General features: G+C 72.2%; 39 protein-coding genes, 3 tRNA genes and 2 rRNA genes (1 of these 44 running past the window's edge). 27 read left to right on the top strand and 17 right to left on the bottom strand.

Translation table 11 applies throughout. The annotated features are described in order from the left end of the window. From H488_RS20740 to H488_RS20730, 4 genes are all read left to right on the top strand, one after another. A protein-coding gene (locus tag H488_RS20740) for a glycosyltransferase (protein WP_017831993.1) crosses the window boundary here: on the top strand, nt 1-772 show its 3' portion. It extends 335 nt beyond the left edge of the window; only the last 772 of its 1,107 coding nucleotides appear in the window; its start codon lies off the left edge, out of view; the stop codon is at nt 770-772. Between the two features lie 62 nt (nt 773-834). Next, nucleotides 835-923: transfer RNA gene (locus H488_RS20735), tRNA-Ser, on the top strand. Between the two features lie 171 nt (nt 924-1,094). Continuing rightward, on the top strand, nt 1,095-1,517 hold the full coding sequence (locus tag H488_RS0117765; protein WP_017831992.1) for a spore germination protein GerW family protein: 423 nt from the start codon (nt 1,095-1,097) through the stop codon (nt 1,515-1,517). Nucleotides 1,518-1,529: 12 nt separating this feature from the next. Beyond that, entirely contained in the window at nt 1,530-1,940 is a 411-nt protein-coding gene (locus H488_RS20730) for a phage holin family protein (RefSeq protein WP_017831991.1), read from the top strand. Nucleotides 1,941-1,953: 13 nt separating this feature from the next. Here the strand turns inward: H488_RS20730 and H488_RS20725 are convergent, their stop codons facing one another. Continuing rightward, the gene (locus H488_RS20725; protein WP_017831990.1) at nt 1,954-4,071 is read right to left on the bottom strand and encodes a prolyl oligopeptidase family serine peptidase; all 2,118 of its coding nucleotides are present in this window, start codon (nt 4,069-4,071) and stop codon (nt 1,954-1,956) included. A 64-nt stretch (nt 4,072-4,135) separates the two neighbouring features. Here H488_RS20725 and H488_RS20720 point away from each other — a divergent pair, with 64 nt between their 5' ends. Continuing rightward, entirely contained in the window at nt 4,136-6,100 is a 1,965-nt protein-coding gene (locus tag H488_RS20720) for an FAD/NAD(P)-binding protein (RefSeq protein WP_051063701.1), read from the top strand. A gap of 40 nt (nt 6,101-6,140) precedes the next feature. Here H488_RS20720 and H488_RS20715 read toward each other — a convergent pair whose 3' ends face one another. The 3 genes from H488_RS20715 to H488_RS20705 form a co-directional block, all read right to left on the bottom strand. Next, nucleotides 6,141-8,768: an ExeM/NucH family extracellular endonuclease gene (locus tag H488_RS20715; RefSeq protein ID WP_017831988.1), complete on the bottom strand. Its 2,628-nt coding sequence runs from the start codon at nt 8,766-8,768 to the stop codon at nt 6,141-6,143. A gap of 55 nt (nt 8,769-8,823) precedes the next feature. After that, on the bottom strand, nt 8,824-10,950 hold the full coding sequence (locus H488_RS20710) for a bifunctional metallophosphatase/5'-nucleotidase (RefSeq protein ID WP_017831987.1): 2,127 nt from the start codon (nt 10,948-10,950) through the stop codon (nt 8,824-8,826). Nucleotides 10,951-11,098: 148 nt separating this feature from the next. Then, nucleotides 11,099-11,186: transfer RNA gene (locus tag H488_RS20705), tRNA-Ser, on the bottom strand. A 155-nt stretch (nt 11,187-11,341) separates the two neighbouring features. Between H488_RS20705 and H488_RS20700 the strand changes: the two genes are divergently transcribed. From H488_RS20700 to H488_RS20685, 4 genes are all read left to right on the top strand, one after another. After that, nucleotides 11,342-12,718, top strand: coding sequence for a cryptochrome/photolyase family protein (locus H488_RS20700; protein WP_051063700.1), 1,377 nt, complete (start codon nt 11,342-11,344; stop codon nt 12,716-12,718). 107 nt (nt 12,719-12,825) lie between these two features. Then, nucleotides 12,826-13,809 carry an NAD(P)H-quinone oxidoreductase gene (locus H488_RS20695; protein WP_017831985.1) on the top strand — a complete coding sequence of 328 codons (984 nt, stop codon included), beginning with the start codon at nt 12,826-12,828 and terminating at the stop codon, nt 13,807-13,809. Between the two features lie 133 nt (nt 13,810-13,942). Continuing rightward, entirely contained in the window at nt 13,943-14,407 is a 465-nt protein-coding gene (locus H488_RS20690) for a hypothetical protein (RefSeq protein ID WP_017831984.1), read from the top strand. 59 nt (nt 14,408-14,466) lie between these two features. Then, a complete protein-coding gene (locus tag H488_RS20685) occupies nt 14,467-14,787 on the top strand; it encodes a hypothetical protein (protein WP_150110249.1) in 321 nt (106 codons plus the stop codon). Nucleotides 14,788-14,812: 25 nt separating this feature from the next. Here the strand turns inward: H488_RS20685 and H488_RS35890 are convergent, their stop codons facing one another. The 5 genes from H488_RS35890 to H488_RS20660 form a co-directional block, all read right to left on the bottom strand. After that, a complete protein-coding gene (locus tag H488_RS35890) occupies nt 14,813-15,451 on the bottom strand; it encodes a glycosyltransferase family 2 protein (RefSeq protein WP_017831982.1) in 639 nt (212 codons plus the stop codon). 219 nt (nt 15,452-15,670) lie between these two features. Next, on the bottom strand, nt 15,671-16,102 hold the full coding sequence (locus tag H488_RS20675) for an ATP-binding protein (RefSeq protein ID WP_017831981.1): 432 nt from the start codon (nt 16,100-16,102) through the stop codon (nt 15,671-15,673). Continuing rightward, nucleotides 16,095-16,427, bottom strand: coding sequence for an STAS domain-containing protein (locus H488_RS20670; RefSeq protein ID WP_017831980.1), 333 nt, complete (start codon nt 16,425-16,427; stop codon nt 16,095-16,097). Before H488_RS20670 ends, H488_RS20675 begins: the two co-directional genes overlap by 8 nt. Further along, entirely contained in the window at nt 16,411-18,366 is a 1,956-nt protein-coding gene (locus tag H488_RS20665; RefSeq protein ID WP_017831979.1) for a glycosyltransferase family 2 protein, read from the bottom strand. Before H488_RS20665 ends, H488_RS20670 begins: the two co-directional genes overlap by 17 nt. Beyond that, complete coding sequence (locus tag H488_RS20660; RefSeq protein ID WP_017831978.1) at nt 18,363-19,460, bottom strand: PP2C family protein-serine/threonine phosphatase; 1,098 nt, start codon at nt 19,458-19,460, stop codon at nt 18,363-18,365. The genes H488_RS20665 and H488_RS20660 overlap by 4 nt, the downstream gene beginning before the upstream one ends. Before the next feature lie 79 nt (nt 19,461-19,539). Between H488_RS20660 and H488_RS20655 the strand changes: the two genes are divergently transcribed. Further along, nucleotides 19,540-21,357, top strand: a complete 1,818-nt coding sequence (locus H488_RS20655; RefSeq protein WP_017831977.1) for a sensor histidine kinase — start codon at nt 19,540-19,542, stop codon at nt 21,355-21,357. Nucleotides 21,358-22,115: 758 nt separating this feature from the next. On the opposite strand, the gene H488_RS37325 is transcribed toward H488_RS20655, so the two are convergent. After that, nucleotides 22,116-22,982, bottom strand: coding sequence for a hypothetical protein (locus tag H488_RS37325; RefSeq protein WP_190274490.1), 867 nt, complete (start codon nt 22,980-22,982; stop codon nt 22,116-22,118). A gap of 230 nt (nt 22,983-23,212) precedes the next feature. Beyond that, nucleotides 23,213-23,285: transfer RNA gene (locus tag H488_RS20640), tRNA-Thr, on the bottom strand. Nucleotides 23,286-23,506: 221 nt separating this feature from the next. Here H488_RS20640 and H488_RS20635 point away from each other — a divergent pair. Beyond that, the gene (locus H488_RS20635) at nt 23,507-24,226 is read left to right on the top strand and encodes an HAD-IA family hydrolase (RefSeq protein ID WP_017831974.1); all 720 of its coding nucleotides are present in this window, start codon (nt 23,507-23,509) and stop codon (nt 24,224-24,226) included. A 40-nt stretch (nt 24,227-24,266) separates the two neighbouring features. On the opposite strand, the gene H488_RS20630 is transcribed toward H488_RS20635, so the two are convergent. Genes H488_RS20630 through tmk form a run of 3 tightly spaced genes read right to left on the bottom strand, consistent with a single transcriptional unit; the run spans nt 24,267 to nt 27,755 of the window. After that, the gene (locus tag H488_RS20630; RefSeq protein WP_017831973.1) at nt 24,267-25,856 is read right to left on the bottom strand and encodes an alpha/beta hydrolase; all 1,590 of its coding nucleotides are present in this window, start codon (nt 25,854-25,856) and stop codon (nt 24,267-24,269) included. Between the two features lie 43 nt (nt 25,857-25,899). Continuing rightward, nucleotides 25,900-27,039, bottom strand: a complete 1,140-nt coding sequence (locus H488_RS20625; RefSeq protein ID WP_017831972.1) for a DNA polymerase III subunit delta' — start codon at nt 27,037-27,039, stop codon at nt 25,900-25,902. Beyond that, nucleotides 27,036-27,755, bottom strand: coding sequence for a dTMP kinase (gene tmk / locus H488_RS20620; protein ID WP_017831971.1), 720 nt, complete (start codon nt 27,753-27,755; stop codon nt 27,036-27,038). Before tmk ends, H488_RS20625 begins: the two co-directional genes overlap by 4 nt. 81 nt (nt 27,756-27,836) lie before the next feature. Between tmk and H488_RS20615 the strand changes: the two genes are divergently transcribed. From H488_RS20615 to H488_RS20605, 3 genes are all read left to right on the top strand, one after another. Then, a complete protein-coding gene (locus H488_RS20615; RefSeq protein ID WP_017831970.1) occupies nt 27,837-29,006 on the top strand; it encodes a trans-sulfuration enzyme family protein in 1,170 nt (389 codons plus the stop codon). Between the two features lie 10 nt (nt 29,007-29,016). Beyond that, complete coding sequence (locus H488_RS20610; protein WP_229587767.1) at nt 29,017-29,331, top strand: DUF2516 family protein; 315 nt, start codon at nt 29,017-29,019, stop codon at nt 29,329-29,331. A gap of 97 nt (nt 29,332-29,428) precedes the next feature. Beyond that, complete coding sequence (locus tag H488_RS20605) at nt 29,429-30,187, top strand: phosphoglyceromutase (RefSeq protein ID WP_017831968.1); 759 nt, start codon at nt 29,429-29,431, stop codon at nt 30,185-30,187. Nucleotides 30,188-30,292: 105 nt separating this feature from the next. On the opposite strand, the gene phoU is transcribed toward H488_RS20605, so the two are convergent. Continuing rightward, on the bottom strand, nt 30,293-30,991 hold the full coding sequence (gene phoU / locus H488_RS20600) for a phosphate signaling complex protein PhoU (protein WP_017831967.1): 699 nt from the start codon (nt 30,989-30,991) through the stop codon (nt 30,293-30,295). Nucleotides 30,992-31,211: 220 nt separating this feature from the next. Between phoU and H488_RS20595 the strand changes: the two genes are divergently transcribed. Together H488_RS20595 and H488_RS20590 are read left to right on the top strand one after the other, a co-directional pair. Beyond that, complete coding sequence (locus tag H488_RS20595) at nt 31,212-32,480, top strand: sensor histidine kinase (RefSeq protein ID WP_017831966.1); 1,269 nt, start codon at nt 31,212-31,214, stop codon at nt 32,478-32,480. Further along, a complete protein-coding gene (locus tag H488_RS20590; protein WP_017831965.1) occupies nt 32,477-33,157 on the top strand; it encodes a response regulator transcription factor in 681 nt (226 codons plus the stop codon). The genes H488_RS20595 and H488_RS20590 overlap by 4 nt, the downstream gene beginning before the upstream one ends. Before the next feature lie 80 nt (nt 33,158-33,237). Here H488_RS20590 and H488_RS20585 read toward each other — a convergent pair whose 3' ends face one another. After that, nucleotides 33,238-33,789: a hypothetical protein gene (locus H488_RS20585; protein ID WP_017831964.1), complete on the bottom strand. Its 552-nt coding sequence runs from the start codon at nt 33,787-33,789 to the stop codon at nt 33,238-33,240. A gap of 155 nt (nt 33,790-33,944) precedes the next feature. Here H488_RS20585 and H488_RS20580 point away from each other — a divergent pair, with 155 nt between their 5' ends. Genes H488_RS20580 through glgX form a run of 6 tightly spaced genes read left to right on the top strand, consistent with a single transcriptional unit; the run spans nt 33,945 to nt 40,445 of the window. Next, nucleotides 33,945-34,427: a CarD family transcriptional regulator gene (locus tag H488_RS20580; RefSeq protein WP_017831963.1), complete on the top strand. Its 483-nt coding sequence runs from the start codon at nt 33,945-33,947 to the stop codon at nt 34,425-34,427. A gap of 7 nt (nt 34,428-34,434) precedes the next feature. Further along, nucleotides 34,435-35,265, top strand: a complete 831-nt coding sequence (gene ispD, locus H488_RS37760) for a 2-C-methyl-D-erythritol 4-phosphate cytidylyltransferase (RefSeq protein ID WP_017831962.1) — start codon at nt 34,435-34,437, stop codon at nt 35,263-35,265. 3 nt (nt 35,266-35,268) lie between these two features. Next, nucleotides 35,269-35,760, top strand: a complete 492-nt coding sequence (gene ispF / locus H488_RS37755) for a 2-C-methyl-D-erythritol 2,4-cyclodiphosphate synthase (protein WP_017831961.1) — start codon at nt 35,269-35,271, stop codon at nt 35,758-35,760. A 35-nt stretch (nt 35,761-35,795) separates the two neighbouring features. Next, complete coding sequence (gene cysS / locus H488_RS20565) at nt 35,796-37,226, top strand: cysteine--tRNA ligase (RefSeq protein ID WP_017831960.1); 1,431 nt, start codon at nt 35,796-35,798, stop codon at nt 37,224-37,226. A gap of 35 nt (nt 37,227-37,261) precedes the next feature. Continuing rightward, entirely contained in the window at nt 37,262-38,239 is a 978-nt protein-coding gene (gene rlmB / locus H488_RS20560) for a 23S rRNA (guanosine(2251)-2'-O)-methyltransferase RlmB (RefSeq protein WP_017831959.1), read from the top strand. Further along, nucleotides 38,226-40,445, top strand: coding sequence for a glycogen debranching protein GlgX (gene glgX, locus H488_RS20555; RefSeq protein WP_017831958.1), 2,220 nt, complete (start codon nt 38,226-38,228; stop codon nt 40,443-40,445). The genes rlmB and glgX overlap by 14 nt, the downstream gene beginning before the upstream one ends. 148 nt (nt 40,446-40,593) lie before the next feature. On the opposite strand, the gene glgP is transcribed toward glgX, so the two are convergent. After that, nucleotides 40,594-43,191, bottom strand: coding sequence for an alpha-glucan family phosphorylase (gene glgP, locus H488_RS20550; protein ID WP_031282231.1), 2,598 nt, complete (start codon nt 43,189-43,191; stop codon nt 40,594-40,596). Between the two features lie 157 nt (nt 43,192-43,348). On the opposite strand from glgP, the gene H488_RS20545 reads away from it, so the two are divergent. The 5 genes from H488_RS20545 (at nt 43,349) to H488_RS20525 (ending at nt 57,584) form a co-directional block, all read left to right on the top strand. Continuing rightward, the gene (locus H488_RS20545; protein WP_017831956.1) at nt 43,349-45,802 is read left to right on the top strand and encodes an alpha-1,4-glucan--maltose-1-phosphate maltosyltransferase; all 2,454 of its coding nucleotides are present in this window, start codon (nt 43,349-43,351) and stop codon (nt 45,800-45,802) included. A gap of 109 nt (nt 45,803-45,911) precedes the next feature. Beyond that, nucleotides 45,912-47,678: a maltose alpha-D-glucosyltransferase gene (treS, locus tag H488_RS20540; RefSeq protein WP_017831955.1), complete on the top strand. Its 1,767-nt coding sequence runs from the start codon at nt 45,912-45,914 to the stop codon at nt 47,676-47,678. Between the two features lie 53 nt (nt 47,679-47,731). Continuing rightward, complete coding sequence (glgB, locus tag H488_RS20535) at nt 47,732-51,670, top strand: 1,4-alpha-glucan branching protein GlgB (protein ID WP_017831954.1); 3,939 nt, start codon at nt 47,732-47,734, stop codon at nt 51,668-51,670. 666 nt (nt 51,671-52,336) lie between these two features. Continuing rightward, nucleotides 52,337-53,862 (top strand): 16S ribosomal RNA (locus H488_RS20530). A gap of 593 nt (nt 53,863-54,455) precedes the next feature. After that, nucleotides 54,456-57,584: ribosomal RNA gene (locus H488_RS20525) — 23S ribosomal RNA — on the top strand. Together the 16S and 23S rRNA genes form the textbook arrangement of a ribosomal RNA operon. The last annotated feature ends 87 nt before the right edge of the window (nt 57,585-57,671 follow it).

Genomic DNA, 57,671 nt, shown 5'->3' with positions numbered 1-57,671 from the left:
GCACTGGAACGGCGTGCTCACCCCCGAGCAGAACGGGCCCGTGTGGCGGCTCCTCGCCGGGAGCCGCCGGATCCTGCGCGTCCCGGACCGCGTCACCGGCGTGAGCACCATGATGTGCGACGTGCTGCGCCGCTTCGCGCCGGCCGAGCGGGTGGAGCGGATCGGCAACGTGGTCGACCACGCCGCGCACGTCACGGACCCGCCGCGGGGGCACACCCTGGAGCTCGTCGCGGTCGGCGCCCTGCGCGAGATCAAGGACCCTCTCCTGGCCGTGGACACCGTGGCGTGGCTGCGCGCCGCCGGCCACGACGTCCGCCTCACCTGGTGCGGCTCCGGCGGCCTCGAGCAGGAGGTCCGGGAGCGGGCGCGCCGGCTCGGGGTGGGGGAGCGCGTGCAGCTCCTCGGCAGCGTGGGGGCGGACGAGGTGCAGCGGCGCCTGGCCGCCGCCGACGTGTTCCTGCTGCCCAGCCGGTCCGAGACGTTCTGCGTGGCGGCGGCCGAGGCCCTCGCCGCGGGCCGGCCGGTGGTCATGGGCGCCCTCGGCGGGCAGGGTGACTTCGTGCACCCGGGCAACGGGCGCCTCGTGACCGAGCGCACCCCTGAGGCCTTCGGCGGCGCCGTGCTCGACGTCGTGGCGGATCCCGGCCTGCTGGGCCCGGAGGCCATGGCGGCGGAGATCCGCTCCGTCTACGGGTCCGAGCGGATCGGGGCGGACCTCGACCGGCTCTACCGCTCGGTGCTCGCCGGGCGGCACGGACGCCGTCGGCTTTGACCCCGTGCCCGGTCCTCCCTTAAGCTGGCCCGTGTTGTCCACCCGCGTGGTGGGCCACGGATGGAGACGTGCCAGAGCGGCCGAATGGACTTCACTGCTAATGAAGGGTCGGGGTTAAACTCGACCGGGGGTTCAAATCCCCCCGTCTCCGCGCTCGTGACGTCCCAGGACGTCGGAAACACCCCGGACCCGCGGTCCGGGGTGTTTCGCGTTCCGAGCCCGCGCCCGGGCCCGTCATCTGCGGCCGCCCCGTGACCGGGGGCCGGCGGCTTCCTAGACTGGGGCTCAGCGCGCCGCCGGCGCCCGAGCCCAGGAGGCCACCATGCCGGAGCAGGACCGTCCGCAGACCACGCCCGCCGCACCCGGTGCGCCCCGCCCCGCCCCCGCCTGGCGCGCCGGGCTCACGGACCGCTCCGTCCTCGAGGAGGCCGTCGACGCCGTGACGGTGCGCCGGGTCTTCGGGGAGGCGTACGAGGCGTACGGCACCACGGTCGTGCCCGTGGCCCGCGTCAGGGGCTGGGGCGGTGGTGGCGGGGGCTCGGGCGAGGAGAAGGACAGCTCGGGCAGCGGATCGGGCGTGGGCTACGGCGTGCACGCCGAGCCGGCCGGGGTGTACGTGGTCCGGGGGGACAGCGTCACGTGGCGGCCCGCCGTGGACGCGGGGCGGATCGCCCTCACCCTGGGCCTGGCGCTGTGCGGCGCGGCCGCGCTGGTGGGCTGGGCCGCCGTCACCCGCCGTTCCTGACAGGATGGGGCCATGTCCTTCCTGCTCCGTGTCCTCGTCAACGCGCTCGCCATCTGGGTGGCCGCCTGGATCCTGCCCGGGATGGGCATCGCGGCGGACCCGTCCGTCGTCTCGGCCGTCGGGGGCGAGACCACGGCGTCGGTCCTGGCCTACCTGTTCGTCGGCCTGGTCTTCGGCGCCGTGAACGCGGTCGTGCGGCCCGTGCTGACGATCCTGTCCCTGCCGATCACCTGCCTCACGCTGGGCCTGTTCGCCATCGTGGTCAACGCGGCGATGCTGTGGCTGACGTCCTGGCTGAGCTCCTTCACGCCGCTGCGGCTCGAGATCGACTCCTTCCTCTGGACGGCGGTGCTCGCCACCCTGATCATCGGGGTGGTGTCCCTCCTGATGGGCTGGGCCGTCCCGGACCGCGAGCGCCGCTGACCCGCGCCGGGGCTCAGCCCCGGTGCAGCGCCGTCCAGAGGAACTCGTGGGACAGCGCGTGCAGGCGGGCGGCCTGCTTGTTGTCGCCCGCGCCCGCGTGCCCGCCCTCGGTGGCCTCGTAGAACCACACGTTCTCGTAGCCCATGCCGAGCATCCGCGCGGCGGCCTTGCGCGCCTGGACGGGGCCCACGCGGTCGTCGCTCGTGGCGGTCCAGAACAGGACGTCCGGGTAGTCCCGCCCCTCCTCCAGCAGGTGGTACGGCGAGAACGTGCGGACGGACTCCCACTGCTCCGGGTCGTCCGGGTCGCCGTACTCCGCGATCCAGGAGTAGCCCGCGGACAGCTTCGTGTAGCGGCGCATGTCCAGCAGCGGCACCCCGCAGGAGATCGCCCCGAACAATTCGGGGTGCCCGGTGAGCATGTTGCCCACGAGCAGCCCGCCGTTGGAGCCGCCCGAGCACGCGAGCGTTCCCCGGGTGCACACCCCGCGGTTCTGCAGGTCCGCGGCGACGGCCGCGAAGTCCTCGTACGCCCGGTGCCGGTTCCCCTGCAGGGCGGCCCGGTGCCACGCGGGGCCGTACTCGCCGCCGCCGCGGATGTTGGCGAGGACGTAGACCCCGGACCGCCCGGCGTCGTCGGTGCGGGTCAGCCAGGACCGCCCGAGGGCCCCGGAGTAGGCGGGGGTCCGGGAGACCTCGAAGCCGCCGTAGCCGGAGAGCAGCGTCGGGTTCCGCCCGTCGAGGACCGGGTCGGCGGGGCCCACCTGGAAGTAGGGCACCCGGGTGCCGTCCGCCGAGACCGCGAAGTGCTGCTCGACCGAGAGCCCGGTCGTGTCGAAGAACGCGGGGGCGGTCCTCGCCACCCGCGGCGGGGCCGTCACCCCGCCGCGGGCCGGGAGGGTGCCGCGGGACACGGTGGTCGGGGTGAGGAAGCCGGTCGCCACGAGCCAGTAGTCGTTGCCCGCCTCCGGGTCCTCGTCGTCGACGGCGTAGGCGTCCACGCTGTGCAGGGCCGGCGCCCCGGGCAGCTCGGACGAGGTCCAGGGGCCCGGCTCGGCGACGCGGACCACCGAGGAGACGTCCCGCAGCAGGTTGAGGATCAGCCGGTCGGCCGTCCAGGACCAGGACTGCAGCGACGTGCGCGCGTCCGGGACGAACACGGCGGTCACGGAGCGGTCCCCGGCCAGGAACGCCTCGAGCTCGGCCACGAGCAGGGACCCGGCCGGGTGCACGGTCCCGTCCAGCTCGAGCTCCTCCTGCGGGCGCAGCAGCAGCCACTGACGGTGCAGGTCCACCGTCACCGAGTCGGGGACGTCGACGTGCACGAGTTCCTCCTCCCGCACCAGGTAGGTCCGGGAGGCGAAGAAGTCGGCCACGTCCACGGCCACGTCCCGGACGAAGCCCGGGGTGTGGTCCCGCACGAGCACCGCCTGCACGTGGTCCTCGGCCACCTCGAACACCTGCCGGGCCTCGGCGAGGTCCTGCCCGCGTCGCAGGACGCGCACGGTGCGGGGGTAGGAGGAGGTGGTCATCGAGCCGGGGCCGAAGTCGGTGCCCACGTGCAGGGTGTCGGCGTCCACCCACGTCACGGTGGACTTCGCCGTGGGGACGTCGAAGCCGCCGGGCACGAACCGGCGCTCGTCGAGGTCGAACTCGCGCACCCGCTTCGCGTCGCCGCCGTCGGGGGAGAGGCTGAGCAGCGCCCGCCGGTGCCGCCCGCCGGTGTACTGCGGGCGCAGCAGCCGGGCCCCGCCCCAGACCCAGTCGACGCCCTCCACGGCGGCCAGCGCGTCGACGTCGAGCAGGACCTCCCACTCGGTGTCCCCGCCGAGCCAGGACTCCCACGTGGTGCGGCGGAAGACGCCGCGGGGGTGCTCGGCGTCGCGCCAGAAGTTGTAGTAGTGCGGCCCGTGCTTGGCGACCATGGGGATCCGCTCGGTCGAGTCCATGACCGCGAGCACGTCGGCCTCGAGGCGGCGCAGCCGCGGGCTCTCGAGCGCCGCCAGGGTGCGGGCGTTCTGCCCGGCGACCCACTCCAGGGGCGCGTCCCCCGTGATCTCCTCCAGCCACAGGTTCTCGTCGTGCGGCTGCTCGGCGGTCGGGCGGGCGGCGGTCTGCGCGGTCTCGGTCATGTCCGCCATCGTAGGCGCAGCCCCGTGCCCGTGGCCCGGCGGGCGGGTCGATATCCTGAGGGCCATGAGCGCAACGGGCAGGCCAGGTTCCGAACGACGGGTCACGGTGATCGGGGCGGGCCCGCGCGGGCTCTCGGCCGTGGAGCGGCTCGCGGCCCGCGCCGCGGCCTCGGGCGCCCGGGTGCGCATCGACGTCGTCGACCCCTTCCCGCCCGGTCCGGGGCACGTGTGGCGGACGAACCAGTCCCCGCTGTACCTCATGAACACGCCCTCGGTGTTCCCCACGGTGATCGCCGACGACGGCGTGCTGCCCGTGGACCCGCTCGAGCCGCTGCGGAACATGAGCTTCGAGCACTGGCGGCTCGCCGCCGTGGCGGGGACCATCGCCGTGGACCCCGACGACGCCGCGCACCTGACCCGGATGACGCCCCAGTCCTATCCGTCCCGGCGGATGTACGGGGTCTACCTCTCCTGGATCTTCCGCACGCTGCAGGACGCCCTCCCCGCCACCGTGCAGCTCGCCGTGCACCGGGCCGAGGCCGTGGGCGTGCACGTGCGGGAGCACGCCCGGCACCGCTACGACGTGGAGATCAGCGGCGGGCAGAACCTCCCGGCGGACGCCGTGGTGCTCGCCCTGGGCCACCTCGACGCCGACCTGCGCCCCGACCAGCGGGAGCTCGTGGACGGCGCCGCCGAGCTCGGGCTGACCTACTGGCCGCCCGCCGTGCCCGCCGACGTGCACTGGGACGACCTGCCCGCCGGGCGCACCGTGCTGGTGCGCGGCATGGGCCTGAACTTCTGCGACGTCCTGGCCCAGGTCACCGAGGGCCGCGGCGGGATCTACACCCAGGACGGGGAGCGCTACGTCTACCACCCCTCGGGGCGGGAGCCCGTGATCGTGGCCGGCTCCCGCCGCGGCGCCCCGTACCGCTCCAAGGCGGTGCTCGAGGGCTACTACGCCGGCTCCCTCGTCACCCGGTTCTTCACCCTCGACGCCGTGCGGGCGCTCGCGGCGCGGGCGGAGGGACCGCTGTCCTTCGGGACGGACCTCTATCCGCTGATCCGCAAGGACGCCCAGTGGAACTACTACTCCGTCCTGGCGCGGACCGCCCCGGACGCCTTCGAGACCGACCCGCAGGAGTTCCTGGCGCGCTTCGACGCCGTGCTCGGCACCGGCGACGACCACCCCGAGGGGCCCTGGACCTCCCGGGCCGAGCGGCTCATCGCGTCCGCGGTGGTCCCGGGACGGCAGCTCAACGCCCTCCGGCTGGCCCGCCCTTTCGAGGGGCTCAGCTTCGGCTCCCACGACGAGTACGCGGCGGCCCTGGTCCACCACCTGGACCGGGACGTGCACGGCGCGCTGGCCGGCGAGGACGACCCGCTGCAGATGGCCGTCGCCTCGCTCAACGCCGCGCGCACCGTGCTCAAGGCCGTGCTGGCGGACCTCGGGATCAGCGACGCCTCCTGGACCGACGAGCTGCGGCGCACGTTCGAGCCCTTCGTGGAGGGGCTCGCCTCCGGGCCGCCGGTGCTGCGGAACCAGCAGCTGGCGGCGCTGGCCCGTGCCGGCGTGGTGCGCTTCCTGGGCCCGGACCCGCAGTTCCTCGTGGACGAGGAGGAGGGCCGGTTCGTGGCGAGCTCCCCCTGGGTCAAGGACGAGCCCTTCCGCGCCGAACACCTCGTGGAGGCCATGTCCCCGCCCAACGACGTCCGGCGCAACATCTCCCCGCTGCTGTCCGCGATGCACCGGGAGGGCCTGGTGCGGGTCCGGGCCATGGAGACCCGGGACGGCGTCGCGACCGTGCCCGGCACCGGGCTGGACGTCACCCGGCCCCCGTACCGGGCCGTGCGCGTCGACGGCGGCGTGGAGCCCGGCGTCCTCGTGCTCGGCCTGCAGCTCTCGGCCGTCCAGTGGGGCGTGGCGATCGCCGCGGAGGCCGGGGCGTCCGCGGAGCTGGGTGCCCGGACCCTGGCGGACGCCGACCGCATCGCCGCGGCGGTGCTGGGCCCGGCCCCGGCACGCGACTGACCCCGGGGGCACCGGGGCCGGCCGGCGCGCCGCGGCCGGGTCAGCCGAGGCGGCGGTGCAGGACCTCGCGGGCCCGGTCGTCGGCGTGCTCCCGGAGGCCCTTGCCGGGGTGCTCGCCGGAGTTGCCCCTGCCCGGTTTCTGCGGGCCGGCGGGCCCGGCGCCGGCGGGGGCCAGGCCGATGATCTCCGGGTTGTGGTCGGAGGCCCGGTACGGGTCGGCCGCGTAGAGGTCGACCACGTTGTGGTTGTGCCGGCTGTACTCCAGGCCCACCGACTCGTGGGCGTTGATCTCCCAGATGTCCGAGCCCGTGACGATCCCGGCCGCGGCCGGAGAGGCCAGGACGTGGTCGAGGGAGCCGACCATCCCGCCGAAGGCGTAGGAGTGCTCGCCCGTTGGCGCCAGGTTCGTGTAGCCGGCCTCGTGCAGGACCCGCATCGGGTCCTCCTGGTCGTAGGAGTTGAAGTCACCGGCCAGGAGGACCCGGTCGGTGCCCTGGGTGGTCTTGAGCTCCTCGGCGAAGGCCACCAGGGCCCGGGCCTGGGCGGTGCGGTCGGCGTTCCAGGCCCCGGCGCCGTCCCCGGCGTCCGCATTGGGGCCGGTGGAGGGGGCGGAGCCCTTGGACTTGAAGTGGTTGACGACCACCGTGAAGTCGCCGCCCGCGTCCCCGCCGGCGGGGCGGAACGTCTGGGCCAGCGGCTCGCGGGCGTTGTCGAAGTTCTCCTCGTCGTCCAGGATCACGGACTCGCCCACGGTCTCGAGTGCGGCCGGCTGGTAGATGAACGCGGTGCGGATGACGTCCTCGTCCTCGACGGCGGGTCGCTCGGCCGGTGACGGCACGTACGCCCAGAGCTCGGTACCGGCGGCGGTGTTGAGGGCCTCGACCAGGTCGGACAGGGCCTGGTCCCGGTCCTTGCCGAACTTCGCGGAGTTCTCGATCTCCTCCAGGGAGACGACCTCGGCGTCCAGGGCGTTGATCGCGGCGACGATCTTGGCCTGCTGGCGCTGAAGGTCCTCCTGTTCGGCCGCCCCGCGGGCGTCGCAGCCTCCGCGCACCGAGACCGGGTCCCCGGCGCGGTCCGTGTAGTAGGTGCAGCCGGTCAGCTCGTCGCCGGTGGTGGTGAAGTAGTTCAGCACGTTGAACGTGGCCAGCTGCACGTCCCCGCCGACGTCCTCGGGGGCGGCGGTGCGGGTGTTCTCGGCGACCACGGGGGCGTCCTGGGCGTTGTCCCCGGTCACCCGGGTCGTGGGCTGGAGGCGCCACTCCTCGAACGAGTAGCCGAGCACCACCGGCGCCACGAAGTCCACGGGCGCGCCGATCCGCATCGGGGTCGTGGGAGAGAGGTAGGGGAGGGGGACCGAGGCGTTGGCGAAGTTGCCGTAGTTGGTCGTGGCGCCGTCGTCGAGCAGGACGGACCGGGCCTCGTTGTCCGCGGCCTGGGCGGCGGCCTCCGGCGAGCCGGGCGCGCCCACGGCGGTGGGCTGCACGAGCGGGGTGGTGCCGGCCGCCAGGCCGATCTCGCCGTAGCCGTTCAGGGCGTAGTTGTCGGTGATCACGAACTCACCGGCCGGGTCCAGGAGCATGCCCTCGAGGTCCTCGCGCTCCGCCTCGTCCGTGGGCCAGCCGACGGCGGCGGGCTCGACCGCCTCGGCGGCCTCGTCGAGGACCGTGACCCCCTCCGGGTGCACGCTGATCTGGGTCTGTCCGTGGTACTCGGCGACCGTCCCGGTGACCTCGACGAACTGGCCGAGCTCCACGTTCGCCACGGCCGAGGGTGAGTACACGAAGACGCCGTCGGAGGCGTCGTGGGCGGCGGTGTCCAGGTCGCCACCGGTGCCAGGGCTCTGGAGGTACCAGCCGTTGAGCCCGCCGGTGGCGTAGACGGCGGTGACCACGCCGCGGGTGGTCACGGCCTGTCCGGCCCTGGGGGAGACGTCGCCGGTGCCCTGGATGTCCCGGATCGCCAGCTCCACCGGCGGGGCGGCGGGCTCCGGGCTCGGCTCGGGGACCGGTTCGGGGGCGGGCTCGCCCCCGCTGCCACCGGAGTTCTGCGGGGTCACCGCGGTCGTGGCGGTGAAATCGGCGGAGTTGTCGTCGGTGTCCACGCCGTCGGCGCGGGTCATGGACTTCGGGTCCGCATTCGCCGACGGGCCCGTGGCGGGCGCGGTCTCGTAGGTGTTGGAGGTGCCGTAGCCGAGCAGGTCCACGAGCCCGTCGGTACCGGTCACCGAGCCAGTGGGGGCGGCCAGGGGCTGCTCGCCGTCGGAGAGCACGATCGTCCCGGAGACGCTCGCCGGGTTGAACGAGGTGGCGAGGTCGGGGGCGGGCAACGCGGCACCGCTGCCCGCGTTGGACCCGCCCTGGACCAGGAAGTAGCCGCCCGGGGCGATGGTCCCGGACAGCGCCACCGTGCTGGTGACGGTTCCGGTGCCGGACGCGGAGCGGTACTGCAGGGTCCAGCCGGTGAGGTCCACCGGCTGGACCGTGGGGTTGTAGAGCTCGACGAACTTGTGGGTGTAGACGGCGTTGGCCGAGCCGCCGTTGGTGTAGGCCTCGTTGATGACCACGTTCGCCCCGTCCGGGGCGGCGTGCACGGGCACGGTCAGCGGCGCGGCGAGCAGGGCCGCGGCCAGAGCCCCGCTCAGGGGCAGGGAGAACAGCTTGTTCACGGTGGGGAGTTCCTTCAGTGGGGGCAGGGGGAGAAGGGGAGAGAACGATCGGGGCTCAGCCGAAGAGACGGCTGAGGACCTGGTGGGCCCGCTCGGAGCCGTGCTTCCAGGCGCCGCGGCCGGGCTCGCCCTGGCCGGGGTGCTCGCCGGAGTGGCCCGTGCCGGGTTTCTGCGGCTCGGTCGGCCTGTCGGTGGGCTCCGGCTCGGTGGCGCAGTCGGTGAGCAGGTCCAGGACAGCCTCCGGCACGCGGACCTGCGTGCCGGACGGCTCGGCGACCAGCCACACGGCGGCGTCGTCGGCCAGGCCGGTCGTGTCGAGGCTGACCGAGGTCGTGCCGTCGGTGACCGGTGCCGTGCCGAGTTCAGTGCCGTCCGGGTCGCCCGCGCGCACGCTCAGCGAGGTGTTCTCCGGTGCGCCCAGGGAGGTCATGTCCAGGGAAGAGACGTCGAAGGTCACGGTGCAGCCGTCCGCGGCGGCCCCGGTCAGCGCCACGGACCGGCGGTCGAACTCGGGGGACAGCGGGCTGTTGGCGGCGAGGTACTCCATCCAGGCGTCGCGGTCGATCCGGCCGGTGTCGGTGACGTCGGTGCCCTCGGTCAGGGCGGTGAAGTTGTCGCCGCCCTCCACCAGGAAGGACACCGAGCCGATCACGTACTCGGCGGCCGGGTCGACGGGCTGCCCGTCGACCGTGATCGAGGTGATCCGGTCCCCGGCCGGGCGGGCGGCGTCGAAGGTGTAGGACACGTTCTCGGACAGCCCCAGCTGCAGGTACGGCCGGGACGATCCCTCGGGCTGCCACTGCTGTTCGAGGACCCGCTCGAACTGCTCGCCGGTGAGGGTCACGGTGGTGAGGTTGTTGGCGAAGGGCAGCACCTGGTTGGCCTCGGACTCCGTCACCACGCCGTCGCGCTCGCCGTCGATGACCTGGCCGGGGTCGTCCGCCCAGAGGAGGTCGGCGCGCAGGCCGCCGGGGTTGATGAGGCCGATCTGCACGCCGTCCGACTCGTCCAGGCTGTCGCGGATGGACTCGGCGACCAGGTTGCCGAGGCTCGACTCGGCGCCGCGGTCGTCGCGGGCCTGCACGCCGTCCCGCAGACCGTAGGCGGTGGTGATGTCCCCGGTGATCTCGCCGACCGGGGTGCTGCCCCGCTCCAGGGCCACCGCCTCGGCGTCCGCGACGATCCCGGCGACCTCCGCGACGCGCGGATACCGGGCGACCAGCTCCTCCTCGGTCGCGGTGACGACCTCGTCGACGGCCAGCACGCCGGTGGTGAGGTCGACGTCGTCGGCGGCCTCGTCGTAGCTCAGGGAGATCCGCCCGAGGCTGCCGCCGTACGAGCCGGCCTGCAGGACCGCGCGGTCGAGGTCGCCGTCGCCGTCCACGTCGACGCCCTCGTCGTAGACCTGGTGGGTGTGCCCGTTGAGCACCACGTCCACGGTCGCGCTGGTGCCGGTCACCAGCCGATCGCCGAGGGCGTCGGCCGCGTCGGCGGCGCCCTCGTGGTAGACGGCCACCACGACGTCGGCCCCGTCCGCCTCGAGCCGCTCGGCCTCGGCGTTGACGGCCTCGACGGGGTCGCCGAAGGTGATGCCCTCGATCGCGCCGGGCGAGACGAGCGTGGCGGTCTGCTGGGTGACGGCGCCGACCACGCCCACGCGCACGCCCTCGACGTCGAACGTCGCGGACGCCTCGGTGACGAGCTCGCCGTCCGGGCCGGTGACGTTGGCCGCCAGGTAGGGGAAGCCGGCGCGCTCGGTGATGCGGCCGGTCAGGTCGTCCGCGCCCCGGTCGAACTCGTGGTTGCCCACGGCGGAGGCGTCGAGCTCGAGCGCGTCGAGCACGTCGAGCGTGGGGTCGTCCTGCTGCACGGCCGAGACGTATTCGGTGGCGCCCACGTTGTCCCCGCCGGACAGCAGCAGCGTGCCGTCCTCGTTCTCCGCGCGCAGCTGCTCGATCGCGCCCGCGAAGAGGAGGGGGTCGGAGGAGAGCCGGCCGTGGTAGTCGTTGAAGTAGAGCAGCTCGACGGCCGTCTCCCCGGCCGCGGTCGCCCCCGCGCCCGGTGCCGGCGGGGGCGCCGTCCCCTGGGCGGACGCCGCGGGGAGGACCAGACCGGTCGAGGTGACCACGGCGCCGGCGGCGAGCGCGGCGAGCAGGGCAGGACGGTGCTTCTGGGGCGCCATGGGGGTCCTCCGGGGGATGCGGCGGTGCGTTGTCCCCATTTCAGCACGCGGAGGTGAACGGCGGACCACGACACCGCGACATTTCTCCGGCCCCGGGACGGGACGAGGCCCCCACCGGCCGGTTCGCGGTGGGGGCCTCGTGCGGAGGCGGAAGGTAAGGGATTTGAACCCTTGGTACGGGGTCACCGCACACCGGTTTTCAAGACCGGCTCCTTAGGCCGCTCGGACAACCTTCCCCGCGCCCGCCCGGTCCCCGGCGGGGGCGGCGGAGCGCGCAGCCCATTCTTCCACGGCGCCCGGAACGCCGCCAAAGCCCCGGTAGGGTGAGCGCGTGGACGCACCCGAGAGCCCCGACCGCGGGACGACGACGATCGTGTGATTCCGGGACGACCTGCGCGTCACGGACCACCCCGCCCTCGACGCCGCGTGCCGGCGCGGCGCGGTGGTCGCCCTCTGCGTCCTGGACCAGGAGTCCGAGGGGGTCCGGCCCCTCGGCGCGGCCGCGAAGTGGTGGCTGGACGGGTCGCTGCGGTCCCTGCGGGAGTCGCTCCGGGAGCTGGGCATCCCCCTGGTGCTGCGCCGCGGTCCCGCCGGGGCCGTGCTCCCCGAGGTCCTCGAGCGCACGGGGGCGGGCGGCATCACGTGGAACCGCCGCTACGGCGGGCCCGAGCTCGCCGTGGACGCCGGGGTGAAGCAGTGGTGCGCCGAGCACGGGGTGGAGGCGCACTCGTTCCAGGGCGCGCTGCTGCACGAGCCGTGGACCCTGCGCACCGGCGCCGGCGGCCCGTACAAGGTGTTCACCCCCTTCTGGAAGGCGCTCCGGGCGCTGGAGATCCGGCAGCCGCTCCCCGTGCCCGGGCCGGGCCGGGGGGCTGCCGCGGCGGTGGCGGCGTCCGCCGGCACCGAGGACCAGGACGACTGGGACCTGGTGCCGTCCCCGGAGCGCGCGGCCGGGCTGGCCGCGGTGTGGACGCCCGGGGAGGCGGCCGCGTGGGAGCGGCTGGACGACTTCCTGGACCGCGTCGAGGACTACGCCGAGGGCCACGACCGGCCGGACCGGGACGGCACCAGCCGGCTCTCCCCGCACCTGCGGTGGGGCGAGATCAGCCCGTTCGCGGTCTGGGACGCGGCCGTCCGGCACCGGTCCGAGCGGGGGAGCAGCCCGGGGCTGGAGAAGTTCCTGGCCGAGCTGGGCTGGCGGGAGTTCAACTGGCACCTGCTCCACCAGGTGCCGGACCTGCACGTGCGCCACGTCCGCCCGGCCTTCGACGCGTTCCCGTGGCGGGACCCGGCGGAGGCGGCCGGCGACGTCCGTGCCTGGCAGGAGGGGCGCACCGGCTTCCCGCTCGTGGACGCGGGCATGCGGCAGCTGCGGGCCACGGGGTGGATGCACAACCGGGTCCGGATGGTCGCCGGGTCCCTGCTCACCAAGAACCTGCTGGTCGACTGGCGGGTGGGGGAGCAGTGGTTCTGGGAGACGCTCGTGGACGCCGAGCCGGCGAGCGGGCCCGGGAACTGGCAGTGGGTCGCGGGCTCCGGCGCGGACGCGAGCCCGTTCTTCCGGATCTTCAACCCGCTCACCCAGGGCCGGAAGTTCGACCCCGAGGCCCGCTACATCCGCCGCTGGATCCCCGAGCTGGCCGGCGACGAGGGCGTGGACCCGCACGAGCCCGGTCTGCTCGGACCGTCGGTGGGCTACCCGGAGCCGGTCGTGGACCTGCCGGCCAGCCGCGGACGCGCCCTCGACGCCTACGCCTCGATCCGCTGAGGGCGGCGCCGGCGTCCCCCTGTTCGCCACGGGCCGACGCCGGGTGACCGGGTGCCCGCCCCGCGACACAATGGGAGCGACCGTCGCCCCGACCGGAAGGCCCCACCATGCGCGCAGTGCTCGAGACCACCCCCGGCGGACCGGAGGTCCTCGCCGTCACCGAGGTCCCCGCCCCGGAGCTCACGCCCGACGGGGTGCGGATCCGGGTCCGGGCCGCCGGGATCAACCGGGCGGACGTCATGCAGCGGCTGGGCAGGTATCCGGTCCCGCCCGGGGCGTCGACCGTCTTCGGCCTCGAGGTCTCGGGCACGGTGCAGGAGCTCGGCCCCGAGGTGCCCGCCGGCGCCGGGTTCGCCCCCGGCGACGAGGTCGTCGCCCTCCTGGACTCCGGGGGCTACGCCGAGGAGGTCGTCGTCCCGGCCGGCCAGGTCCTGGCCGCGCCCGCCGGGGTGGACCTCGTCGCCGCCGCCGGCCTGCCGGAGGTGTGCGCCACGGTGTTCTCCAACGTCTTCATGGCTGCCGCCGCCCGCGAGGGCGAGACGGTCCTGGTGCACGGCGGCACGGGCGGGATCGGCACCAACGCCCTCCAGATGTGCCGGGCCCTCGGCCTGCGCGTGCTGACCACGGTCGGCAGCCCGGAGAAGGCCGGCGCCGCACGGCGGCTCGGCGCCGAGGCGATCGACTACCGGCAGGAGGACTTCGTGGCGCGCGTGCGGGAGCTCACGGACGGGCGCGGCGCCGACATCGTGCTCGACGTCGTGGGCGGCTCCTACCTGGGGCGCAACCTGGACGCGCTGGCCACCAACGGCCGGATCGCGGTCATCGCCACCCAGGGCGGGCGCACGGGGGAGCTGGACCTCGGGAAGCTCATGGCCAAGCGGGCCGCCGTGATCGGCACCACGCTGCGCCCGCGGCCCGTGGCGGAGAAGACCCGCATCATGGCCGCCGTGCGGGAGCACGTGTGGCCCCACGTCGAGTCCGGCGCCGTCCGCCCGGTCGTGGACCGCACGTTCCCCTTGGACGAGGTCGCGCGGGCCCACGAGTACTTCGACTCCGGCACGCACATCGGCAAGGTCCTGCTCGTCCCCTGAGCGCACCCCTCGGTGCGGCCGCGGACGGCCCGGTCCCGGCCCGCCGCCGGCCCGCCCCGGCCCGCCCTCCGTGCGCACGGAGGGCGGGCCGGGCCGCCGTAGGATGGACTGTCTCCACTCGAAAGGACCGCCCGTGGCATTCCTGCGCGACTACCGCGCCGCTCGCCGTGACGAGGCCGAGCTCGGTCTGGGCGTGTGGCGCCGCGCCCACGACCGGTTCCGCCGGGGTCTGGACCGCTTCCACCAGATCCTCGAGAGCCTCCCGGACAAGACGCTCGCGCAGTCCGTGGTCCCCACCGCCAACGCGCTCGCCGATCTGCTGCCGGAGGTGCGGGCCGTGTGCGCGGCGGCGCAGCGCACGGCGCCGAGCAGCAGCCACGACATCCCGGCCTCCCCGGGCGGCTACCTCAACGACGTCCACCGCGAGCTCTCCCGGGCCGGCAACGCGATGGCCCAGGCGGCGGAGGCCCTCACCATGGCCCGGTTCGTGCGGGCCGACGAGGAGTCCTCGGCCCACCGGCTGGACGCGGTCGTCCGCCGGGCCGAGGCGGTGCGGGAGCACGTGGAGCGCGCCGAGGAGCTGCTGCGCCGCGGCTGAGCCCGTTCCCGGCGGCGACGGGGTGGACCCGACAGCCTGCTGATGGTTTGATGGGCGGCATGACCTCCTCCGGATACGACTACCGCGCGGCCGACGGCGAGTTCGACGCCCGCTGGTCCCGCTCTCCCCTCGGCCGACCCGGCCGCGGAGGCCCCGGCCGCTTCGGCCCGGGCTACGACCTGCCCGGCCGCCGGGGCGGGGGGTACGGCCGCCGTTCCGGCTTCCGGATGCTCCCCTTCCCCGGGTACTCCACCCGGACGCGCCGGGGCACGAACGTCACGGTGGGCGGTTGCTGCCTGCCCCTGCCGATCGGCTGCCTGACCACCACGGTCCTCGCGGGCGCGGCGGCCGTCCTCGTGGGCCGCACCGCCCGCGGCTGAGCGTCCCGGCGGGCCGGGCGGCGGATCACGCGGCCGCCGGCTCCGCCCGCAGGACCTCGATCGGGACGGGCACGACGCGCTCGACCGGGGCGGGGACGGCGTGCTCCGCCGGGACGGGCGCGAGGTGCTCGACCGGGACGGGCCCGTCCTCCTCGGCCTCCAGCGGCGGGCTGAGGCGCCAGCCGACGGCCTCCAGGTCGAGGGCGAGACGCGTCTGGCCGGTCACGGCGCCCTCGTCGCAGTAGCGGCCGAACGACCGGTGGACGTCCTCGAGCGCCTGCCAGCGGATCAGCGCGGCCGGGCCCCCGACGGCGGTGGACCGGGCGGAGACGGCGCCCACGTTGCGGTCCCGGAGCGCGGCCAGGGCGCGGGCCAGGAAGCCCGGTGGCAGCTGGACGCCGGGGTCGAGGACCAGCACCAGGTCGTCCGGCTCCATCCGGACGGTGTCCAGGGCCTGGTTGAGCGCCCCGGCACGGTGGTGCCGGTTGTCGACGGTGAGCAGGACCTCGGCGCCGGCGTGCAGGGCGACCTCGACGGTGGCGTCGGTGGAGTCGTCCGACATGACGAGGATGCGCTCCGGCGGACGGGTCTGGCGGTGGAGGGAGACGACCGCGTGCTCGACGCGGGCCGCCTCGTCGTGGGCGGGAATGATCGCGGCGATCATGACGACTTCTCTCGGCGTGCCCGGCGTGCGTCCCGCCGCTGACGTCCCCCTGCGGCGGGGCGCCCGACCGGCCCCTGAACGAGTGTTCTCGGTGACAACGTGAGCCCCCTGACGTGTTGTCCTGGACCAAAGTCTAGGCACCGCGGCGGACACTTTACATCCGCAAATCAGGGGACGTCCGCCCCGGCCGGACGCGGGTCCGGCGCGTCCCCGGGGGTGCTACACCTCGTCCCGGCCGCACAGCCGGCACAGCTTCCACACGTTCGTGTCCCCGTGCCGCTCGAACACCACCCGGCTGACCAGGGCCTGGATGAGAGCGAGCCCGCGGCCGGACTCGCGGTGCTCCTGCGCCATGGCCCCCGTGAGGTCGACCTGCGCCGGTGCGGCGCCGATCTCGTAGATCCTCGCCTCCAGCCGGTGGGGGTCCGCGACCAGGTCCACGGAGAGCTCGATCGGGTCCTCCGCCGCGGGTACCGCGTGCACCACCACGTTGCCGGCCGCCTCCACGACCGCGAGCGTGAAGGCCATCCGGTCGGTCTCGGGCACGAACGCGGCCTCCCCCCACAGCGCGTCCAGGTCCTCGTGCAGGGCGTCCACCGTCAGGGCGGTGGCCGGGCCCCGGCGCGAGCGGCGGGCCGTGGGCTCAGTCATCGGCGAAGGCCGCGTCGGCGGTGTCGTAGGGGGTCAGGACGCGGTGCATGCTGGTGAGCTCGAGGACCATGCGGACCTGGGGGCGGACGTTCGCGATCCGCAGGTCGCCGCCGGCCTGACGGGCCAGCTTGAGGCACCCGATGAGGGCGCCCAGACCGGACGAGTCCATGAACTCGGTGCCGCCGAGGTCGACCACCACGTGGTTGCTGCCCTCGTCGACGACCTTCGCCACGACCTCCCGGAGCTTGGGCGCTCCCACCATGTTGAGCCGTCCGGTGCCCGTGATGTGGGCGAACCTCGGCTTCTGCTCAATCGTGAACTGCATCGGCACTCCTCTCCTCGGGCTCGAAGCCCGTGTATCTCGCGGCGGTGACGAGCACGCTCAGCACCACCAGGTCGAAGGCGACCCAGGCCACGTTGACCAGGGTTCCCACCGGTTCGTTCAGCCCCACCGCCAGCCGGGCGGTCCCCACCAGGAGGGCCGCGGCCAGCAGCCCCATCACCACCAGCTGCGGGCGGATGAGGTGCCAGGCCGGGCCGGCGTCCTGCCGCACCTTGGGCGTGACGGCGAAGCCGAGGGGGCGGCCGAACCAGACGTTGCGGGCGGCCGTGGTGCACGCCCTGATCCAGATGGGGAACAGGGCCAGGCTGTACTGCTGGCCGCGCCAGGTGGGGATGCCCCGGCCCACCACGAGGAACAGCAGCTGGTTCACCACCATGAAGGGGATGAAGCGGACGAAGAAGTCCCAGCTGAGGCTCGTGACGGGGAGGATGCCCAGCACCAGGTACACGATGGGCGCGGCGAAGTAGACGACGGCCGCGAAGCCGGACAGGTAGCTCCACATCGTGGCGAAGTACATGAGCCGCTGGCCCCACCCCAGCCGGCGCTGCAGCAGCGGGTTCTCCCGGAGCAGCACCTGCACCGTGCCCTGCGCCCAGCGCAGGCGCTGGGTGAGCATGGTCTTCAGGTCCTCGGGGGCCAGGCCGTGGGCGAGGACCTCGTGGTGGTAGACGCTGCGCCAGCCCAGGCCGTGCAGGCGCATCGCGGTGGCCATGTCCTCGGTGACGGAGATCGTCGCCAGCGGCATCACCGGCTGGGCCTCGCCGGGCCGGTCCACGGAGACCGCCTCGAGCACCTCCCGGACCGGTTCCACGGCGGCCAGGGGGGACAGGTCGCGGCGGGACATCCGGTCCACGGCGGAGGCGAGCTCGTCCGGCCACACCATGCCGTCCTCGGGGGGCAGGTCCAGGGCGGCGATCGAGGCGAGGTCCGCCTCGATCTGGGAGAAGTCCTGCGTGACGGTGCGCCGGGCCGCCGCGTCCACCTCGCGCTGCAGGCGGTAGGTCAGCTCGGTCAGGGGGGCGCCGGCCTTCAGCTCGGCGCGGGCCCGGGCGGTGGCGGCCTCGACGTCGTCGAGCATGCCCGCGACGACGGGGTTCGCGGCCTCCGGGGACCGTCGCGCCCTGCGCAGGGCGGCCCGGGTGCGGGCGAGGGACTCCTTCACGTCCTGCTCGACCTCCTGGACGTAGCCGGAGAGGCCGAGCTGCATGAGCGCCTCGCGGCGCAGGATCGCGTTGGAGCCGCAGAAGAAGGCGGCGTTCCAGCCGTCCTTGCCCTGCTGGATGGGGCCGTAGAACAGGGGGGCCTGGCTGCCGAGCGGATCGTGGTCCGGCACGTTGACGAACCACTGCGGCGTCTGCACGAGCGCCACCCTGCGGTCGTTGAACCAGCCCAGGGTCCGGTCCAGGATCTCCGGGGCCGGGACCTGGTCGGCGTCGAGGATCAGCAGGAACTCGCCCTGGGTGAGCATCAGGGCGTTGTTGAGGTTGCCGGCCTTGGCGTGGCGCGGCCGGTCGGTCCAATCCTCGCTTCGCGTCAGGTAGCCCAGCCCGTGCTCGGCGGCGAGCGCCTCGAGCTCGGGGCGGGCCCCGTCGTCGAGGATCCACGTGCTGTGCGGGTGCCGGATGGCCTGCGCCGCCAGGGCGGTGCCCATCACGAGGTCGAGGGGCTCGTCGTAGGTCGTGATGAACACGTCCACGGTGGCGCCCGCGGGCGGGGCGCCGGCCTCCCCGCGCCGCCGGAGCCGCCAGACGGTGAGCCCGAACAGCGAGACGTCGATCAGGCTGTACGTCTCGGCGAGCACCAGGGGAACGGCGATCCACCACGCCGACCAGTTCAGCGACTCGAGCCAGCGCCAGGCGATGTAGTTGACGCCCAGCAGGAGGGTCAGGACGACCAGGAGCCGGACGAGGAAGCGGTTCACGGGGCGGACCGGCGGCGGACGACCACGGCGGTGACGTCGTCGGTGCGGGTCTCCTCGCCGGCGAGGTCGAGGACCGCGGTGCAGGCGGACGCGGCGTCCTCGTGGCGGGAGACCACGTCCGCGACCGCCTGCACGGCGTCGTCGACGTCCTCGTACGCGTCGAGGAGGCCGTCGCTGACGACGACGAGGGCGTCGCCGGGCGCGAGCACGATCCGGCCGGGCACCCACTGCGTCCCGGGCACCGCCCCCACCGGGGGGCCGCCCGGGCGCAGCCGGTCGATCCCGTCCGCGCGCACGTGCAGTCCCAGCCCGTGGCCCGCGTCGACGTACTCCACGACCCCGTCGGCCGTGTCCAGGCGGGCGTGGAAGAGCGTGACGAAGGAGTCGGAGTGGGCGAGGTCGTGCTCGAGGTGCCGGCAGGTGTCGCCGAAGGCCTGCGCCATGTCCGGCTGCCCGGCCGCGGAGCGCAGCACGGCGCGCACGGTGGCGGCGATGAGCGCGGCCCCCATGCCCTTGCCCATGGCGTCGGCCAGCGAGACCTGGAGCCCGCCCTCGGTCGTGTACCAGTCGAAGAAGTCCCCGCCCACGCTGCGGGACGGCCGGCACGCCCCGGCCACGTCGTAGCCGGGCACGGCCGGGGCGGCGGCGGGCAGCAGGCTGCGCTGGACCTCGGCCGCGCGGCGCAGCTCCTCGGCGTCGGCCTGCTCCGCCCGGGCGCGCGGCCGGCGGAACATCGCCTCGATCCTGGCCTGCAGCTCCCGGGGGCTGAACGGCTTGCTGATGTAGTCGTCCGCCCCGCGCTCGAGGCCCTCCAGCCGGTCGATCTCGCCCGGGCGGGCCGTGACCATGAGCAGGTAGGCGTCCGAGAACTGCCGGACCCGCCGGCAGACCTCCAGCCCGTCGAGGTCCGGGAGGCTGAGGTCCAGGGTGATGAGATCGGCGCCGTCGCGGCGCACGGCCTCGATGCCCTCGAGGCCGGTCGCGGCGGTCGTCACGGTGAAGCCGCGCATGCCGATGGTCTGGGCGAGGAGGTTGCGGATGTCGTCGTGGTCTTCGATCACGACGGCACGGCGACCCTGGGGGGAGGGGGTCATGGACCCATTAAGCCGCTATTCTTTGCAATTGTCATCCCGACCCCCCGAGGGTGACGCACCCAGTCGGAAGAGTTCTCCCGTGGACCGCTTGCTCACCGTCCTCTCCCTCGACCGGATCAGCTTCCACGAGCTGTCGATGCGCCGGCGCGTGCTCCTCAGCCAGCTGCCGCTGTTCGTCACGACCGTCGTCCTCGTCGCCGGGATCTGGGTGGTCCACGAGCCGCTGCGGGGCGACCTGCGGGTGCAGCTGGCCCTGGCGCTCACGGTGGCGCTGACGGCCCTGTGCGTGCTGGTGCCGTGGGACCGGCTGCCCTACGGGGCGTTCCTGGCCGTCCCGGTCCTGGACTTCGTCCCCATCACCCTGCTGCGGGAGGGCACGCTGAGCACGGTGACCGGGGTGGGCATCATGGCCGCGTTCCCCGTCATCTGGCTCACCGGCTCCGGGCGGCTGCCCCGGGCGTCCGCCCCGCTGGGGTTCGTCCTGACCCTCGCCATGGTGTGGGTCCCGCTCCTGGTCCCGCCCCGGCCGCTGAGCGCGCAGCTGCTGACGGCCCCGCTGCTGATCCCCGTCATGCTGCTGGGCATCGGGCTCACCGTCCAGGTGCTGTCGAACAGCATGGAGCGCCAGAACGCCGAGCTCGAGGCCAAGGACGCCGAGCTGCGCCGGCTGCTGGGCGTGACCGCGCGGCGGGAACGGCTGCTGAACACCGTCCTGGACACGGTGGACGTGGGCGTGCTGGCGATCGACGAGCACGGCCACGACATCCTCATGAACCGCCGACAGCACCGGATCCACGAGCTCTCGCTGCCCGAGGGGGTGCGGGACGGCGCCGAGGCGGACCTGCGGGTCTACGCGGACGGGGACGGGACGCCGCTGCCCGTGGACCGGCGTCCCGCCCGCCGCGCGATCCGCGGCGAGTCCTTCTCCGACGCCCTGGTCTGGGCGGGGGAGCCGCCCCTGCAGCGGGTGCTCTCCGTGTCCGCCCGCGTGCTCCGGGACGAGGACGGCGGGACCGAGGGCTCCGTCCTGTCGTTCAACGACGTGACCGAGCTGGTGGCGGCGCTGCAGGCCAAGGACGACTTCGTGGCCGGCGTCTCCCACGAGCTGCGCACGCCCCTGACGTCCATCCGCGGCTACACCGAGCTCCTGGCCATGGACGAGCGGCTCCCCGGGCACGTCCGCTCCGGGCTGGAGGTCGTCGAGCGCAACGCCGACCAGCTGCTCGTCCTGGTCGAGGACCTCCTCCGCACCGCGGGCCCCGTCCTGGCGCTGCAGCCGGCGGAGGCCGACCTCGTCCAGGTGGTCCAGCAGTCCGTCGCGGCGGCCGGGCTCCGCGCCGCGGAGGCGGGGGTGGACCTGCGGGTCGACGCCCCGCCCCGCCTCGTGCTGCCCTGCGACCCCGTGCGCCTGGGGCAGGTGCTCGACAACCTGCTCTCGAACGCCATCAAGTACTCCCCGGACGGCGGGCCGGTGACGGTCCGGGTGGCCCGGGCCGGGACGACCGTGCAGGTGCAGGTGGCGGACCGCGGCATGGGGATGCGCCCAGAGGACGCCGAGCACGTGTTCGGCCGGTTCTTCCGCAGCAGCAACGCCCGGATGAGCGCCATCCCGGGCCTGGGCCTGGGCCTGGCGGTCGTGCACGAGATCGTCGAGCGGCACGGCGGCACCATCCGCTGCGAGAGCGCACCGGGGGAGGGAACCGTCTTCACCCTGACCCTCCCGGCGGCCGGACCGGCGGGTGCGGAGGACCCCGGCCGGGCGGAGCAGGACGGATCACCGGCTGTACTCCAGGCGGACCGAGTTGTCGTCGGGCAGCACCAGGACCGTGCTGCCGGCGACCGTCCACTGCTCGGGCAGGAGGAAGTACCGGCCGCCCCGCAGCGTCAGGAGCCGTAGCCCGTCGTAGCGGTGGAGCGGGTCGTCGGGTCCGCCCAGCTCCTCCGTACGGACCCCGGGCAGGCCGATGTGCAGGGGCTTCTCGCTGTAGACGACCGCCCGCGGCATCGTCCCCAGCTCCTCCTCCAGGTCGTGGGCCAGGGCCCGGCCCATGGCCTCGGCCACCGACGACGTGCCCCAGAACACCAGGAGCGCGACCACGGACACCAGCGCGAAACCCCGCAGGAGCGGCCGCTCCGGCGCGGCGGGCCGCTCGTCACGGGCGGTGACGCGCCGCCGCAGACCGGCGGCCCAGGCGGCGGCGAGGACGCACAGCGCCATGGCGAAGGGGATCACCCAGGCCTCCTCCTCCGGCACGGCGCCGCCCAGGAGCCGCACCGCGACCGCCAGCCCGATGAAGAACCACGTCCCCCGGCGCGCCCACCGCGCCACCGGGGCGCTCCCGGACCGGCGGGCACGGGCCTCCACGCGCTCGCGCACCCGGCGGTCCAGCCAGATCCCGCCGAGCACGGCCACGGCGATCCAGAGGAGCTGGACGTACAGCGAGCCGATGCTCAGCAGCAGGTAGTCCTGGGTGGTGTAGCCGAAGAGGTTCGCGTCCAGGCCCATCTCCCGGGCCTGGGCGCCGGCGCGGACCCAGCCGAAGTAGACCAGCAGGGCCGTCAGCAGGCTCACCCCCACGCCCAGCTTCGAGACCGCCTGGAAGAGCCGCCCCCAGAGCGGGGACCCGTCCGGCTCCTGCTCCGCCACCGTGGCTCCTAGAGTGTGGGTGGAGCGGTGGGCGCGGGTGCCGGGGCGGGCGCCGGCGGGGGCGCCGGCGGGGGCTCGGGACAGGCGGCGGCCGGCACCTGGTACACCAGGTAGCCCTGCCCGCCGACCGGCCAGTCCGCGTCCGAGACGGTCACCGGGACGGGGCCGGCGACGTCCGACGGCGGGGCGCGGAAGAACAGGCTTCCATTGCCCTGCTGCACCGGCACGACCGCGGCGCCCACCGACACCGCGCGGATGCCCTCCGGCGGCACCCACTCGAGGTTGCCCTGCAGGAAGACCGGTGCGCCGCCGCAGGTGGACACGGGGATCTCCAGGCCCTCGACACCGGGGGCCAGCGGCGAGAGGAGGCCCTCCAGCACGAGGGGGCAGGCCGTGCCGTCGGGGACCTGCAGCTCCGGGACCGCCTCCGGTGCCCGGCGGTGGAACTCGACCAGCCGCCGCAGGCCCGCCACGGTCTCCTCCTCCCAGCAGCCGGCGGGCGCCGGGACGGCGGCCAGGGCGTCCTCGCCCTGCCGCCACAGCTCGGCGTCGTTGGTCGTGGCGGCCTCGCACAGGAGGGCGCCGGCACGGGGGACGGGCTGGGCCCGGGACGCGAGCAGCTGCTCGTCGCCGCAGTCCCCGTCCTTCAGGGGGTCGTACCACAGCGGGGTGCCCTCCCCGGTGGGCCCCATGCGGAGCCAGGTCAGGACGCGGGACACCCGGGGCTCACCCGGTGCGGGCGAGGCCGGGGAGGCCGTGTCCGGGGGAGGAGCCGTCTCCGGCGGAGGACCGGGGGAGGGGCCGCAGGCGGACGTCACCAGGGCCGCTCCGGCGAGGACGAGCAGGCCGAGGCGCTGTCGCGAACGGAGTTTCATGGTGCACCGCCCAAGTGGTCCGTGGCGGCCGATCGCGCCCGGTTGCCTCAGCGTACGGCGGACCCCACCCGCCGAACACCACTGTGACCAGGGGGGACGCGACTGTGACGGCCGGTGCGCACCGCCCGTCGCGGGGTTCGAGGGGCGGGGGCAGGTGGCCCGGTGGACGGGCGCGGGGCGGGACGACGAAGGCTCCGGACCCAGGGGGTCCGGAGCCTTCGTCCGGTGGGAGCCTCCTGTCGGAATCGAACCGACGACCTTTTCATTACGAGTGAAACGCTCTACCGACTGAGCTAAGGAGGCGTGCACGCGGCCGTCCGGGACGGCCTCAGTGCAGGTGAAACTGTAGCAGAGAGCGCGGGGGCGTCCCCAATCGGCGGGGCCGGGCGCGGTGCGCGCGTTCCCCGGGAGTTCACCGGCTCTTCGGCTCCCCGGCCTTACCGGCCCGCAGGGCCGGGGCGCAGCATGGACGGACACGACGACGGGGCCGGCCGCTGCGGTCCGCCCGGAACAGGAGCAGCCCAGTGCGCACACCGGACGGCGGCATCGCGCCGGATCTCGAACTGGCCTTCCTGGACATGTCCGGAACCGTGTTCCACGACAACGGGATCATGGAGCGGGCCTTCGAGCGCACCGTGACCGGTCTCGGCGTCGACCCCGGCTCGGAGCGGTTCCGGCAGATGCTCCACCACGTCCGGGACACGCTGGGCCAGTCGAAGGCGGGAGTGCTCGAGCAGCTGTTCGCGAGCGACCCCCACCGGGCACGGCAGGCGGTCCGGGACTTCGAGCGCCACCTCGACGAGCTGCTGGCCACCGAGGGGGTCATTCCCGTGGAGGGCGCGGAGCAGGCCGTCACGGCGCTGCGCGAGGCGGGCCTGCGGGTCTGCCTGGCCACCGGCTACAACCGGCACAGCCTGAACACGCTCCTCGAGCAGCTCGGCTGGACGGGTCTCGCGGATCTCAGCCTGTGTCCCTCGGACGCGGGGCGCGGACGACCCTGGCCGGACATGGTGCTCACCGCCGTGCTGGCGCTCGACCTCGGCGACGTCCGCCGGGTCATGGTGGTGGGGGACACCGCGGCGGACGTGCAGGCCGGCCTGCGGGCCGGCTCCGCCGCGGTCGTCGGCGTCCGCACGGGCGCGCACGACGCCGCGTCCCTGCGCGCGGCCGGCGCCCACGTGGTGGTCGACTCGGTCCGGGACCTCCCCGGACTCGTCCGCACGCCGGTGCCCGGCGCGCGCTGACGCCCACCGTGCCGGCACCGGTCGCCCGGGTCGCGGCGGATCAGGAGCAGGTCGTCCCCTCCGCGGGGAGCTCGCCCTCCAGCAGGTAGGCGTCCACGGCGTCCTGCACGCAGCGGTTGCCGGCCGTGTAGGCGGTGTGGCCGTAGCTGTCGTAGGTCAGCAGCCGGGCGCTGTCGAGCTGCTCCACGAGGGCCTCGGACCAGTGGTAGGGGGTCGCGGGGTCGTGGGTGGTGCCCACCACGAGGACGGGATCGGCGCCGGCGGCGTCGAGCGGCTCCGGCAGGCCCGCCGGGTCGACCGGCCATCCCTGGCACGCGGCGTCGCCGTAGCCCAGGTACGGGCCGAAGGTCGGGGCGACCCGCTCGAGCTCCTCCTGGTGCCGGGCCATCTGCTCCGCCGTGACCGTCCCGTCGGGCCGGTCGAGGCAGTTCACGGCCGTGAACGCCATGGTGGTGTTGCTCGTGTACCGGCCCTCGGCGTCGCGCCCGTGCGTGGCGTCCGACTGGGCGAGCAGCGCGGAGAAGTCGCCGTCGAAGGCGGCGCCCAGGGACTCGTTGAGCGTCTCGTAGCCGGTGGTCGCGTAGAGGGGCCCCAGGATGCCCTCGACCACGTTGGTGGCGGTGACCCGCCGGCCGTCGGCGGCGGTCACGGTCTCCTCCTCGACGGAGGCGATGAGCTCCTGGATCCGGGTCATCGCCTCGTCCGTGGAGACGTCGGCCACCACGCAGTCCCGGATCTCGAACTGGCACTGCTGCACCCAGTGGCGCAGGTTGTCCTCGAAGCCCTCGGCCTGGTCGGCGGTGGCCTCCATGTCGCTCAGGGTGGGGTCCACGCCGCCGTCGAGCACGAGCCGGCCGACCCGGTCGGGGAACAGGTCGGCGTACACCGCGCCGAGGTGGGTGCCGTAGGAGAAGCCCAGGTAGGTCGTCCGCTCGTCGCCGAGCACGGCCCGGAGCACGTCCATGTCCCGGGCGGCGCTCACGGTGTCCATCTGCGCCACGAGCTCGCCGGAGTCCTGCACGCACGCGGCGCCGAGCTGTTCGTACTCCTCCTGGATCTGCTCGACCGGCTGCTCCTCGGGGTCGAACATCGGCTCGGCGCGCCACGCGTCCAGCTCCGCGTCGTCGAGGCACTCGATGCCCTCGGAGCGGCTCACCCCGCGCGGGTCGAAGCCCACCACGTCGTAGGCCTCGCGCACGTCGCCGGTGACCGTGTACTGCGCGTAGAGCATCGCGTCCACCCCGGAGGCGCCGGGCCCGCCGGGGTTGAGGAGCAGGCTGCCGCGGGCGTCCCCGCCTGCGGGCAGGCGGGACATCACCACGGTGGTGGTCGCCCCGCCGGGGTCGGCGTAGTCGAGGGGCACCTCGACGTCGGCACACTGGAGGTCGTCCTGCGCGCCGTTGGTCTCCACCTCGAACGTGCAGTCCCCCCAGGTGACGGTCTGCGTGTAGTAGCGCTGGAGCTCCTCGGGGGCGCCCTCGACGACGGCGCCGGTGGCGCCCCCGGAGGTCGGCTCGCCCGTGGCCCCGGCCCCGAGGGACGAGCAGCCGCTCAGGAGCAGGCCGGTCGCGGCCAGCGCGGCCGTGACGGGCAGGAGGGCGCGGCGTGAGGGGGCGGCGCGGCGGGTCATGGGGCTCCTCGAGGGGGTGGGGGGATGGGGGTCGGGGGCGGGGTCAGAGCAGGGAGACGGCCATGGCTTCGAAGGCCAGCTGCGCGCTGACGTTGGTGCGGATCCGGTCCCGGGTCCGGCTGATCACGTCGATGCGGTGCAGCGTCCGCTCGGGGGTCGAGTTGGACGCGTGGTCCTGCAGCTGCTGGGCCAGGTGCTCGTTGACCAGGGCGGAGCCCGTGCGCAGCTGGAGGGTCAGGACGTCGCGGTAGAAGGTGGTGAGGTCGATGAGGAAGCGGTCGAGGGTGTCCGTCTGGATCCGCCGGGACCGGCGCTTCTGGTCGGCCTCGAGCCGGTTGAGGGCGCCGCGGATGGCCGGCGGCACCCGTCCGGACTCCGGCGCGCCCAGGGCCACGAGCAGCTGCTTGCGCTCCGCCTCGTTGCGGGACTCGGCGTCCGCCTGGGACTCCTCCACGGCGATCTTGTGCAGCCGGTCCGCGGCGCGCACGGCGTCCGGAACCCCGGACAGCTTCAGCGGCATGGACACGACCTCCTGCCGCCGGGTGCGGGCGTCGTCGTAGAGGGCGAGCCGCTTCGCGATCCCCACGTGGGACTGCGCCAGCCGGGCGCTCTCCTCCGCGCGCTGCCGGGGCACCCCGTGCCGGCGGATCAGCAGCTCGGCCACGTCCGCCACGGCGGGCACCTTCAGCGTGGCCGGGCGGCAGCGGGAGCGGATGGTCACGAGCACGTCCATCGGGCTCGGGGCGCACAGCAGCCAGATGGTGTTGGGCGGGGGCTCCTCGATGGCCTTGAGCATCACGTTCGAGGTGCGCTCCGCCATGCGGTCGGCGTCCTCGACCACCATGACGCGCCAGCGGCCCACCGAGGGCCGGTCCTGGGCGCGGACCACGAGCTCGCGGGCCTCCTCGATGGTGATCTGCGGGTTCTCCGTGACGAAGTGGGTGAGGTCCGCGTGCGAGCTGGCCAGGACCGTGCGGCACGCGTGGCACTGCCCGCACCCGCGCTCGACGGGGTCCTCCTGCTCGCACAGCAGGGCCGCGGCGAACGCGAGCGCCGCGTTGGAGCGCCCCGAGCCGGGCGGACCGGTGAACAGCCAGGCGTGGGTGGGCCGGTCCTCCTGGGCGGCGCGCCGCAGCTGCGCCACCACGGCGTCCTGGCCCAGCAGCTGGTCCCACACGCTCACGCGCTCACCTCCGCGGCCCGGGCGGAGCGGGCGAGCCCGGTGAGGCGCTCGCGCACGGCGGCCGAGAGCTCCCCTGCCGGCCGGGTGGCGTCGAGCACCAGGTAGCGCTCCGGAGCCCGGCCGGCGAGCTCGAGGAACGCCGCCCGGTTCGCGTCGTGGAAGGCGTCGGGCTCTGTCTCCAGGCGGTCGCCCGCGGTGCCGTCCCGGGCCTCCCGGCGGGTCCGTCCCGTGCCGGCCGGGACGTCGAGCAGCACGGTGAGGTCCGGGACGAGCCCGGCCGTGGCCCACGCGTTGAGCTCCGCGACGCGGTCCAGGCCGAGGCCGCGCCCGGCGCCCTGGTAGGCGGCGGAGGAGTCGGCGAAGCGGTCGCAGACCACGGTCCGGCCGGCGGCGAGCGCGGGGCGGATGAGCTGGGCGACGTGGGCGGCGCGGGCCGCGGCGAAGAGCAGGGCCTCGGCGCGGGCGTCGACGGGCCCGTGCGCCGGGTCCAGCACGAGCTCGCGCACCCTCTCGCCCAGCGGGGTCCCCCCGGGCTCCCGGGTGCGCAGGGTGTCGTGCCCCTCGGCGCGCAGGGCGTCCACGAGCAGGCCGACCTGGGTGGACTTCCCGGCGCCGTCCCCGCCCTCGAACACCACGAAGAGCCCGCGCCCGGACGGCGCGGGGGAGGACGCCGCGGCGGAGGCGGGCGGCGGGGCGGGGGCCGGTCGGAAGGTCACGGTCCCAGCCTATCCACCCGCGCGGACAGCGCCGCCGGTGCGCGCGCGGCTGGGGACGCCGCGGGCCGATAGCCTGGGGCCATGACTGCGCGCCCCGAGACCCCGCCCGCCCACGGCTCCGCCGACCTCCGCCCGGACACCGTGCTGGTCGCGGGCGGGCGGCCCGCACCGGAGCACGACGCGCCGGTCGGCCCGTCCATCGTCCTCACCTCCACCTACCGGGGCTCCGCCGGGCTCGACGCCGAGGACCGCACCTACGGGCGGTTCAGCAACCCCACGTGGGAGGACCTCGAGGATGTGCTGGCGCGGCTCGAGCGGGCGGAGCTCCCCGCACTGGCCTACGCCTCGGGACTGGCCGCCGTCGCGTCGGTGCTCTCGCTCGTCCCGGCGGGCGGTCGCCTGGTGCTGCCCCGGCACAGCTACCAGGGCTCCCTGGCCCTGGCCGCGGACCTCGAGGCCCGCGGGCTGCTCACCGTGCGGACCGTGGACGTCACGGACACCGAGGACGTGGTGGCCGCGCTCGACGCCGCCGACCTGCTCTGGCTCGAGAGCCCCACCAACCCCATGCTGGAGGTCGCCGACCTCCCCGCGCTGCTCGCGGCGGCCCGCGAGCGCGGCGTGCTCACGTGCGTGGACAACACCTTCGCCACCCCGCTGCTGCAGCGCCCGCTGGAGCACGGCGCGGACATCGTGGTGCACTCCGTGACCAAGTACCTGGCGGGGCACTCCGACGTCGTCCTGGGGGCCGCCGTCACCTCCGACCCTGCCCTGCGGACCCGGCTGAAGGGGCACCGCTCCCTGCACGGCGCGGTCCCGGGCCCGTTCGAGGCGTGGCTCGCGCTGCGGGGGATGCGCACCCTGGCGGTGCGGGTCGAGCGCTCCGCGGCCACCGCCGGGGAGCTCGCCCGCCGCCTCCAGCAGCACCCGGCCGTGCGCGAGGTCCGCTACCCGGGCCTGCCCGGGGACCCCGGGCACGAGCGTGCCGCCGCGCAGATGGACGGCTTCGGCTCGATCGTGGCGATCGTGCCCGCGGGGGACGTCGCCGCCGTCGAGGCGGCCGTGGACGCCCTGCGCGTGTGGACCCCCGCGACCTCGCTCGGCGGGGTGGAGTCGCTGATCGAGCGGCGGCGGCGGCACCACGAGGAGCCGCACAGCGTCCCGGAGACGCTGCTGCGCCTGTCGGTGGGCATCGAGAACGTCGAGGACCTCTGGGAGGACCTCGACCGCGTCCTGTGCGCGATCGACCGGTAGGCTGGACGGCGTGGACATTCCCTGGGTCTTCTTACTCGTGCGCTTCATCGACATCGCGCTGGCACTGGTCGTCGCCGGCCTGGCCGTGTGGGCCTTCGTGGACTGCCTGACCAAGGCGCCGGTGCAGTTCCAGCGCGCCTTCAAGCGCACCAAGGGCTTCTGGCTCGCGCTCACGGGCGGCTCCCTCGCGTTCACGGTCTTCACGCTGATGCTGCTGCGGCCCAGCCTGTTCGTCCTGCTCATCGCGGGCACGGCCGTGGGGGTCTACCTGGCCGACGTCCGCCCGGCCGTGGGCCTGGAGTCCAAGGGCCCCAACAACTGGTGACCGCCCGTCCCCGGGCGCACGGCGCCCGGCCCCGCGACACGGGGCGCCCGTGACGCCGGCTTGTCCCGCGCCGCCGCCCGGGTGGAAGAATGGCCCCATGGCTACCGAATCAGCACCGCACAAGCTCGTCCTGCTCCGGCACGGACAGTCCGACTGGAACGAGAAGAACCTGTTCACCGGGTGGGTGGACGTGGACCTGACCGAGAAGGGGCGGGAGGAGGCCGTCCGCGGCGGTGAGCTGCTCGTCGAGAAGGGGATCGCCCCGGACGTTCTGCACACCTCGCTCCTGCGCCGGGCGATCACCACCGCCCACCTCGCGCTGGACCGGGCGGACCGGCACTGGATCCCCGTGAAGCGGTCGTGGCGGCTCAACGAGCGCCACTACGGTGCGCTGCAGGGCAAGGACAAGACCCAGGTCCGCGACGAGTACGGCGACGAGCAGTTCATGACCTGGCGCCGCTCCTACGACGTCCCGCCGCCCGAGCTGGAGGACTCGTCCGAGTTCTCGCAGGCCGGCGACCCCCGCTACGCGGACGTGCCGGACGCGCCCCGCACCGAGTGCCTCAAGGACGTCCTGGACCGCTTCATGCCGTACTGGGAGCAGGAGATCGTCCCCGATCTGCAGGCCGGCCGGACCGTCATCGTCGCGGCCCACGGCAACTCCCTGCGCGCCCTGGTGAAGCACCTCGACGGCATCTCGGACGAGGACATCGCGGCGCTGAACATCCCCACGGGCATCCCGCTCTACTACGAGCTCGACGAGAACCTCCGCCCGCTCGTGGCCGGCGGCGAGTACCTCGACCCCGAGGCCGCCGCGAGCTCGATCCAGGCGGTCGCCAACCAGGGCAAGAAGTAGTCCCGGAAGGCTCCCGCCCACGGACAGGGGCCGGGTCCACCGTGCTGGTGGACCCGGCCCCTGTCCTGTGCCCGGGCGCGGCTCGGCCGGCGCCCGGGCGGGGGCTCACTCGCCCCCGTCGCGGCCCACGTGGCCGTGGCCGGTGGGGCGGTCGGAGCTGGCCGGGACCCAGTCCCCGGTCACCAGGTAGGAGACCTTGCGGGTCACCGAGACCCCGTGGTCCCCGATGCGCTCGAGGTACCGGGAGCACAGGGTGACGTCCACGGCGGTGGGCACCGACGAGTCCCAGCTCGGCGCGGCGAGCGCGTCGAAGACGGACTGGTGCAGCTGGTTGACCTCGCCCTTGAGCGAGTAGATGTCGTCGGCGAGGGAGAGGTCCCGGGTCTGGAGCACCTGGATGACCCGGTCCAGGATCTGCAGGTCGAGGTCGAACATCCGCGTGAACGTCTCCACGAGCGGCTCGGGGATGACCGGCTCGGGATAGCGGATGCGCACCGCCTGGGCCAGGTGCCGGGCGAGGTCGCCGGCACGCTCCAAGGAGGCGCTCATCCGCAGCGCGCCCACGATCATCCGCAGGTCCGAGGCCACGGGGCTCTGCAGCGCGAGGATGTCGATCGAGCGCTCGTCGAGGTCGTTCTGCAGGAAGTCGATCCGGGCGTCGTTGGAGATGACCTCCTCGGCGAGCTGGATGTCCGCGTCGAGGAGCGCGTCCTTGGCGCGGGCGAGGGCCTCGCGCACCAGGGTCGCGATCTGGATGAGCTCCTCGCCGACCTGGTGGAGTTCTGCCTGGAAAACCTTGCGCACGGATGCGTCCTTTCGAGATGCGGCGGCGTCCGCGGCAGCCGCGGCCGGGGTGCGGCGCGGAGCGGGACGGATGACATGGGGGCCGGGTGCGAGCACACCCGCCGCCACCGTCACAGCCAGGAGTGAACTTTCGCTCATCTTAGGATGAACGTTGGTTGAACCTGTAGCTCGTGACGCCCGGCGCGGGGTCCCCGCGCCCCCGAGTGCCTAAGCTGGTTCCGTGAGTCCCACTGCCATCGCCGTCGCCGCGGGTCTGCTCGGCTTCGCCCTCGGGGTGAGCGGTCTGATCGCCCTCCGGGTGAGCGGACGGGGCCGCCGCGCCCGCGCCGACGTCCAGGAGCCCACGCTGCCCGACGGCACCGCGGACGTGCTCGCGGTGATCGGCCGCGCCTACGTGGTGGTGGACGGGGTCGACGGCGTGGTGCGCGCCTCCCCGGCCGCCTACGCCTTCGGACTGGTCCGCGGGCACACCGTGGTGCACGAGCAGATGCTCGAGATGATCCGCCGGGCCCGGCGCAGCGGCGTGATCGAGGAGCGGCGGGTCGAGCTGTCCCGCGGACCGTTCCAGACGGGCGCGGTGGTGCTCGACGTCCGGGTGGCCCCCATCGCGGAGGAGTACATCCTGCTGCTCGCCGACGACCAGACGGAGATCGTCCGGGCGCAGTCGATCCGCAACGACTTCGTCGCCAACGTCTCGCACGAGCTGAAGACCCCCGTGGGGGCGATCGGGCTGCTCGCCGAGGCGATCGAGGACGCGGCCGAGGACGAGGAGGCCGTGCGCCGCTTCGCCCAGCGCCTGCACAAGGAGTCCGCCCGGCTGACCGCCCTCGTCCAGGACATCATCGAGCTCTCCCGCCTGCAGGGCGCGGACGTGGTCACCGAGGGCCGGCCCGTGGACCTCAACCAGGTGATCGCCGACGCCGTGGACCGCAACCGGTTCCCGGCCGAGAACAAGGGCATCGAGATCGCGGTGGGCGGGCGCGTCACCCGGCCAGTGTTCGGCGACCCCGACCTGCTCGTCACCGCGCTGCGCAACCTCATCGACAACGCGGTGCACTACTCCCCGGAGGGCACCCGCGTGGGCGTCGGCGTCCGGGAGCGGGACGGGATGGCCCAGATCTCGGTGACCGACCAGGGCCCGGGCATCCCCGAGGACGAGCAGGACCGGATCTTCGAGCGCTTCTACCGCGTGGACGCGGCCCGCTCCCGCCGGACGGGCGGCACCGGGCTCGGACTGAGCATCGTCAAGCACGTCATGTCCCAGCACGGCGGCGAGGCCACCCTGTGGTCGCAGCCGGGCCGCGGCTCCACGTTCACCCTCAGCATCCCCCAGATCGAGGGCGCCGACGACCCCGGGGGGACCGCGCAGCCGGCCCCCGGCGCGACCGCCCGCCCGGTGCCGCTGCAGGCACCACCCCGCCCAGACGCATCGACCCCACGGCCCGCCGCCCCCGCGGCGCGCGCCGGGAGCACGGAGGACCGACAGTGACCCGCATCCTGATCGTCGAGGACGAGGAGTCCCTCAGCGACCCGCTCTCCTACCTGCTGGGGAAGGAGGGGTTCGAGGTGGCGGTCGTCGACAACGGCGTGGACGCCGTGGCCGAGTTCGACCGGTCCGGCGCCGACCTGATGCTGCTGGACCTCATGCTCCCCGGGCTGTCCGGCACCGAGGTGTGCCGCCAGGTGCGGCAGCGCTCCTCCGTGCCGATCATCATGCTCACGGCCAAGGACGCCGAGATCGACAAGGTGGTCGGGCTCGAGCTCGGCGCCGACGACTACGTCACCAAGCCCTACTCGTCCCGGGAGCTCGTGGCGCGGATCCGCGCGGTCCTGCGCCGGCAGGGGGAGCCCGAGGAGCTCGTCTCGGCGACCGTGCAGGCCGGCCCCGTGCGGATGGACATCGAACGGCACGTGGTCAGCGTGCACGGGGAGCGGGTGGCCATGCCGCTCAAGGAGTTCGAGCTGCTGGAGATGCTGCTGCGCAACGCCGGGCGCGTGCTGACCCGCGGGCAGCTCATCGACCGGGTCTGGGGCTCGGACTACGTGGGGGACACCAAGACCCTCGACGTCCACGTCAAGCGCCTGCGCGCCAAGATCGAGCCCGATCCCTCCGCCCCGCGGCACCTCGTGACGGTGCGGGGCCTCGGCTACAAGTTCGAGGGCTGAGCCGGCGCCCCGGCAGACGGAAGGGCCCGGAACCCCGAGGGGTTCCGGGCCCTTCCGCTCGTGCGCGCCGGTGGGAGTCGTCAGTGGCCGCTCTCCTGGCCCACCATCTCCTCGACGGGCACGGGCGTGTTGGAGGGGTTCGCCGGGGTGCTCGGCGCGCCGCCGGGGATGAACTCGGCGTAGCGGGAGAAGGTGTGGTCCAGGACCGGGACCCGCTCGGTGAGGGACTCGCCGCCGGCGGTGAACTCGGTCTCGACCATGAGACCCGGCTCGGCGCCGGCACGGTCCACGGTCACGACCGGGTCGTCCTGGTCGAGGTCCACGGTGCCGCCGGCGGGGATCTGCACCTCGGCGGTGGCGCCGTCGACGTCCATCGACAGCGTGACGTCCTGGTCGCCGTCGTTCACCAGGGTGCCCAGCACGCGACCCTCCTGGTCGGCGCCGGTGGCCACGATCAGCACGTTGGCCAGCTTGACGTCCCCGACCTGCTCCACGATGCCGTCCGCGGCCGAGTACACCATGGTCGTGGCCGGCGGGTTGATGTAGGCGCATCCGGCGGTGGTCAGCAGGGCGGCCGCGGCGGCGGCACTCAGGCCTGCGCGACGCAGCTTCTGGCGGGCGGCGATCTTCACGGCGCGTACTCCTCGGGAGCTCAGGACGATGTCCCGACCAGCTTATCCGTTTGCCGACGGATCGTCCGCATCGACGGGCCCCCGGTCCCCGCCCGCCCCGGATCGGCGAATCCTACACCGTGTTAGAATGGAAGTTCTGAAAGGGGTAGTTCCATATGGTTTTTGAGGTTGGCGAGACGGTTGTCTACCCGCACCACGGCGCGGCGACCATCGAGGAGATCAAGACCCGCACCGTCAAGGGCGAAGAGAAGATGTATCTCAAGCTCAAGGTGACCCAGGGGGATCTGGTGATCGAGGTACCCGCGGAGAACGTCGACCTGGTGGGCGTGCGCGACGTCGTCGACGAGGACGGGCTCAAGAAGGTCATCTCGGTCCTGCAGGCGAAGGACACCGAGGAGGCCAGCAACTGGTCCCGGCGCTACAAGGCCAACCTCGAGAAGCTCGCCTCCGGCGACGTGCTCAAGGTCGCCGAGGTCGTGCGCGACCTCTGGCGCCGCGACCGCGACCGCGGGCTCTCGGCGGGGGAGAAGCGGATGCTGACGAAGGCCCGCCAGATCCTCACCTCCGAGCTGGCGCTCGCCAAGAAGATCGACGAGGAAGAGGCCGAGAAGCGCCTCGACGACATCCTGGCGTCCTGACCGACCCGTGAGCGGGAACGCACCACGGTCCACCACGGCGAACCCGCCCTCCCCGGAGGGCGGGTTCGCCGTCGTCGTCGTGGCGGCGGGCTCCGGCACACGACTCGGGCACGGCATCCCCAAGGCCCTGGTGGCCCTCGACGGCCGCCCCCTCCTGGAGCACGCGCTGCGGGGCATCCGGTGCGCCGGGCTGACCGGGCCCGTGCTGGTGACCGTCCCGGCCGGGGACGTCGAGCTCTCCGCGACCGCCCGGGCGCACGGCGCGCGACCCGTGACCGGCGGCGCCTCCCGCGCGGAGTCCGTGCGCGAGGCGCTGACCGAGCTCGCGCGGTCCGAGCCCGCCTGCACCGCGGTGCTCGTCCACGACGCCGCCCGCTGCCTCACCCCGCCCGAGGTCTTCCGCACCGTCGTGGACCGGCTGCGCGCCGGGGAGCGCGCCGTGGTCCCCGTGCTGCCCGTGGCGGACACGATGCGCCGGGTGGACGACGCCGGACGGTCGCTCGGCACCGTGGACCGCACGGTGCTGCGCGCGGTCCAGACCCCGCAGGGCTTCGACCTCGCCCTGCTCCGGTCGGTGCACCGCGCCGCCGCGGAGGCCGGGACGGACCCCGGGTCCGTCACCGACGACGCCTCCCTCGTGGAGGCGCACGCCCCGGGGGCCACCGTGCTGACGGTGCCCGGCCACGAGCACGCCTTCAAGATCACCCGCCCGCTCGACCTGGTGCTGGCCGAGGCCGTCCTGCGCGGCCGCGCACCGGGCACGGACGCGGCGGTGCCCGTCACCGCCGCTCCTACCCCCGGCCCTCACCCCGATCTGCTCGACCCCGAGGAGCCCTGACCCGTGATCCTGCCCCGCACCGGCATCGCCGTCGACGTCCACGCCTTCGGGCCCGAGGGTACCCCGCTGTGGGTCGCGGGCCTCGAGTGGCCGGGGGAGCGCGGTCTCGCCGGGCACTCGGACGGGGACGTCGTGGCCCACGCCGCCGCCGACGCCCTGTTCTCGGCCTCCGGCACGGGCGACCTGGGCGCCAACTTCGGCGTGGACCGCCCCGAGCTGGAGGGCGCGTCCGGGGTGCGGATCCTCACGGAGGCGGCCCGCATCGTGCGGGAGGCCGGCTTCGAGATCGGCAACGTGGCCGTGCAGCTGATCGGGAACCGGCCGCGGTTCGCGCCGCGACGGGCCGAGGCCGAGGCCGTGCTCACCGCCGCGGCCGGCGCGCCCGTCACGGTCAGCGCCACGACCTCCGACCGGCTCGGGCTCACGGGCCGCGGCGAGGGCCTCGCGGCCGTGGCCACCGCGCTGGTCGTGCCCGCGGACGCGCGCCGGGCCTGACCGGGGCGCCACCGCCCGCCCTTATGATGGGCCGTGTGACTCTGCGCTTCTACGACACCGCCACCGCGACCGTGCGGGACTTCGCGCCCGCCCACCCCGGCGAGGCCCGTCTGTACTACTGCGGCGCCACCGTCCAGGGCATGCCGCACATCGGCCACGTCCGCTCGGCCCTGGTCTTCGACCAGCTCGCCCGGTGGCTCGCCCACCGCGGCTACCGGGTCACCACCGTGCGCAACGTCACCGACATCGACGACAAGATCCTCGCGAACTCGGCCGCGTCCTTCGCCCCCGACTACGCCGGCGACCACCCCCGCGAGCCGTGGTGGGCGCTGGCCTACCGGTTCGAGCAGGCGTTCAACGCCGCCTACGACGCCATCGGCGTCGGCCGGCCCACCTACGAGCCGCGCGCCACGGGCCACGTCCCCGAGATGCACGCCCTGATCCGCACCCTCGTCGACGCCGGGCACGCCTACCCGGCGCCGGACGGCTCCGGGGACGTCTACTTCGACGTCCGCTCCTGGGAGCGCTACGGCGAGCTCACCCACCAGTCGGTCGACGACATGCAGGACGCCCCCGACGCCGACCCCCGCGGCAAGCGGGACCCCCGCGACTTCGCCCTGTGGAAGGGGCACAAGGCGGGCGAGCCCGAGACCGCCCGCTGGGACTCGCCCTGGGGCGCCGGCCGGCCCGGCTGGCACCTCGAGTGCTCGGCCATGGCCGCGAAGTACCTCGGCGAGCACTTCGACATCCACGGCGGCGGACTGGACCTGCGCTTCCCCCACCACGAGAACGAGCTGGCCCAGTCGGCGGCGGCCGGGCAGCGGTTCGCGACGCTCTGGCTGCACAACGGGCTGGTCACCTACGCGGGCGAGAAGATGTCCAAGTCGATCGGCAACACCGTCTCCCCGGCGGAGATGCTCGCCGAGGCCCGGCCGCTGGCCGTGCGCTACTACCTCGGCCAGGCCCACTACCGCTCCGTGCTGGACTACCGGCCCACCTCCCTCGCCGAGGCCACGGCCGCGGTCGAACGGGTCGAGTCCTTCCTGCGCGCGGCCCGGGACGCCGGCGCCGACCTCGACGGGGCGGCCGGGGACGTGCCGCCCGCCTTCGGCGACGCCATGGACGACGACCTCAACGTGCCACAGGCCCTCGCCGTCCTGCACGAGACCGTCCGCGCCGGCAACTCCGCGCTCGCCGACGGCCTGGACGCCGCCGCGCCCGCCCGGGCGGTGCGCGCCATGACCGACGTCCTCGGCCTGACCGCGCTCATGGACCTCGGGGACGCCGCCGGGAACGCCGCCGAGCACGCGGCCCTCGACGCCCTCGTGCGCTCGCTGCTGGCCCAGCGCGACCAGGCCCGCGCCGCCAAGGACTGGGCCCGGGCCGACGCCCTCCGGGACGAGCTCGCCGCCGCCGGCGTCGCGGTGCGCGACGCCGCCGGCGGATCCACCTGGTCCGTGGCCTGACCGGCCCGCACCACACCGACCGAACAGAGGAACCCATGCCAACCCCCAAGCAACGTCCCGGCGCGATCCGCAAGAACAAGAAGGGCCCGCTGGTCGGCACCGGCGGCCACGGACGCAAGGCCCTCGAGGGCCGGGGCCCCACCCCCAAGGCCGAGGACCGCCCGTACCACAAGGCGCACAAGATGAAGAAGGCCGCCGAGCGGCGGCAGAACCCGGGCGGCCGCGCCCCGGCCCGCACCCGCGGCAAGGTCCAGGAGGATCTCGTCACCGGGCGGAACTCCGTGGTCGAGGCGCTGCGCGCGGACATCCCCGCCAAGGCCCTGTACGCGGCGAGCAAGATCGACGTCGACGACCGCGTGCGCGAGATCCTGCAGCTCTGCGCCGAGCGCGGGATCACGATCCTCGAGGCCTCCAAGGGCGAGCTCGACCGGCTCACCAGCGACGCCGTGCACCAGGGCGTGGCCCTGCAGGTGCCGGCCTACGAGTACCAGGACGCGGTGGAGGCGGCCCGGAAGTTCATGACCCAGTGGGAGAAGCGGCACATCCGCCGCCCCCCGCTGATGGTCGCCCTCGACGGGATCACCGACCCCCGCAACCTCGGCGCCATCATCCGCAGCGTCTCCGCGTTCTCCGGCAACGCCGTGATCGTGCCCGAGCGCCGGTCCGTGGGCGTCACGGCCTCCGCCTGGAAGACCAGCGCCGGCGCCGCGGCCCGCGTGCCCGTCACCAAGGCGGCCAACCTCAACCGCACCCTCGAGGAGCTCAAGGCCATGGGCTACTTCGTGGTCGGCCTCGACGGCGGCGGCGACGTCGAGCTGCCCGGCCTCGAGCTGGCCACCGAGCCGCTCGTCATCGTGGTCGGCTCGGAGGGCAAGGGCCTGTCCCGGCTGGTCACCGAGAACTGCGACCAGGTCGTCTCCATCCCCATCGACTCCACGATGGAGTCCCTCAACGCCTCGATGGCCGTGGGCATCACCCTGTACGAGGTGTCGCGACGCCGTGCTGGTTCCTGAGCCCCGGCGGCAGGACACCGGTCGGCCGTACGTCTCCCACCCCTACCCCCTCGGGGTCCACCCCTCTCCCGAGCGCGACGGCAGCGCGAACGTGGCGGTCTACGCCCCGGGGATCCCCGACCTGGACATCGTCTTCCGGCTGCCCGGCGGCCGCTGGCAGCGGCGGCGGCTCACCGGCCGCACCGGCGGCGTGCACCACGGGACGATCCCGCCGGCCGAGCAGCAGCGGCTCTCGGAGACGGGCTTCGACTACCTGCGGCACCGCGACGAGGCCCCGGCCCTGCCCGCCGGCACGGAGTACGGGTTCGTGCCCGCCGACTCGCCGATCGCCTCCCGCCACCGCTCCCCGGACCCGGTCGCCCAGCAGATCCTGCTCGACCCCTACGGCAAGGGGCTGCGCCGCGTCGCCCCGCCGCCCGGCGTCGTCGATCCCGGCCCCGACGCCTACGGGGGCCGCTACGTCTCCGTGGTCGTCCAGCAGGACTTCGACTGGGACGAGGACCGCCGCCCGGCCATCCCGTGGCGGGACACCGTCGTCTACGAGGCGCACGTCAAGGGGCTGACCGCCCTGCACCCGGACGTCCCGGAGGAGCTGCGGGGCACGTACGCCGGGCTCGCGCACCCCGCGATGACCGGGTACCTCACGTCCCTGGGCGTCACGGCCGTCGAGCTCCTGCCCGTGCACGCACACCTGGACGAGCCGCACCTCACGTCCCTCGGGCTGAGCAACTACTGGGGCTACAACACCCTGGGCTTCTTCGCCCCGCACGCCGGCTACGCGACCGAGGCCGCCCGCGCCCGGGGACCGCAGGGCGTGCTGGACGAGTTCAAGGCGATGGTCCGGGAGCTGCACCGCGCCGGGCTCGAGGTCTACCTCGACGTCGTCTACAACCACACGGCGGAGGCCGGCCAGGAGGAGCCCGCCTACTGCTGGCGGGGACTCGGCGACGAGGCCTACTACCGCCACGGCGAGGACGGCCGCTACGTGGACGTCACGGGGTGCGGCAACTCCGTGAACTTCGGCAACCCGCGGGTGGTGCAGATGGCGCTGGACTCCCTGCGCTACTGGGTGGAGCGCTGCCACGTGGACGGCTTCCGCTTCGACCTCGCCCCCGAGCTGGCCCGGGACGAGCGCCACCGCTTCACCCGCAACCACCCCTTCCTCGTGGCCGTCGGCGCGGACCCCGCCCTGTTCGGGACGAAGCTCATCGCCGAGCCCTGGGACGTGGGCATGGGCGGCTGGCAGACCGGTCACTTCCCCGAGGGGTGGGCCGACTGGAACGACCGCTTCCGGGACACCGTCCGCGACTTCTGGCTCACCGGCCCGCGCAGCATGAGCCTGGGCGGGGACGGGGGCAACGCCGCCCGGCTCGCCGGGGCGCTCGCCGGCTCCTCGGACATGTTCGCCGCCTCCGGGCGCAGTGCCCTGGCGTCCGTGAACTTCGTGACCGCCCACGACGGCTTCACCCTGGCGGACCTCGTCTCCTACGACAACAAGCACAACCAGGACAACCTGGAGAAGAACCGGGACGGGACCAACGACAACCACTCGTGGAACCACGGCGTGGAGGGCCCGGCGCGCGACGTGCGGATCCGGGCCGACCGGGCCCAGACCATGCGCAACGTCATGGCCACCCTGCTCTTCTCCCAGGGCGTGCCCATGATCACGGCCGGGGACGAGTTCGGCCGCACCCAGCGCGGCAACAACAACGCCTACTGCCAGGACAACGAGCTGTCCTGGGTGGACTGGCGGCTCACGCCGGCGGACCGCGCCATGCTCGCGGCCACCCGATCCCTGATCGGCGTGCGCGGGGAGTTCCTGGCCGGACAGCCGTCCCACTTCCCGACGCGCCCCGACGAGGTGATGATGCACTGGTTCGGCCCCGACGGGTCGGCCATGACCGCCGCCGGCTGGCAGACCCCCGGGGCCCGGACCATCCAGGTGCTGATCGGGTCCCGCGGCGGCCGGGTGGCGGGGCTCATGGTGATCAACGGCGCGAGCGCCGACATGGCGATCACCTTCCCGAACCTCGCGGAGCTCCTGCGGCCGGACGAGCAGGGGCACCCCCTCGCGAAGGCCGACGGCGTCTACTCCCTGGTGCACAGCACGGCCTCCGTGCTGCACGGACGCTACGGGACGCGCTACCGGGCGGGCCAGGCGCAGGGCGTGCCCGCCGGCTCGGTGACGCTCTTCCGGGTGCTCTGAGCACCCGGGTGCGCTGAGGGGCCCGGTGCGCCGAGCTTTCCGGTGCGCCGAGCTTTCCGGTGCGCCGAGCTGCGGCGGCCCGCGCGCAAGAGGGGCCGCACCCGTGGATCACGGGTGCGGCCCCTCCTGCGCGCCGCGCGGCGGCTGCTCAGGCGTTGGTCACCAGTCCCAGCTCGGCCTTGTCGGCGAGCTCGGGGTGGGCGGGCAGCAACCGGACGGTGTAGCCGAACGGGCCCGAGCGGTCCACGGTGATCGTGCCGCAGAACTTGTGCCGCCCCCCGCCGAGGTCGCCGACGGGGCTCAGGCCCGCGTACTTGCGCTCGTGGATGTGGTCCGTCTCCGAGACCCGGCCGTACCCGATCTCCGCGCACACGTCCTCCGGGCTCAGCGAGCCGAGGGACACGTAGGCGCACACCGTGAGCTCGTCCCCGATCTGGGGCTCCTGGGCCACGCCCTCGGCGTCCACGTGCTCGACCGCCACCTGGCCCCACGCCTGGCGCACGCGCCCGACCCACCGGGACTTCGCCCGGGCGGCCGCGTGGCCGTCCAGCGCCGCCCGGCGGCCCGAGACGGCGGCCGGGACGTAGAGGTGCTGCACGTAGTCCTCGAGCATGCGCTTGGCCGAGACCTGCGGGCCCAGCGTCGCCAGGGTGTGCTTGACCATGGCCAGCCACTGGTGGGGCACGCCGTCGGTGTTCGGGTCCGAGCCCTCCGCCGTCTCGCCGTAGAACCGCGGGGCCACGTGGTTCTCGATGAGCTCGTAGAGGGCGGCGGCCTCGATGTCGTCGCGCTCGTCCGGGTGCGCGCCCTCGTCGGCGGTCGGGATGGCCCAGCCGTTCTGGCCGTCGTACATCTCGTCCCACCAGCCGTCGAGCACCGAGAGGTTCAGCCCGCCGTTGAGGGCGGCCTTCATCCCGGACGTGCCGCACGCCTCGAGCGGGCGCAGCGGGTTGTTCAGCCACACGTCGCAGCCCGGGAAGAGGGTCCGGGCCATCGCGATGTCGTAGTTGGGGAGGAACACGATCCGGTGGCGCACCTCCGGGTCGTCCGTGAAGCGCACGAGGTCCTGGATCAGGCGCTTGCCCTGCTCGTCGGCAGGGTGGGACTTCCCGGCGACCACGAGCTGGACGGGGTGCTCCGGGTCCAGCAGGATCCGCTTGAGCCGCTGCGGGTCCCGCAGCATGAGCGTGAGCCGCTTGTAGGTGGGCACCCGGCGGGCGAAGCCGATCGTGAGCACGCCCGGGTCGAGGACCGAGTCGGTCCAGCCCAGCTCGGCGTCCGCGAGACCGCGCTTCTTCCACGACGCCCGCAGCCGGGCCCGGACGTCCTCCACCAGGCGGGTGCGCAGCTCCCGGCGGACGGCCCACAGCTCGGCGTCGTCGACGCCGTAGATCCGGCGCCACCGCGCCGCCCGGTTCAGGTCAGAGCCCATCGGGTCGAGGGCCAGCTCCGCCATGCGGGGGTCGATCCAGGTCATGACGTGCACGCCGTTGGTGATCGAGCCGATCGGCACCTCGTCGGCGTCGAAGCCCGGCCACAGCCCCTGGAACATGCCCCGGGAGACCACGCCGTGCAGCTTGGCCACCCCGTTGGCCCGCTGCGCCAGGCGCAGGCCCATGACGGCCATGTTGAACTTGGCGGGGTCGCCGCCGTCGTAGTCCTCGGCGCCCAGGGACAGGACCTTGGCCGTGGGCACGGACGGGGCGAGACCCGCGTTGAGGAAGTGCTCGATCTGCGCCTGCTCGAACCGGTCGATGCCCGCGGGCACCGGGGTGTGGGTCGTGAACACGGTGGCCGAGCGCACCGCGGTCAGGGCCTCGTCCCACGTCATCGGCTCGGTCCCGTCCGCCGGGTCCATGAGCTCCGCGATCCGTTCGACGCCCAGGAACCCGGCGTGGCCCTCGTTGCAGTGGAAGACCTCCGGGGCGGGCGCCCCGGTCAGCCGGGAGAAGGCCCGCAGCGCCCGGATCCCGCCCATCCCGAGGAGCAGCTCCTGCTGGAGCCGGTGGTCGCCGCCGCCGCCGTAGAGGCGGTCCGTGACGTTGCGGGCGTGGTCGTCGTTGTCCGGGATGTCGGAGTCGAGCAGCAGCAGGGGGACGCGGCCGACGTCGGCCCGCCAGATGTGGGCGGACAGGGAGCGGCCGTTGGGCAGGGGCAGGGTGATCCGGACCGGGTTCCCGTCCTCCTCCCGCAGCAGCGTCAGGGGCATGCCGTCCGGGTCGAGCACGGGGTAGGACTCCTGCTGCCACGCGTCGCGGGACAGGGACTGCTTGAAGTAGCCGTGCTGGTAGAACAGGCCGACGCCCACCACCGGCACGCCGAGGTCCGAGGCGCTCTTGAGGTGGTCGCCGGCGAGGATCCCCAGCCCGCCCGAGTACTGGGGGAGCACGGAGGTGACACCGTACTCGGCGGAGAAGTAGGCGATGGACCGCGGGGCGTCCTCCGCCTGCGTCTTCTGGTACCACAGGTCGTCGGTGAGGTAGCGCTCGAGATCGGCGTCCAGCTCCTCGATCCGGCGCACCGTGGCCGGGTCCTGGGCAATCTGCTGGATCTCCTCCCGGGTGAGGGAGCCGAGGAGCTTGACGGGGTCCCCGTGGACCGCGTCCCAGGCCTGCGGGTTCAGCTCGGCGAACAGCTGTTCGGTGGGCCGGTGCCAGGACCAGCGGAGGTTCCTCGCGAGTCGGCTCAGAGGGGCGATGGACTCCGGCAGCACGGTGCGCACGGTGAATCTACGGATTGCCTTCACGCCGTCAGACTACCGGTGCGGCGGCGCCGGACGGCGGTGCCGCCGCCCATCCGTCCCCCGGCGCGCCGCACCGCCCGACCGGGGCCGTGACACCGGGACGGCGACACCGTCCCACGGTTCGACAGCGGGCTTAACGATCGCCGGGTTTGTCGCTAACGTGGTCCAGGTGAGCCAAGCCAACACGCCGCCCCCGTCCGACCCGGCCTCGAGCCCGGCCGGCGCGCCCGCCCCCGACCCCTCGACGACGACGCCCGCCCTTCCCGGTGCCGGGACCGGTGCCGCCGCGGCGCCGGCCGAGCAGCCCGCGAAGAAGGCACCGGCGCGGCGCAGAGCGTCCACCGCCCGGAAGGCCCCGGAGCCCGAGGTCACGGCGCCCGTGGCCGACGAGCCCGGCATCGCCGTCGTCCCCGCGGCGGAGCCCAAGCCGCGTGCCAAGCGGACGTCCACGGCCAGGACGGCCGCGGCGAAGTCAGCCGCAGGGACGCCTGCGGCCAAGGCCGCCGGCACGAGGACGGCCACCGCCAAGAAGGCCACCACGCCGCGGAAGTCGACGACCACGCGCCGGAAGGCCGCCGGCTCGGCGTTCTCCCGCGAGGACCTGGTCTACGGCCGGATCCCGGTCGTCGGCGTGAGCCCCGTGGTCGAGGACGGCCGCTTCCCGGCGAAGGCCGTGCCGGGCGAGTCGATCCGCGTGGGCGCCACCGTGTTCCGTGAGGGCCACGACGCCCTGGGCGTGACCGCGGTGCTCTACGACCCGCAGGGCGCGGAGGCCGAGCGCGTGCCGATGCGCCTCACCACTCCCGGTACCGACCGCTACGAGGCGTGGCTGACGCCGTCGTCCGAGGGCGCCTGGACCTTCGCCGTGGAGGGCTGGGGAGACCTGTTCGAGACGTGGCGCCACGCCGCGGAGATCAAGGTGGGTGTCGGCCAGGACGTCGACCTCATGATGGCCGAGGGCGTCGTGCTCTTCGACCGCGCCGCCGCGGAGCCGGGCCGCCCGGACTCCGACGCCGAGCTGTTCCGCGCGGTCTCCCGCACGCTCGGCAACGGGGAGCTGCCCGCCGAGCACCGGCTCGAGGCCGGCACCTCCGCCGAGGTCCTGGCCGTGGTCGCCGAGCGGCCGCTGCGGGACCTCGTGACCGAGAGCCGCCGCTACCCGCTGAAGGTCGAGCGCGCCGCCGCCGGCCGCGGGTCCTGGTACGAGTTCTTCCCCCGCTCCGAGGGCGCCGTCTTCGACGCCGAGTCCGGCACGTGGGCCTCCGGCACCTTCCGGACCGCCGCCGAGAGCCTCGACCGTGTCGCGGCCATGGGCTTCGACGTCATCTACCTGCCCCCGATCCACCCGATCGGCACGGCGCACCGCAAGGGCCCGAACAACACCCTGGTGGCCGGTCCGCAGGACCCGGGGTCCCCGTGGGCCATCGGCGCCCCCGAAGGCGGGCACGACGCGATCCACCCGGACCTCGGCTCGTTCGAGGACTTCGACGGCTTCGTGGCCCGCGCCGGGGACCTGGGCCTCGAGGTGGCCCTGGACCTCGCTCTGCAGGCCTCCCCGGACCACCCGTGGGTCACCGCGCACCCGGAGTGGTTCACGACCCGCGCCGACGGCTCCATCGCGTACGCGGAGAACCCGCCGAAGAAGTACCAGGACATCTACCCGATCAACTTCGACAACGACCCCGAGGGCCTGTCCCTCGAGGTGCTGCGGATCGTGGAGCTGTGGATCTCCCACGGGGTGAAGATCTTCCGGGTCGACAACCCGCACACCAAGCCCCTGTGGTTCTGGGAGTGGCTGATCGGCACCGTCAACGCCAAGCACCCCGACGTCGTGTTCCTGGCCGAGGCGTTCACCCGCCCGGCCATGATGCAGGGCCTCGCCCGGGTCGGCTTCCAGCAGTCCTACTCGTACTTCACCTGGCGCAACACCAAGAAGGAGATCGAGGAGTACCTCGAGGAGATCAGCCACGAGACCTCGGCGGTGTACCGGCCGAACTTCTTCGTCAACACCCCCGACATCCTCACCGAGTACCTGCAGTTCGGCGGGCCCGCGGCCTTCAAGATCCGTGCCGTCCTGGCCGCCACTGGCTCGCCCCTCTGGGGCGTCTACGCCGGCTACGAGCTCTACGAGCACGTGGCCCGGGCCGGCGCCGAGGAGTACGTCGACAACGAGAAGTACGAGTACCGGCCCCGTGACTTCGCCGGCGCCGAGGAGCGCGGCGAGTCCCTCGCCCCGTACCTCACGCGGCTCAACGAGATCCGGCGCCGGCACGCCGCGTTCGGCGACCTGCAGAACCTGACGGTGCAGTCCACGTCCGACGACGCCCTGGTCGCCTACTCGAAGACGAAGACCGTCCGGCACGGGGGCTCGAGCTACAAGGACACGGTGATCGTGGTCGTGAACGTGGACCCGCACGCGACCCGGGAGGGCACCGTGTGGCTGGACCTGGAGACCCTGGACCTGGACGACGCGGACTTCAACGAGGACGGCAGCTTCTGGGTGGACGACCTGCTCAGCGGGAACTCCTGGAAGTGGGGCACGCACAACTACGTGCGCCTGGACCCGCACTACGACCCCGCGCACGTCCTGCACGTCCGCCGCAACGTCAAGTAGGGGCTCGACCGCACCCCGTCGGGGCCCTCCCGGGCGACGTCCCCGGGAGGGCCCCCTCCGCAAGCTCCGATGGCCTCCGACCCACCTGTCCGAAAGGCGGCACCCCCGCATGAGCATCTCGCCGTACTCGCTCAACGCCCCCGGCATCTCCCACGACCCCGACTGGTTCCGCAAAGCGGTGTTCTACGAGGTGCTCGTCCGGGCGTTCTCCGACGCCAACGGTGACGGCTCCGGCGACTTCTCCGGCCTGATCGACAAGCTCGACTACCTGCAGTGGCTCGGCATCGACTGCCTCTGGCTGCCGCCGTTCTTCGAGTCCCCGCTGCGCGACGGCGGCTACGACATCTCGGACTACTACTCGGTGCTCGACGAGTTCGGCACGATCAGCGACTTCAAGCGCCTCGTGGCCGAGGCGCACGCCCGCGGCCTGCGGGTGATCATCGACCTCCCGCTCAACCACACGAGCGACCAGCACCCGTGGTTCCAGGCCTCCCGCGAGGACCCCGAGGGGCCCTACGGCGACTTCTACGTCTGGTCGGACACGGACGAGCTGTACCAGGACGCCCGGATCATCTTCGTGGACACCGAGGAGTCGAACTGGACGTTCGACCCGATCCGCCGGCAGTTCTTCTGGCACCGTTTCTTCTCCCACCAGCCGGACCTCAACTTCGAGAACCCCGCCGTGGTGGAGGCCGTCCACGACGTGGTGAAGTTCTGGCTCGACATGGGCATCGACGGCTTCCGGGCCGACGCGATCCCGTACCTGATCGAGGAGGAGGGGACCAACTGCGAGAACCTCCCCGGCACCCACGACTTCCTGGTCGAGCTGCGGCGCATGATCGACGACCAGTACCCGGGGCGCGTGGTGATCGCCGAGGCGAACCAGATGCCGCACGAGGTGGTGGAGTACTTCGGGAGCGAGCAGGACCCCGAGTGCCACATGTGCTTCCACTTCCCGATCATGCCGCGGATCTTCTACGCGCTGCGGGACCAGAAGGCCGCCCCGATCGTGGAGACCATGCGGGAGACGCCGGACATCCCGCGCGGCACCCAGTGGGGCACGTTCCTGCGCAACCACGACGAGCTGACCCTCGAGATGGTGACCACCGAGGAGCGCCAGGCGATGCTCGGCTGGTACGCCCCCGACTCGCGCATGCGCGCCAACGTGGGCATCCGCCGCCGCCTGGCCCCCCTGCTGGACAACTCGCGGGCCGAGATCGAGCTGATCCACGCCCTGCTCCTGTCCCTGCCGGGCAGCCCGTTCCTGTACTACGGGGACGAGATCGGGATGGGCGACAACATCTGGCTCGACGACCGCGACGCGTCCCGCACCCCCATGCAGTGGACCCCGGACCGCAACGCCGGGTTCTCCAAGGCGGACCCGGGCAAGCTGTACCTGCCCGTGGTGCAGTCGCTGGTCTACCACTACAACCAGGTCAACGTGGAGGCGCAGCTGGCGTCGTCGTCGTCCCTGCTGCACTGGATGCGCCAGATGCTCGCGGTGCGCAAGGCGCACCCGGCGTTCGGCCTCGGCTCGTACGTCGGCGTGGAGACGGACCACGACTCCGTGCTCGCGTTCCTGCGCGTGCTCCCCGACGAGGAGGCCGACGACGGGCGCGGCGAGACCGTGCTGTGCCTGTTCAACCTCGCGCACACCCCGGCGTGCGCCCGGATCCGGTTGCCCCAGTTCGCGGGCCGCGGGCTGCGCGAGCTCTTCGGCGGCGACCTGTTCGGCGAGGTGGACGAGGCCGGGGAGTACCGCATCACCCTCGGCAGCCAGGACTTCTTCTGGCTGCGCCTCCGGGCCGCTCCCCGCGACGACGGCACGTCCCCCCAGACCACGGCCATGCCGATCATCACCGCCACCAAGTCCTGAGCGCGTCCGTGCGTCCGGCCACCTCCTCGCCCGTCCCGGAAGGACCCGATCCCATGACCGACCAGCACCCCCACGAGCTCCTCGACCTCCTGCGCCGGTGGCTGCCGCGGCAGCGGTGGTTCCCCTTCGCGGACGGCGGTGCGGGCACGGAGCTGCGGGTCGTCGCCCAGCTGGCCCTCCCGGACCAGGAGGGCGCCGGCGCCCGGCTCCTGCTGGTCGAGGCCTCCGAGGGGGCGCGCACCGAGCTGCTCCAGGTGCCGCTGAGCTTCCGCGCCGCGCCCCTGGAGGGCGCCGAGCGCTTCCTCGTCGGCGAGCTGGCGCCCGCCGCGGCCGAGGACGCCGGGACGGGCGTCCCGGCGGAGGAGACCGCCACCCCGCGCCGGGCCGCGCGCTTCCTCCGGGACCGGGCCGCCCGCGCCGGCCGTGCCGTGACCCACCGCACCGGGCTGCCGCTGCCCGGTGCGGAGGACGCCGTGGCCGGCCCCTGGGTCTACGACGGGGTCGGCGACCCGGCGTTCGTCGGGCCGGTCCTGGGGCTCATGCAGCGCGCGGAGCAGCTCAGCTCGGGCCCGCTGGGGCTGACCGTGACGGGCGCGCACGCCGACGTGCTGCGCGTCCCCTACGCGGTCGAGACGCCCGCGCAGGTCCGCGTGATCTCGAGCGAGCAGTCGAACTCCTCGGTGATCCTCACCCCGCCCGCGGGCCGGGCGGACGCCGACGCCGTGATCGTGAAGTTCTTCCGCGTGCTGGGGGAGGGCGACAACCCGGACGTGGAGGTGGGTCGCGAGCTCACCGCGCTCGGCTGCCCCGCGGTGCCGAGCACCTTCGGGTGGCTCGACGCCCGCTGGCGCACCGGGCTGAGCACCGTGCAGGGCCAGCTGGCCGTGGCCACCGAGTTCCTCGCCGGCTCCGCCGACGCGTGGGGCCGGGCCGTCGAGGCCGCGGAGCAGGGCACGGACTTCACCGAGGAGGCCCGCGAACTGGGCCGCACCACCGCGCGCGTGCACCGCGACCTGGGCCGCGCGTTCGGCGCGGACGTCCCCGACGACGACGCCCGCGCCCGCCTCCTGAACGACCTCGGCGGACGCCTGCGCTGGGCCCGCACGGAGACCGGCTCCCTGTTCTCGGAGCACTCGGCCGCCCTCGACCAGCTGATCACCTCCCTCGACGACGTGCCGGAGCTGCCCCCGCTGCAGCGCATCCACGGCGACTACCACCTGGGCCAGGTCCTGCAGACCGAGGACGGGCAGTTCAAGGTGCTCGACTTCGAGGGGGAGCCCCTGCGCGCCATCGAGGAGCGCACCCGGCCGGACGTCGCCCTGCGCGACGTGGTCGGCATGCTGCGCTCCTTCGACTACGCCGCCGCCTTCGGCGCCCGTGCCGGCGCGGCGGACGCCGAGGCGTGGGGCCGGCGCGCCGGCGACGCGTTCCTGGCGGGCTACGAGCAGGGCGCCGGGCACCCGGTGGACCGCGGTTCCCCGCTGTTCCAGGCGCTGTGGCTGGACAAGGCCCTGTACGAGGTCGTCTACGAGCAGCGCAACCGCCCCGACTGGGTGGACGTCCCGGCAGCGGCGGTTCGCCGTTCACTGGAGAGCCTCCGGTCGCGTAGCGTGAACCCTGATACCGCCGGTGCGGACCCCGCCCCCGGCACCGACCACGACGACGACAGCTCCCGCTCCGCGCGGCTCATCCCTGCGGCAGCGGGAACGGAAATCGAGGACGCAGTGAGCGCCAGCACTCCGCAGGACCGATCCGACCCCGTCCAGAAGTCCCGCGCCGTCCCGGCCGGCCACGACGTGGCCCCTGCGGGACCGGTGCACGTGGCCGAGCACGTGCTGGCCGCCGTGTCCGAGGGCCGCCACCACGACCCGCACAGCGTCCTGGGCGCGCACCTGAACCCGGACGGCAGCGTCACCGTGCGCACGCTGCGCCGGTTCGCGACCGCGGTCGCGGTCGTGACGCAGGACGGCACCTTCGAGCTCGAGCACGAGTGGGGCGGCATCTTCACGGGCGTGGTCCCCGCGCACGAGCCGGGCCGGATCCCCGACTACCGCGTGGACGTGACCTACCGGGACCTGGAGCCGCAGCGGCTGGACGACCCGTACCGCTTCGGGCCGACCCTCGGCGAGCTGGACCTCCACCTCATCGGCGAGGGCCGCCACGAGACGCTCTGGACCGTCCTCGGCGCGCACGTGCGCCGCTACCCCTCCGCGATGGGCGACATCACCGGCGTGGCCTTCGCCGTGTGGGCGCCCAACGCCCAGGCGGTGCGGGTCATCGGCGACTTCAACGGCTGGGACGGCAGCGAGCACGCCATGCGCTCCCTCGGCTCCTCGGGCGTGTGGGAGATCTTCGTCCCGGGCCTGGGCTCCGGCGCCACCTACAAGTTCCGCATCCTCGGCCGGGACGGCGGCTGGCGCGAGAAGGCGGACCCCATGGCCTTCGGCACCGAGGTGCCGCCGTCCACGGCGTCCCGCGTCTTCGAGTCCGACTACGAGTTCCAGGACGACGCCTGGATGGCGCGCCGGGCGGCGACCGATCCGCACAACGCGCCCATGAGCGTCTACGAGCTGCACATCGGCTCGTGGCGCAAGGGCCTCGGCTACAAGGACCTCGCGAAGGAGCTCGTCGAGTACCTCACCTGGCAGGGCTTCACCCACGTGGAGTTCATGCCCGTGGCCGAGCACCCGTTCGGCGGGTCCTGGGGCTACCAGGTGACGTCCTACTACGCGCCGTCCTCCCGCTTCGGCAGCCCGGACGAGTTCCGCTACCTCGTGGACAAGCTGCACCAGGCCGGCATCGGCGTGATCGTGGACTGGGTCCCGGGCCACTTCCCGAAGGACGAGTGGGCACTGGCCCGCTTCGACGGCGAGCCACTGTACGAGCACGCCGACCCCCGCCGCGGCGAGCACAAGGACTGGGGGACGCTGATCCCCGACTACGGCCGCAACGAGGTCCGGAACTTCCTGGTGGCCAACGCCTCCTACTGGCTCGAGGAGTTCCACGTGGACGGCCTGCGCGTGGACGCGGTCGCGTCCATGCTCTACCTGGACTACTCGCGCAACGAGGGGGAGTGGGAGCCCAACGTCTTCGGCGGCCGCGAGAACCTCGAGGCGATCGCGTTCCTCAAGGAGGCCAACGCCACCGCGTACAAGCGCACCCCGGGGATCGTCATGATCGCCGAGGAGTCGACGTCCTACCCGGGCGTGACCCGGCCGACCGACGCCGACGGGCTGGGCTTCGGGCTCAAGTGGAACATGGGGTGGATGAACGACACCCTCGAGTACATGGCGGAGGACCCGGTCAACCGGTACTACCACCACAACAAGCTCACGTTCTCGCTGGTCTACGCGTTCTCGGAGAACTTCCTGCTCCCGATCTCCCACGACGAGGTCGTCTACGGCAAGGGCTCCCTCCTGCGCAAGATGCCGGGCGACCGGTGGCAGCAGCTCGCCAACGTCCGCGCCTACCTGGCGTTCATGTGGGCCCACCCCGGCAAGCAGCTGATCTTCATGGGCACGGAGTACGCCCAGGAGTCCGAGTGGTCCCAGGAGCACGGCCTCGACTGGTGGCTCTCGGAGACCCCGCCGCACAAGGGCGTCCAGGAGCTGGTCCGCACCCTCAACGGGATCTACCGGGAGACCCCCGCGCTGTACGAGCGGGACAACAACCCCGCGGGGTTCGAGTGGATCGACGCGGCCGACGCCGGGCGCAACACGCTGTCCTTCACACGCTGGGACGAGCAGGGCAACCCGCTCGTGTGCGTGGCGAACTTCGCCGGCAACCCGCACGAGAACTTCCGGCTGGGCCTCCCATGGGCGGGGGAGTGGGTCGAGGCGCTCAACACGGACTCCGAGCTCTTCGGCGGTTCGGGCGTGGGCAACCTCGGCAAGGTCACCGCCACCGAGGGCGCCCACAACGGCAACCCCGCCTCGGTCGAGCTGACCGTCCCGCCGCTCGCCGTCCTGTACCTCAAGCCGGCCGAGCACTGAGCCGGCCCCGGCCGTTCCCGCGGGAGCCGGCCGGAGTCACGGGAAGGGCCCGGATCCTCGGATCCGGGCCCTTCCGCCGTCCCGGGAGCGGGACGGAGGGCGCCCGGAGAAACCGCCGGCGGGCGGCGGCGGCGGGTCCGGGAGGCCGGTTTGCACGGGCCGCGGAAACCGAGTAACTTCATCCAAGTCGTCGCGGCGAGGAACTCCTCCGGGAGATCCACGGGGCGGCAGCCCCCACCGAACGGTCCCGACCGAGCAGCCAGCGAGTTGCACGGGAGCGGAAGAGTGTTAGGGTGGGAGATTGTGAGCTTCGCCGGAAGGCGGCGCCGTCACGATCAGGTAACCAAGAGTTCACCTGAGATTGACCGGGGTCGACCGGAAGGGCTAAGGTTGCAGAGCACTCCGGCAGCAAGGTGTCAAGCGAGACACGGCTGATCGGTCTGTTGTTTGAGAACTCAATAGTGTGCCATGTTTGTTGATACCGGATGTTTTATTCGGTTGATTGGTTGTCGCCGTCCTGCCTCCGNGGTCTGTTGTTTGAGAACTCAATAGTGTGCCATGTTTGTTGATACCGGATGTTTTATTCGGTTGATTGGTTGTCGCCGTCCTGCCTCCGTGGGGTGGTGGCGACATTTTCAGCCGGGGTTTGATGTTTTCGTTGTTTTTTTGACGGAGAGTTTGATCCTGGCTCAGGACGAACGCTGGCGGCGTGCTTAACACATGCAAGTCGAACGATGATGCCCAGCTTGCTGGGCGGATTAGTGGCGAACGGGTGAGTAATACGTGAGTAACCTGCCCTTGACTCTGGGATAAGCCTGGGAAACTGGGTCTAATACTGGATACTACCTCTTGCCGCATGGTGGGTGGTGGAAAGGGTTTTACTGGTTTTGGATGGGCTCACGGCCTATCAGCTTGTTGGTGGGGTAATGGCTCACCAAGGCGACGACGGGTAGCCGGCCTGAGAGGGTGACCGGCCACACTGGGACTGAGACACGGCCCAGACTCCTACGGGAGGCAGCAGTGGGGAATATTGCACAATGGGCGGAAGCCTGATGCAGCGACGCCGCGTGAGGGATGACGGCCTTCGGGTTGTAAACCTCTTTCAGTAGGGAAGAAGCGAGAGTGACGGTACCTGCAGAAGAAGCGCCGGCTAACTACGTGCCAGCAGCCGCGGTAATACGTAGGGCGCAAGCGTTGTCCGGAATTATTGGGCGTAAAGAGCTCGTAGGCGGTTTGTCGCGTCTGCTGTGAAAGCCCGGGGCTCAACCCCGGGTCTGCAGTGGGTACGGGCAGACTAGAGTGCAGTAGGGGAGACTGGAATTCCTGGTGTAGCGGTGAAATGCGCAGATATCAGGAGGAACACCGATGGCGAAGGCAGGTCTCTGGGCTGTTACTGACGCTGAGGAGCGAAAGCATGGGGAGCGAACAGGATTAGATACCCTGGTAGTCCATGCCGTAAACGTTGGGCACTAGGTGTGGGGGACATTCCACGTTTTCCGCGCCGTAGCTAACGCATTAAGTGCCCCGCCTGGGGAGTACGGCCGCAAGGCTAAAACTCAAAGGAATTGACGGGGGCCCGCACAAGCGGCGGAGCATGCGGATTAATTCGATGCAACGCGAAGAACCTTACCAAGGCTTGACATTCACCGGACCGCCCCAGAGATGGGGTTTCCCTTCGGGGCTGGTGGACAGGTGGTGCATGGTTGTCGTCAGCTCGTGTCGTGAGATGTTGGGTTAAGTCCCGCAACGAGCGCAACCCTCGTTCTATGTTGCCAGCACGTGATGGTGGGGACTCATAGGAGACTGCCGGGGTCAACTCGGAGGAAGGTGGGGATGACGTCAAATCATCATGCCCCTTATGTCTTGGGCTTCACGCATGCTACAATGGCCGGTACAAAGGGTTGCGATACTGTGAGGTGGAGCTAATCCCAAAAAGCCGGTCTCAGTTCGGATTGAGGTCTGCAACTCGACCTCATGAAGTCGGAGTCGCTAGTAATCGCAGATCAGCAACGCTGCGGTGAATACGTTCCCGGGCCTTGTACACACCGCCCGTCAAGTCACGAAAGTTGGTAACACCCGAAGCCGGTGGCCTAACCCCTTGTGGGAGGGAGCCGTCGAAGGTGGGACTGGCGATTGGGACTAAGTCGTAACAAGGTAGCCGTACCGGAAGGTGCGGCTGGATCACCTCCTTTCTAAGGAGCCGTTGACCGCCGTGTGGTGGTCGCCCCCGCNAGTGCCCGTCCGTGGTGCTGGTGGGGTGAGCTCATGGGTGGAATATCAACGAGCAAGTGGCCGCACTCCTCCTGTGCTTCCCGGGTTCCGATCCGGCGGGTGTGGGGGTTGCCGGCCGGGTCGGGTCCTAGTACCTGTCCCACCGTGGTGGGCCCTGTGGGGTTCCTATGGTGTGGGTGGTGGAAGAGAACCGGTCCGGTGGTGGGTGTGGTCCGTGGCGCACTATTGGGTCCTGAGACAACAGGCCCCGTCCCCTTTGGTGGGGGTGGGGGTGTTGTGTCTGGGTTCCCGGCGTCCTGCCGGTGGTCGTGTCCCTTTCGGGGGGTGCTGCCACCAGTGTGCAGGGTGTGCGGGTTGTTGTTTGAGAACTGTATAGTGGACGCGAGCATCTTAAGAACAGGTGCCGCAAGCAGCCGGACGGCTTCCTCTTCCCGCAAGGGTCGGGGGTGTGTCTGGTGGGTTGTGGTGCCGTGTTCGTGATTGATCGCCGAGATACCGCTGCCGTACCCCTAGGGGTGTGGTGGTGGTGGTATCGGTGTGTTCTGTGATCATGTGGCAAGTTTTTAAGGGCGCACGGTGGATGCCTTGGCATCAGGAGCCGATGAAGGACGCGGTAATCTGCGATAAGCCTCGGGGAGCTGATAAACGAGCTGTGATCCGAGGGTCTCCGAATGGGGAAACCCCACTACGTGTTATGCGTGGTGACCCGCACCTGAATTCATAGGGTGTGTGGAGGGAACGTGGGGAAGTGAAACATCTCAGTACCCACAGGAAGAGAAAACAACAGTGATTCCGTCAGTAGTGGCGAGCGAACGCGGAAGAGGCCAAACCGATGGTGTGTGATACCCGGCAGGGGTTGCATCATCGGGGTCGTGGGGCGTGTCGTCCCGGGTCTGCCGGCCCGGGCGTGTGAGTGCAGGGCGATAGTCGAACCGGTGTGAGTGCCGGACCGGAGAGGGTGAGAGTCCCGTAGACGAAATCGTTGCTGCCGCACGGTACGCGTACCCAAGTAGCACGGGGCCCGAGAAATCCCGTGTGAATCTGCCAGGACCACCTGGTAAGCCTAAATACTACCTGATGACCGATAGCGGACCAGTACCGTGAGGGAAAGGTGAAAAGTACCCCGGGAGGGGAGTGAAATAGTACCTGAAACCGTGTGCCTACAAACCGTCGGAGCCCTACAAGGTGACGGCGTGCCTTTTGAAGAATGAGCCTGCGAGTTAGTGTTACGTCGCGAGGTTAACCCGTGAGGGGTATCCGTAGCGAAAGCGAGTCTGAACAGGGCGAGTGAGTGGCGTGATCTAGACCCGAAGCGAAGTGATCTACCCATGGCCAGGTTGAAGCGCGTGTAAGAGCGCGTGGAGGACCGAACCCACTTCAGTTGAAAATGGAGGGGATGAGCTGTGGGTAGGGGTGAAAGGCCAATCAAACTTCGTGATAGCTGGTTCTCCCCGAAATGCATTTAGGTGCAGCGTTACGTGTTTCTTGCCGGAGGTAGAGCTACTGGATGGCCGATGGGCCCTACAAGGTTACTGACGTCAGCCAAACTCCGAATGCCGGTAAGTGAGAGCGTAGCAGTGAGACTGTGGGGGATAAGCTTCATAGTCGAGAGGGAAACAGCCCAGACCACCAACTAAGGCCCCTAAGCGTGTGCTAAGTGGGAAAGGATGTGGAGTTGCTTAGACAACCAGGAGGTTGGCTTAGAAGCAGCCATCCTTGAAAGAGTGCGTAATAGCTCACTGGTCAAGTGATTCCGCGCCGACAATGTAGCGGGGCTCAAGTACACCGCCGAAGTTGTGGCATTGCACCAATGATACCCAACCGGTCTTCGGACCGGTTCAGGTGGTGCGATGGGTAGGGGAGCGTCGTGTGGGCAGTGAAGCTGCGGGGTGACCCAGTGGTGGAGCCCACACGAGTGAGAATGCAGGCATGAGTAGCGAATGACGGGTGAGAAACCCGTCCGCCGGATGATCAAGGGTTCCAGGGTCAAGCTAATCTGCCCTGGGTCAGTCGGGACCTAAGGCGAGGCCGACAGGCGTAGTCGATGGACAACGGGTTGATATTCCCGTACCGGCGAAGAACCGCCCCTATCGAACCGGGGACACTAACCACCCGAACCGGGCCATGCGGTGACCATTGGTCGCCGCCGGCTCCGGGGAGCGTGGGACCTGAACCGGGGAGGTAAGCGTATTAACAGGTGTGACGCAGGAAGGTAGCCGAGCCGGGCGATGGTAGACCCGGTCTAAGCGTGTAGGGCGATCCGTTGGCAAATCCGCGGATCATTGAGCCTGAGACGTGACGGGACCCCCATTCGTGGGGGGATTCGGTGATCCTATGCTGCCGAGAAAAGCATCGACGCGAGGTTCCAGCCGCCCGTACCCCAAACCGACACAGGTGATCAGGTAGAGAATACTAAGGCGATCGAGAGAATCATGGTTAAGGAACTCGGCAAAATGCCCCCGTAACTTCGGGAGAAGGGGGGCCCCGACCGTGGACACCACTTGCTGGTGCGAGCGGGTAAGGGCCGCAGAGACCAGGGGGAAGCGACTGTTTATCAAAAACACAGGTCCGTGCGAAGTCGCAAGACGATGTATACGGACTGACTCCTGCCCGGTGCTGGAAGGTTAAGAGGACCTGTTAGCCTCACGGCGAAGCGGAGAATTTAAGCCCCAGTAAACGGCGGTGGTAACTATAACCATCCTAAGGTAGCGAAATTCCTTGTCGGGTAAGTTCCGACCTGCACGAATGGAGTAACGACTTCCCCGCTGTCTCAACCATGAACTCGGCGAAATTGCAGTACGAGTAAAGATGCTCGTTACGCGCAGCAGGACGGAAAGACCCCGAGACCTTTACTATAGTTTGGTATTGGTGTTCGGTGTGGCTTGTGTAGGATAGGGGGGAGACGGTGAAGCGGGCACGCCAGTGCACGTGGAGTCAACGTTGAAATACCACTCTGGTCACTCTGGACATCTAACTTCGGCCCGTGATCCGGGTCAGGGACAGTGCCTGATGGGTAGTTTAACTGGGGCGGTTGCCTCCTAAAGAGTAACGGAGGCGCCCAAAGGTTCCCTCAGCCTGGTTGGCAATCAGGTGTCGAGTGTAAGTGCACAAGGGAGCTTGACTGTGAGAGCGACAGCTCGAGCAGGGACGAAAGTCGGGACTAGTGATCCGGCGGTACATTGTGGAATGGCCGTCGCTCAACGGATAAAAGGTACCTCGGGGATAACAGGCTGATCTTGCCCAAGAGTCCATATCGACGGCATGGTTTGGCACCTCGATGTCGGCTCGTCGCATCCTGGGGCTGGAGTTGGTCCCAAGGGTTGGGCTGTTCGCCCATTAAAGCGGTACGCGAGCTGGGTTCAGAACGTCGTGAGACAGTTCGGTCCCTATCCGCTGCGCGCGCAGGAAATTTGAGAAGACCTGTCCTTAGTACGAGAGGACCGGGACGGACGAACCTCTGGTATGGCAGTTGTACCGCCAGGTGCACCGCTGCTTCGCTACGTTCGGAAGAGATAACCGCTGAAAGCATCTAAGCGGGAAGCTCGCTTCGAGATGAGATTTCCAGACACCATTTGGTGTGAGAGGCCCCCAGCTAGACCACTGGGTTGATAGGCCGGAGGTGGAAGCACGAACCAACGACGTGTGCAGCCGACCGGTACTAATAAGCCGACAACTTACACCACACCCCCACCCCCAACACGTGTTGGGAACGAAGGGTGGGGTCACCACAGAACACCGCGTCCACTATACGGCTCCCAACCAACAACCC

Origin of the sequence: Kocuria sp. UCD-OTCP, assembly GCF_000349605.1 — a bacterium.
In the GTDB taxonomy this organism is placed as follows: domain Bacteria; phylum Actinomycetota; class Actinomycetes; order Actinomycetales; family Micrococcaceae; genus Kocuria; species Kocuria rosea.
The sequence above is the reverse complement of the archived record's forward strand: the minus strand, read 5'-3'. Positions and strand labels throughout refer to the sequence as shown.

Bases quoted from the DNA above. Each gene is read 5' to 3' on its own strand.
- H488_RS0117765 (WP_017831992.1), top strand. From the start codon at position 1,095: ATGCCGGAGCAGGACCGTCCGCAGACCACGCCCGCCGCACCCGGTGCG.
- H488_RS37325 (WP_190274490.1), bottom strand. From the start codon at position 22,982: ATGAAACTCCGTTCGCGACAGCGCCTCGGCCTGCTCGTCCTCGCCGGA.
- H488_RS20580 (WP_017831963.1), top strand. From the start codon at position 33,945: ATGGTTTTTGAGGTTGGCGAGACGGTTGTCTACCCGCACCACGGCGCG.
- H488_RS20695 (WP_017831985.1), top strand. From the start codon at position 12,826: ATGCGCGCAGTGCTCGAGACCACCCCCGGCGGACCGGAGGTCCTCGCC.
- H488_RS20630 (WP_017831973.1), bottom strand. From the start codon at position 25,856: ATGACCCGCCGCGCCGCCCCCTCACGCCGCGCCCTCCTGCCCGTCACG.
- H488_RS20730 (WP_017831991.1), top strand. From the start codon at position 1,530: ATGTCCTTCCTGCTCCGTGTCCTCGTCAACGCGCTCGCCATCTGGGTG.
- H488_RS20605 (WP_017831968.1), top strand. From the start codon at position 29,429: ATGGCTACCGAATCAGCACCGCACAAGCTCGTCCTGCTCCGGCACGGA.
- H488_RS20725 (WP_017831990.1), bottom strand. From the start codon at position 4,071: ATGACCGAGACCGCGCAGACCGCCGCCCGCCCGACCGCCGAGCAGCCG.
- glgB (WP_017831954.1), top strand. From the start codon at position 47,732: ATGACCGACCAGCACCCCCACGAGCTCCTCGACCTCCTGCGCCGGTGG.
- H488_RS20685 (WP_150110249.1), top strand. From the start codon at position 14,467: ATGACCTCCTCCGGATACGACTACCGCGCGGCCGACGGCGAGTTCGAC.
- H488_RS35890 (WP_017831982.1), bottom strand. From the start codon at position 15,451: ATGATCGCCGCGATCATTCCCGCCCACGACGAGGCGGCCCGCGTCGAG.
- H488_RS20710 (WP_017831987.1), bottom strand. From the start codon at position 10,950: ATGGCGCCCCAGAAGCACCGTCCTGCCCTGCTCGCCGCGCTCGCCGCC.
- treS (WP_017831955.1), top strand. From the start codon at position 45,912: ATGAGCATCTCGCCGTACTCGCTCAACGCCCCCGGCATCTCCCACGAC.
- H488_RS20720 (WP_051063701.1), top strand. From the start codon at position 4,136: ATGAGCGCAACGGGCAGGCCAGGTTCCGAACGACGGGTCACGGTGATC.
- H488_RS20670 (WP_017831980.1), bottom strand. From the start codon at position 16,427: ATGCAGTTCACGATTGAGCAGAAGCCGAGGTTCGCCCACATCACGGGC.
- H488_RS20615 (WP_017831970.1), top strand. From the start codon at position 27,837: ATGACTGCGCGCCCCGAGACCCCGCCCGCCCACGGCTCCGCCGACCTC.
- H488_RS20660 (WP_017831978.1), bottom strand. From the start codon at position 19,460: ATGACCCCCTCCCCCCAGGGTCGCCGTGCCGTCGTGATCGAAGACCAC.
- H488_RS20675 (WP_017831981.1), bottom strand. From the start codon at position 16,102: ATGACTGAGCCCACGGCCCGCCGCTCGCGCCGGGGCCCGGCCACCGCC.
- rlmB (WP_017831959.1), top strand. From the start codon at position 37,262: ATGCCAACCCCCAAGCAACGTCCCGGCGCGATCCGCAAGAACAAGAAG.